The sequence below is a fragment of the Sphaerisporangium siamense genome, from assembly GCF_014205275.1.
GTDB classification, from domain to species: Bacteria; Actinomycetota; Actinomycetes; order Streptosporangiales; family Streptosporangiaceae; genus Sphaerisporangium; species Sphaerisporangium siamense.
Genome location: NZ_JACHND010000001.1, coordinates 2,383,900 through 2,441,177 on the forward strand (window position 1 = coordinate 2,383,900; position 57,278 = coordinate 2,441,177).

48 protein-coding genes, 1 tRNA gene and 1 pseudogene (2 of these 50 only partly in view) are annotated in these 57,278 nt (G+C 70.9%); 31 read left to right on the top strand and 19 right to left on the bottom strand.

Annotation, left to right across the window (positions count from 1 at the left end; translation table 11 throughout):
- From BJ982_RS11175 to BJ982_RS11185, 3 genes are all read right to left on the bottom strand, one after another.
- A protein-coding gene (locus BJ982_RS11175; RefSeq protein WP_184879178.1) for an HTTM domain-containing protein crosses the window boundary here: on the bottom strand, positions 1-862 show its 5' portion. Its footprint begins 26 nt before the window's first position; the window shows 862 of its 888 coding nt (coding positions 1-862); it begins with the start codon at positions 860-862; the stop codon falls past the left edge of the window.
- Positions 847-1,284, bottom strand: a complete 438-nt coding sequence (locus BJ982_RS11180; RefSeq protein WP_184879181.1) for a hypothetical protein — start codon at positions 1,282-1,284, stop codon at positions 847-849. The genes BJ982_RS11175 and BJ982_RS11180 overlap by 16 nt, the downstream gene beginning before the upstream one ends.
- A 470-nt stretch (positions 1,285-1,754) precedes the next feature.
- Positions 1,755-2,393 carry a hypothetical protein gene (locus BJ982_RS11185; protein ID WP_184879184.1) on the bottom strand — a complete coding sequence of 213 codons (639 nt, stop codon included), beginning with the start codon at positions 2,391-2,393 and terminating at the stop codon, positions 1,755-1,757.
- Positions 2,394-2,743: 350 nt separating this feature from the next.
- Between BJ982_RS11185 and BJ982_RS11190 the strand changes: the two genes are divergently transcribed.
- Entirely contained in the window at positions 2,744-3,028 is a 285-nt protein-coding gene (locus BJ982_RS11190) for a hypothetical protein (RefSeq protein WP_239123812.1), read from the top strand.
- 59 nt (positions 3,029-3,087) lie between these two features.
- Here the strand turns inward: BJ982_RS11190 and BJ982_RS11195 are convergent, their stop codons facing one another.
- Together BJ982_RS11195 and BJ982_RS11200 are read right to left on the bottom strand one after the other, a co-directional pair.
- Positions 3,088-4,455: a hypothetical protein gene (locus BJ982_RS11195; protein WP_184879187.1), complete on the bottom strand. Its 1,368-nt coding sequence runs from the start codon at positions 4,453-4,455 to the stop codon at positions 3,088-3,090.
- Positions 4,456-4,600: 145 nt separating this feature from the next.
- The gene (locus BJ982_RS11200; protein WP_184879190.1) at positions 4,601-6,208 is read right to left on the bottom strand and encodes a dolichyl-phosphate-mannose--protein mannosyltransferase; all 1,608 of its coding nucleotides are present in this window, start codon (positions 6,206-6,208) and stop codon (positions 4,601-4,603) included.
- A gap of 108 nt (positions 6,209-6,316) precedes the next feature.
- Between BJ982_RS11200 and rsmI the strand changes: the two genes are divergently transcribed.
- Positions 6,317-7,168 (top strand): 16S rRNA (cytidine(1402)-2'-O)-methyltransferase, encoded by an 852-nt coding sequence (rsmI, locus tag BJ982_RS11205; RefSeq protein WP_184879193.1) that lies wholly within the window; start codon positions 6,317-6,319, stop codon positions 7,166-7,168.
- Between the two features lie 262 nt (positions 7,169-7,430).
- Positions 7,431-8,924: a dolichyl-phosphate-mannose--protein mannosyltransferase gene (locus tag BJ982_RS11210; RefSeq protein ID WP_311772260.1), complete on the top strand. Its 1,494-nt coding sequence runs from the start codon at positions 7,431-7,433 to the stop codon at positions 8,922-8,924.
- Here BJ982_RS11210 and BJ982_RS11215 read toward each other — a convergent pair.
- Positions 8,911-10,419, bottom strand: coding sequence for a hypothetical protein (locus BJ982_RS11215; protein WP_184879196.1), 1,509 nt, complete (start codon positions 10,417-10,419; stop codon positions 8,911-8,913). The genes BJ982_RS11210 and BJ982_RS11215 overlap by 14 nt on opposite strands.
- Before the next feature lie 111 nt (positions 10,420-10,530).
- On the opposite strand from BJ982_RS11215, the gene BJ982_RS11220 reads away from it, so the two are divergent.
- From BJ982_RS11220 to rsmA, 5 genes are all read left to right on the top strand, one after another.
- Positions 10,531-11,772 carry a glycosyltransferase family 2 protein gene (locus tag BJ982_RS11220; protein ID WP_184879198.1) on the top strand — a complete coding sequence of 414 codons (1,242 nt, stop codon included), beginning with the start codon at positions 10,531-10,533 and terminating at the stop codon, positions 11,770-11,772.
- Positions 11,773-11,856: 84 nt separating this feature from the next.
- The gene (gene metG / locus BJ982_RS11225; protein ID WP_184879201.1) at positions 11,857-13,647 is read left to right on the top strand and encodes a methionine--tRNA ligase; all 1,791 of its coding nucleotides are present in this window, start codon (positions 11,857-11,859) and stop codon (positions 13,645-13,647) included.
- Positions 13,648-13,654: 7 nt separating this feature from the next.
- On the top strand, positions 13,655-14,512 hold the full coding sequence (locus BJ982_RS11230) for a TatD family hydrolase (protein ID WP_184879205.1): 858 nt from the start codon (positions 13,655-13,657) through the stop codon (positions 14,510-14,512).
- A gap of 124 nt (positions 14,513-14,636) precedes the next feature.
- Positions 14,637-15,608, top strand: a complete 972-nt coding sequence (locus BJ982_RS11235) for a resuscitation-promoting factor (protein WP_184879209.1) — start codon at positions 14,637-14,639, stop codon at positions 15,606-15,608.
- Between the two features lie 52 nt (positions 15,609-15,660).
- Entirely contained in the window at positions 15,661-16,521 is an 861-nt protein-coding gene (rsmA, locus tag BJ982_RS11240; protein ID WP_184879213.1) for a 16S rRNA (adenine(1518)-N(6)/adenine(1519)-N(6))-dimethyltransferase RsmA, read from the top strand.
- A gap of 104 nt (positions 16,522-16,625) precedes the next feature.
- Here rsmA and BJ982_RS11245 read toward each other — a convergent pair whose 3' ends face one another.
- Positions 16,626-16,919: a carbohydrate-binding protein gene (locus BJ982_RS11245; protein WP_184879215.1), complete on the bottom strand. Its 294-nt coding sequence runs from the start codon at positions 16,917-16,919 to the stop codon at positions 16,626-16,628.
- 250 nt (positions 16,920-17,169) lie between these two features.
- Here BJ982_RS11245 and BJ982_RS11250 point away from each other — a divergent pair, with 250 nt between their 5' ends.
- Both BJ982_RS11250 and BJ982_RS11255 read left to right on the top strand, forming a co-directional pair.
- On the top strand, positions 17,170-18,102 hold the full coding sequence (locus BJ982_RS11250) for a 4-(cytidine 5'-diphospho)-2-C-methyl-D-erythritol kinase (RefSeq protein WP_184879217.1): 933 nt from the start codon (positions 17,170-17,172) through the stop codon (positions 18,100-18,102).
- A 163-nt stretch (positions 18,103-18,265) separates the two neighbouring features.
- Positions 18,266-20,065 (top strand): ABC-F family ATP-binding cassette domain-containing protein, encoded by a 1,800-nt coding sequence (locus BJ982_RS11255; RefSeq protein WP_184879219.1) that lies wholly within the window; start codon positions 18,266-18,268, stop codon positions 20,063-20,065.
- A 22-nt stretch (positions 20,066-20,087) separates the two neighbouring features.
- On the opposite strand, the gene BJ982_RS11260 is transcribed toward BJ982_RS11255, so the two are convergent.
- On the bottom strand, positions 20,088-20,717 hold the full coding sequence (locus tag BJ982_RS11260; protein ID WP_184879220.1) for a MarR family winged helix-turn-helix transcriptional regulator: 630 nt from the start codon (positions 20,715-20,717) through the stop codon (positions 20,088-20,090).
- Positions 20,718-20,786: 69 nt separating this feature from the next.
- Here BJ982_RS11260 and BJ982_RS11265 point away from each other — a divergent pair, with 69 nt between their 5' ends.
- From BJ982_RS11265 to BJ982_RS11275, 3 genes are all read left to right on the top strand, one after another.
- Entirely contained in the window at positions 20,787-21,554 is a 768-nt protein-coding gene (locus BJ982_RS11265; RefSeq protein ID WP_184879222.1) for a trans-aconitate 2-methyltransferase, read from the top strand.
- Positions 21,551-21,931, top strand: a complete 381-nt coding sequence (locus tag BJ982_RS11270; protein ID WP_184879224.1) for a VOC family protein — start codon at positions 21,551-21,553, stop codon at positions 21,929-21,931. Before BJ982_RS11265 ends, BJ982_RS11270 begins: the two co-directional genes overlap by 4 nt.
- Before the next feature lie 101 nt (positions 21,932-22,032).
- Entirely contained in the window at positions 22,033-23,511 is a 1,479-nt protein-coding gene (locus BJ982_RS11275; protein WP_184879226.1) for a CYTH and CHAD domain-containing protein, read from the top strand.
- 13 nt (positions 23,512-23,524) lie between these two features.
- On the opposite strand, the gene BJ982_RS11280 is transcribed toward BJ982_RS11275, so the two are convergent.
- From BJ982_RS11280 to BJ982_RS11295, 4 genes are all read right to left on the bottom strand, one after another.
- On the bottom strand, positions 23,525-24,400 hold the full coding sequence (locus tag BJ982_RS11280) for an NUDIX hydrolase (RefSeq protein WP_239123668.1): 876 nt from the start codon (positions 24,398-24,400) through the stop codon (positions 23,525-23,527).
- On the bottom strand, positions 24,393-26,486 hold the full coding sequence (locus tag BJ982_RS11285) for an RNA degradosome polyphosphate kinase (protein WP_184879228.1): 2,094 nt from the start codon (positions 26,484-26,486) through the stop codon (positions 24,393-24,395). Before BJ982_RS11285 ends, BJ982_RS11280 begins: the two co-directional genes overlap by 8 nt.
- 87 nt (positions 26,487-26,573) lie before the next feature.
- On the bottom strand, positions 26,574-27,644 hold the full coding sequence (locus BJ982_RS11290; RefSeq protein WP_239123669.1) for a TetR/AcrR family transcriptional regulator: 1,071 nt from the start codon (positions 27,642-27,644) through the stop codon (positions 26,574-26,576).
- Positions 27,645-27,774: 130 nt separating this feature from the next.
- Positions 27,775-28,716 (bottom strand): acyl-CoA desaturase, encoded by a 942-nt coding sequence (locus tag BJ982_RS11295; RefSeq protein WP_184879231.1) that lies wholly within the window; start codon positions 28,714-28,716, stop codon positions 27,775-27,777.
- A 365-nt stretch (positions 28,717-29,081) separates the two neighbouring features.
- Between BJ982_RS11295 and BJ982_RS11300 the strand changes: the two genes are divergently transcribed.
- From BJ982_RS11300 to BJ982_RS11310, 3 genes are all read left to right on the top strand, one after another.
- Positions 29,082-29,154: transfer RNA gene (locus BJ982_RS11300), tRNA-Gln, on the top strand.
- Positions 29,155-29,357: 203 nt separating this feature from the next.
- A complete protein-coding gene (gene glmU, locus BJ982_RS11305; protein ID WP_184879234.1) occupies positions 29,358-30,869 on the top strand; it encodes a bifunctional UDP-N-acetylglucosamine diphosphorylase/glucosamine-1-phosphate N-acetyltransferase GlmU in 1,512 nt (503 codons plus the stop codon).
- A 79-nt stretch (positions 30,870-30,948) separates the two neighbouring features.
- Positions 30,949-31,926: a ribose-phosphate diphosphokinase gene (locus BJ982_RS11310; RefSeq protein ID WP_184879237.1), complete on the top strand. Its 978-nt coding sequence runs from the start codon at positions 30,949-30,951 to the stop codon at positions 31,924-31,926.
- A gap of 281 nt (positions 31,927-32,207) precedes the next feature.
- On the opposite strand, the gene BJ982_RS11315 is transcribed toward BJ982_RS11310, so the two are convergent.
- The gene (locus BJ982_RS11315) at positions 32,208-32,588 is read right to left on the bottom strand and encodes an ATP-binding protein (RefSeq protein WP_184879240.1); all 381 of its coding nucleotides are present in this window, start codon (positions 32,586-32,588) and stop codon (positions 32,208-32,210) included.
- Positions 32,589-32,904: 316 nt separating this feature from the next.
- Between BJ982_RS11315 and BJ982_RS40380 the strand changes: the two genes are divergently transcribed.
- The 6 genes from BJ982_RS40380 (at position 32,905) to BJ982_RS11345 (ending at position 40,439) form a co-directional block, all read left to right on the top strand.
- Positions 32,905-33,798 carry a helix-turn-helix domain-containing protein gene (locus BJ982_RS40380; protein ID WP_239123670.1) on the top strand — a complete coding sequence of 298 codons (894 nt, stop codon included), beginning with the start codon at positions 32,905-32,907 and terminating at the stop codon, positions 33,796-33,798.
- A 7-nt stretch (positions 33,799-33,805) separates the two neighbouring features.
- Positions 33,806-34,021: a DUF397 domain-containing protein gene (locus tag BJ982_RS11325; protein ID WP_307784663.1), complete on the top strand. Its 216-nt coding sequence runs from the start codon at positions 33,806-33,808 to the stop codon at positions 34,019-34,021.
- A gap of 287 nt (positions 34,022-34,308) precedes the next feature.
- Complete coding sequence (locus tag BJ982_RS11330) at positions 34,309-34,467, top strand: DUF6247 family protein (RefSeq protein WP_184879243.1); 159 nt, start codon at positions 34,309-34,311, stop codon at positions 34,465-34,467.
- A 440-nt stretch (positions 34,468-34,907) separates the two neighbouring features.
- Positions 34,908-35,513 carry a 50S ribosomal protein L25/general stress protein Ctc gene (locus BJ982_RS11335; protein ID WP_184879246.1) on the top strand — a complete coding sequence of 202 codons (606 nt, stop codon included), beginning with the start codon at positions 34,908-34,910 and terminating at the stop codon, positions 35,511-35,513.
- Positions 35,514-35,649: 136 nt separating this feature from the next.
- Entirely contained in the window at positions 35,650-36,264 is a 615-nt protein-coding gene (gene pth / locus BJ982_RS11340) for an aminoacyl-tRNA hydrolase (RefSeq protein ID WP_239123672.1), read from the top strand.
- Positions 36,265-36,377: 113 nt separating this feature from the next.
- The gene (locus BJ982_RS11345; protein WP_184879249.1) at positions 36,378-40,439 is read left to right on the top strand and encodes a CHAT domain-containing protein; all 4,062 of its coding nucleotides are present in this window, start codon (positions 36,378-36,380) and stop codon (positions 40,437-40,439) included.
- A 24-nt stretch (positions 40,440-40,463) separates the two neighbouring features.
- Here the strand turns inward: BJ982_RS11345 and BJ982_RS40385 are convergent, their stop codons facing one another.
- Complete coding sequence (locus tag BJ982_RS40385) at positions 40,464-42,563, bottom strand: outer membrane protein assembly factor BamB family protein (RefSeq protein ID WP_184879252.1); 2,100 nt, start codon at positions 42,561-42,563, stop codon at positions 40,464-40,466.
- A gap of 327 nt (positions 42,564-42,890) precedes the next feature.
- Between BJ982_RS40385 and BJ982_RS11355 the strand changes: the two genes are divergently transcribed.
- Positions 42,891-43,514, top strand: a complete 624-nt coding sequence (locus tag BJ982_RS11355; RefSeq protein WP_184879255.1) for a hypothetical protein — start codon at positions 42,891-42,893, stop codon at positions 43,512-43,514.
- 89 nt (positions 43,515-43,603) lie between these two features.
- Here the strand turns inward: BJ982_RS11355 and BJ982_RS11360 are convergent, their stop codons facing one another.
- Positions 43,604-45,718, bottom strand: coding sequence for an AfsR/SARP family transcriptional regulator (locus BJ982_RS11360; RefSeq protein ID WP_184879258.1), 2,115 nt, complete (start codon positions 45,716-45,718; stop codon positions 43,604-43,606).
- A gap of 269 nt (positions 45,719-45,987) precedes the next feature.
- On the opposite strand from BJ982_RS11360, the gene BJ982_RS11365 reads away from it, so the two are divergent.
- From BJ982_RS11365 to BJ982_RS11395, 7 genes and pseudogenes are all read left to right on the top strand, one after another.
- Positions 45,988-47,478, top strand: coding sequence for a sugar transferase (locus tag BJ982_RS11365; RefSeq protein WP_184879261.1), 1,491 nt, complete (start codon positions 45,988-45,990; stop codon positions 47,476-47,478).
- 84 nt (positions 47,479-47,562) lie between these two features.
- The gene (locus tag BJ982_RS11370) at positions 47,563-48,351 is read left to right on the top strand and encodes an inositol monophosphatase family protein (RefSeq protein WP_203959427.1); all 789 of its coding nucleotides are present in this window, start codon (positions 47,563-47,565) and stop codon (positions 48,349-48,351) included.
- Between the two features lie 18 nt (positions 48,352-48,369).
- On the top strand, positions 48,370-49,284 hold the full coding sequence (gene cysD, locus BJ982_RS11375) for a sulfate adenylyltransferase subunit CysD (RefSeq protein WP_184879267.1): 915 nt from the start codon (positions 48,370-48,372) through the stop codon (positions 49,282-49,284).
- 88 nt (positions 49,285-49,372) lie between these two features.
- Positions 49,373-50,635: a sulfate adenylyltransferase subunit CysN gene (cysN, locus tag BJ982_RS11380; protein ID WP_184879270.1), complete on the top strand. Its 1,263-nt coding sequence runs from the start codon at positions 49,373-49,375 to the stop codon at positions 50,633-50,635.
- 288 nt (positions 50,636-50,923) lie between these two features.
- Positions 50,924-51,595 (top strand): class I SAM-dependent methyltransferase, encoded by a 672-nt coding sequence (locus BJ982_RS11385; RefSeq protein ID WP_184879273.1) that lies wholly within the window; start codon positions 50,924-50,926, stop codon positions 51,593-51,595.
- Positions 51,596-51,724: 129 nt separating this feature from the next.
- Positions 51,725-51,994, top strand: a pseudogene (locus BJ982_RS11390) (RNA polymerase sigma factor); the annotation flags it as partial.
- A 107-nt stretch (positions 51,995-52,101) separates the two neighbouring features.
- A complete protein-coding gene (locus BJ982_RS11395) occupies positions 52,102-52,674 on the top strand; it encodes an LCP family protein (RefSeq protein WP_184879276.1) in 573 nt (190 codons plus the stop codon).
- A 148-nt stretch (positions 52,675-52,822) separates the two neighbouring features.
- Here BJ982_RS11395 and BJ982_RS11400 read toward each other — a convergent pair whose 3' ends face one another.
- The 3 genes from BJ982_RS11400 to BJ982_RS11410 all read right to left on the bottom strand — a co-directional run bounded on the left by BJ982_RS11400 (position 52,823) and on the right by BJ982_RS11410 (position 55,607).
- A complete protein-coding gene (locus BJ982_RS11400) occupies positions 52,823-53,608 on the bottom strand; it encodes a hypothetical protein (protein ID WP_184879279.1) in 786 nt (261 codons plus the stop codon).
- Between the two features lie 387 nt (positions 53,609-53,995).
- Complete coding sequence (locus BJ982_RS11405; protein WP_184879282.1) at positions 53,996-54,688, bottom strand: PASTA domain-containing protein; 693 nt, start codon at positions 54,686-54,688, stop codon at positions 53,996-53,998.
- 142 nt (positions 54,689-54,830) lie between these two features.
- Complete coding sequence (locus tag BJ982_RS11410) at positions 54,831-55,607, bottom strand: SDR family oxidoreductase (protein ID WP_184879285.1); 777 nt, start codon at positions 55,605-55,607, stop codon at positions 54,831-54,833.
- 196 nt (positions 55,608-55,803) lie between these two features.
- Here BJ982_RS11410 and BJ982_RS11415 point away from each other — a divergent pair, with 196 nt between their 5' ends.
- On the top strand, positions 55,804-56,718 hold the full coding sequence (locus BJ982_RS11415; RefSeq protein WP_184879288.1) for a helix-turn-helix transcriptional regulator: 915 nt from the start codon (positions 55,804-55,806) through the stop codon (positions 56,716-56,718).
- Here the strand turns inward: BJ982_RS11415 and BJ982_RS39245 are convergent.
- Positions 56,690-57,278, bottom strand: partial view of an ABC transporter ATP-binding protein gene (locus tag BJ982_RS39245; protein ID WP_184879291.1) — the 3' portion only. The gene runs 233 nt beyond the window's last position; the window shows 589 of its 822 coding nt (coding positions 234-822); the start codon falls outside the window, past its right edge; the stop codon is at positions 56,690-56,692. The two genes, BJ982_RS11415 and BJ982_RS39245, sit on opposite strands and share 29 nt — an antisense overlap.

Here is a 57,278-nt window from a genome sequence, read left to right on the forward strand (position 1 = left end):
CCACCACGGGTTCCACGAGGGGCGGCACGGCCGTTTCCCGGTCCGGAGGCGCCGTGGCGGGGGAGCCGCCCTTTCTCCGCAGGTTCTCCAAAGGCAGGAAAGCGCCCAGGCAGATGACGTGCGGCAGGAAGTGGATGGTGATGGACATCCAGGTCACCAGATGGAAACCGGCGAAGAATATGACACCCGCGATCAGCCGCCGCCCGCGCAGGAAGAGCAGGACGGGGGAGAGCGCCTCCGCCAGCAGCACGATCCATTGCGAGGCGTGCAGCAGGCCGGGGATTCCCGCGGCGAATTCGCCGGCGAAGGTGCCGCGGCGGCTGACCGCCCACTGGAAGGTGGCGCCGTTCGGCCATTCCCATCCGCCCCACCGGATCTTGGCGTAGGCGGAGAGGAAATAGGTGGCGACCACGGCGAGCTGGACGCAGCGGATCGGCCAGCCCGCGCGTTCGGACGGCCCGCTCCCGCGGCCGGCGGAAGGGAGCACGAACAGCGCGACGATGAGCGCCAGGTGGTCGTGGTCGACCTTGCCGTAGGACATGGCCAGGACGGCCCAGTATCCGAAGCCGAGCGCGACGGCGTACCCGGCGGTGCGGGGTAATCGGCCGGCCGCCGCGATGAGGCAGGCGACGGCGACGAACGCGAAGAGCGCGGGCACGAGGACCGGGTTCGCGGCGGGCAGATGGAGAAGGCGGGCGACGAGCACCGGCCGGTAGGCGTCGGCCGAATAGGCGTGGGCGAGGGTGCTGCCGGTGAACAGCACCATGTCGAGCGGCACGAACAGGTACACGACCGTCCGGAGGATCGCGGCCCTGCGCGCCGGGATCTCGGGGAAAAGCCAGCGGGTCAGCCGGTCCGCCATGACACCTCTTCCACGTATCGGGTCGCCGCGGGGCGCCGGTCCTTGAGTTCGATCACCTTGGTCACCAGGGAGAGCCTGGTGAGGCGGGGGGCCGTGGGGCGCAGCCGCGCGTGCGAGTCGGCCAGCTTCCCGAGCAGGGACGGCTCCCGCCGGTACCGGGTGAGCTGGCCCTCGATCTCCGCGCGGCGTACGCCGACGTAGCCGGGTTCGATGGGGATCTGGATCCGGGTTCCCGCCGTCGTGTCGGCCTGGAGTTCGAGGGAGCGGATCTCGCCGTCGGGCGGCACGCTGAAGGCGTACTGCACCATTGGGCCGAGGGGGAACAGGTCGTCGGTCCCGGCGATGGTGCCGTACGCGAGGACGGCGCCGGCCGCTCCCGTGGCGATGAGGCGCCACGTTTTTCCCCATTTGCTCATGGGCATCGTGTTCACGCTTCCGCCGGGACGACCGCGTGCGTCGTCGATGGATGGGCGCTGTTCGCGCGCGCCGGAGGAGAGGAACCAGGTTGTGTGCTGATAAGTCGGCTCACACCGACGTTTGTCGCACTGAAGGCCCCGTCTGGTTCACTGTCTCAGCAGACTAGTGCGAAATACACGGCCTCGGAGGAAGCTTCCCGAATACCTTTCTCTGTGAGCGTAGGCGTTACGGAGACTGGTCATTCATCCGTCACGGCGGCATCGCCCACGGTGGCGAAAATCCCGCCATTGACCGGACATGCCGACGGGGCCCCGCGCCCCTCCCTGGATGCAGAGCCCCGTCATATCGGACTTTGGGACCACGACCGGGGGTGTGGGTGTCCGATATCGCTAAGACGCTTCACCCTTGTCATCGGATGACCTGATCCGACGGGTGATCGCGCCGTTCCCCGTGTCACCGGAACGCGGCGCCCGGCTCAGGAGTCGCAGAAGGACGCGTCCTCCGCGGCCTCGCACGGGCACTCCTCCTCGGCGGGCGCCGCCTTCCTGACCTTCTTGACCTTCTTCTTGGCCTCCTCGGGAGGGGCCATGGTGACGTTCAAGGTGATGTTGCAGACCCGGGCGTGCTTGCACAGGGCGTTCAGGATGCTGGTCGCGCCGCTGATGGTGCTGGCCGAGGTGTGCTGCATGCCCTTGTTCGTCGTGGGGCTCTTCGTGGACACCATGTTGCTGTTCATCTTGCCGTTGCCGACGTCCTGGGTGGAGCTGCCGCCGGAGCCCTTGTCGGCGTCGTTCCCGGAGCCGTGCCCGGACTCCGGCCCGGCGTCCGGTTTCGGGTCGCGCCTGCCGTCCCGCTTGACGCGCCGGACGACCACGTGCTTGTGGAGGTGCCGATCGGCGCGGTGCCCCTGGGTCTGCCGGTCGGACCGGGGGCGGCCGGCGGCGTCGGCCGGAGCGGCGACGGCGCAGAGAACGGCGGCGGCCGGGACCACGCAGGCCAGCAGGGCGACCGCGAGCGGCTTTCCCCGTGCTCTCCACCCGCTATGGCAACTTTTCAGTTGTTCGCCACCTTTGACGTGCTTGCTGGGTTTGCCGTACCGAACGAGCGCAACCATGGCGTCCCCCTGTCAGATCCCCGTATCGACAGGGTAGCCGCGTTGATCATATTTTCCGATGATCTCGGTGCAGGGTGTTGCGCCACGCACGCTGACCAGCCCGCACGCCCGCGGCGGACGCGCCCTTTCCCGGTTCCGTGGCGGATTCTTTCCGTGGTGGCGGCGCGGAGCCGGCCCATGCTTTTCCATTATATGGCCTGAAGAATGTTATCCACGGGCAAAGCTCACCTTGTACTGCGGAAGCAGCACCTTTCCCCCCTAATGTGGCTTATCTGTACGAGCCCCGAGGAAGGAAAGTAGCGTCGGGGAACCGCATCCAAGGGGGCCATATGATCAGGACGCTACACAGATTGGGCATCCGCTCCGGCGTGATGTACGGGGCCGGCATCGTGTCCGTCGGCGCGTCGTTCCTCTCCTGGCTCATGTCCAAGGAGTACGAGGGCGACATCGCCCGGGCCGACCGCTGGGGCCTGTTCGTCGGCGAGTGGGCGCCGACCTTCTTCGCGCTGGGCGTCGCCCTGAGGATCGAGGAGACGCGGGAGGAGGTCCTCGGCGGCGGGCGCGAGATCGACGAGCGCCGTGAGCAGGAGCGCCTGAGCCGCCGGTACGGAGGTCAGGTCCCCGCCGGCATCTGAGCCGGGCCGCGGAAGGCCGGTCGTGGTCCCTGAGGGACGCGCGACCGGCCGGCGAAGGCTCAGGCGGGGGTGCCCCGGCTGAGGCTGACGTACTGGCGGGGGCGCAGGGCCTGGGCGCGCAGGGCCGTGAGGGCGGCGGCGCGCCCGGCCGGGGTCAGCGCGGCCGGGGGACGGCCGGCGCACTCGGCCGGGTCCTGGGGCGAGGTGACGTGCGCGGAGGGCTGCCGGGCCGTGACGCACATGTGGAAGGCCTCCAGGCGGCGGCGCAGCTCGACCAGCGGCCTCGCGACCTCGTCCGGGGTGGCCGTGCGCCAGCCCTCGCCCACGACGACCTCGGCGACCCGCTCGGCCAGCTCCCCGCAGGGCAGGGCCGTACCCTCGCTGAGGAGCATCAGCCCGACCTCGCGGACCGAGACCTCCATGTCCCGCTGCCCGGACACGGGGGTCAGCAGGGCGGCGGTCGCGGCCTGCCACAGGGCGGCGGGGTCGGTGAGGAGCCGCCTGCCCGCCGAGGTGATCACGAGGCTGCCGCCGTCGCGGCGCACGGCCCGCATCTCGTGCTCGGCGATGCGGAGCAGAGTGCCTAACGCGGTCAGGCCGTCCTCGGCGCCGGCGCCCGCGGGCTCCCAGCCGAACCGCTCGGCGGCCTCGGCGGCGAGCGGGCGCGCGAGGCCGTCGCCGGGGGCGAGAAGCACGCCGCCCGGACGCCGGGCCGCCTCCAGGAGCCAGCGCAGCGCCTGCAGGTGTGGCCCGTCGGGGGCGGGGATCGGGGCGTGGAGGCGTACCTCGAAGGGCTGGGCAAGCTCGCGGCGGGCGGCGCCGCGGCCGAGCACCCACCGGTTGAGCCGCTCGCCGTGGACGCGGTTCAGCCAGTTGTCGCCGCCCAGCTCGGCACGGGGCTCGGTGAGCCAGCGGCGGGTCAGCGCCTCGGCGTCAGCCTTGCCCGTGCCGGAGGAGGGGTCCAGACGGCCGCAGACGATCGCGAGTTCGAGCGCGGCGGAGCAGGCCAGGTGCGCGCCCAGCTCCTCGGGACCCATGAGGGAGCTCCAGCGCAGCTCCGCGACGTCGGGCGGCAGCACGCCCGTGGCGTTCAGGGCGCGCTGGTAGGCGGCCGTCCCGGCGTCGTCTCCCTCGCGCGCGTAGGCGCGCAGGATCTGCGCGGTGGTGGGGGAGACGCACAGCGCGGCGTAGCGGTCCATGCCGCCGAGGTCGAGCAGGCGCCCCAGGGAACGGGCGATGGCGCCGCGGTCCCCGGTGACCTCCAGAGGCAGCGTGTACCAGAGGAACTCGCAGACGCTCAGCTGGGTGAGGGTCTCCAGAGGATCCCCGCCCGTCAGCCACTCGACGGCGACTCTGGCGTCGTCGGCGAGGTCCGGGTCCGAGCGCTCCAGCTCTGTGAGCAGTGCGGCGACGTCGGGTGCAGGCATGCTTCGCAGTCTGCCGTATATGCCCGGACCCTGACGACGACCACCGCCGCGGGCGATTTCCACGTCACCTACCTGTAAGACCGGAACGAGCAGAAGGGCGGAGTTCGGTGGCCCATGGACAAGTCATGTCAGGTCACATCCCTGGTCATATCCAGCGGTCGAACAGCATGCGCCGGTGCCAATCGTCGTAGGGGATGATCTCGGCGGAGATAACGGGGTACAGCCACCAGAAGTTAATCAGGGCCACGAGCACGAACGCACCCGAAAGCGCGGCTCCGAGGAGCCGCCGGTTCGGCCGTGCTCCCGCGGGACCGATGAGCAGCCCCGCGGCCAGGGCGAGGGCGATCGCCATGAACGGGAGCATGGGGGCCGTGTAGAACAGGAACATGGTCCGGTTGTCGGCGATGGCGTAGTAGAACCAGGGCAGCCAGCCGACGGCGTAGGCGAGCAGCACCGCCCCGGCGCGCCAGTCACGGGTGGCCACGTACCAGGCGATGAGGCCGATGAGGGCGATCAGGGCGCCGTACCAGATGACCGGCGTGCCCACCCCGAGCACCGCCTGCGCGCACTTCCCCGTGCCGCAGGCCGGGCCCTCGTAGAAGAACGCGACCGGGCGCAGCAGCAGCGGCCACTCCCACGGCTCGGACTGGTACGGGTGGCTGGAGTCCAGGCCGGTGTGGAAGCCGAGGACCATCGACTGGTAGTTCCACCAGGAACGCACCGAGTCGAGGACGAAGTACACCGGCCCGCTGCTGGTGGCTTGGGCCCAGTTGCGGCCGTACCCGTACGGCGTGGCGAACCACCCCGCCCAACTCGCCACATACACCACCACCGGCACCAGACCAAGCCCCGCCAGCGCCGTGGGCACATCCCGCCGCAACGCCCCCGCGAACGGACGACGCAACCCCACCGCACGCCGCGCCCCCGCATCCCACACCAACGACATCACCGCGAAAGCCACCAAGAAGAACACCCCGCTCCACTTGGTCGCCACCGCCGCCCCCAGGCACACCCCCGCACCGATCCGCCACGGCCGCACCCCAAGCCACGGACCCGCCCCCGAAAGCGAAGACCCCTCATACCACCGCGCCAGACGCTCCCGCGCCCGATCCCGATCCACCACCAGGCACCCGAAACCCGCCAGCACCCAGAACATCAGGAACACATCCAGCAACGCCGCACGGGACAACACGAAATGCAACCCGTCCAACGCCAGCAGCAACCCCGCCAGACACCCCAGCAACGTCGACCGCGTCATCCGCCGCGCCACCCGCGCCACCAGCAGAATCGACAACGACCCCAGCACAGCCGCCGCGAAACGCCACCCGAACGGATCAGCCCCCCACAACCACTCCCCCACCCCGATCAACCACTTACCCAACGGAGGATGGACGACGTAGGAGGCGCACTTGTCCAGTTCGGTGGCGGCGCAGCTCTGCCACACGTTGCCGTCGCCGGCGAGCAGCAGCTTGTCGGCGTCCTTGACCGTGACCCGCTCGACGCCGAACGTGATCAACGAGAGGCCGTCCTTGGCGTAGTACGTCTCGTCGAACACGACCGCCTTGGGGACGGCGAGGCGGTCGAAGCGCAGGAACGCGCCGAAGGCGGTCACCAGCAACGGGCCGAGCCACCCCCACAGGGGGCTTCCCAGGAACGGCGGGACGAGCCGGTCGCGCAGGGAACCCGGGTTCTTGGGCTCGTCGCGCGGCTCCGGCCGCTCGAAGTCCTGGTTAGGGAAGTCCGTCAGGGCCATCCGGACATCGTACGGGGCGGCTATTACGTACAACCTAAGAAACACCCTCTGTGTACCTAATTGGGAAGGTCTGACCCGAAGGTGCGGGGTGCGGACCACCCCTCCCGCATGGGAGAGGATGGACGGGTGAACGACGGCACGCTGATCCTGGCCGGTGCTCCCATCGGGCGTGCCGAGGACGCCTCTCCCCGGCTGCGCGAGGCCCTCGCGCGCGCCGACGTCATCGCCGCCGAGGACACCCGCCGGCTGCGCAGGCTCGCCGCCGACCTCGGGGTCATGCTCGCGGGGCGGGTGGTGTCCTACTACGACGGCAACGAGGCGGCGCGGGCGGCGGAACTGGTCGAGGCCCTGCGCGACGGCGACACCGTCCTGGTGATCACCGACGCGGGCATGCCCGGCGTGTCCGACCCCGGCTACCGCCTCACCCACCTCGCGGTCGAGGCGGGCATCCCGGTGACGGCGCTGCCCGGGCCGTCCGCGGTCACCACCGCGCTCGCGATCTCCGGCCTGCCGAGCGACCGGTTCTGCTTCGAGGGGTTCCCGCCGCGCAAACCCGGCGAGCGGGCCCGGCGGCTCGCGTCCCTGGCGGGCGAGGAGCGGACCATGGTGTTCTTCGAGGCGCCGCACCGCCTGCACGCCAGCCTCGCCGCGATGGCCGGGGCCTTCGGCGCGGACCGCCCCGCAGCCCTGTGCCGCGAGCTGACCAAGACCTACGAGGAGGTCGTGCGGGGCACGCTCGGAGAGCTGGCCGCGTGGGCGCAGGGCGAGGTGCGCGGCGAGATCACCCTGGTCGTCGCCGGGCACGCGCCCGGCGCGGCGGAGACCGACATCGGCGCACTGGTCGCGGAGGTCTCCCGGCAGGAGGCGGCCGGCGTGTCCCGCAAGCAGGCGATCGTGGACGTGGCCAAGGCGGCGGGCGTCCCCAAGCGGGAGCTGTACGACGCCGTCCACCGCGCGTGACCGCGCTCGCGTCGTAGGTGCGGCGGCATTCGGACCGCCACGGAGCGTGTATGGGTCCTTGATCCTCTGGATCGGGAGCGCTTCCGCCCCATAAGGTGCCTGCGTGGCTGAGCGCGCCTTCCCTCTGAAATTATTCAGAAAATTATCATTATCCGGACGGACGCCGGTTCCTTCGGCGGAGCGGCCAGACGGGGGATCCTCGATCCGCGACCGCCTGACGCCCCCGTTCCCGGGCGGCTCCCTCTGGGCCTGGCTGGGCCCGGTGCTGGTCGCGACGTTCGGCGCTCTGCTCCGCTTCGACCGCCTGGGCACGCCCAAGGCGATCGTGTTCGACGAGACGTACTACGCCAAGGACGCCCTGTCCCTGATCACCTACGGCGTCGAACGCACCTTCCTCGGCACGTCGGAGAACCCGATCGCCGACCAGAGACTCATGGCCGGCCGCCGGGACCTGTGGGCGACCTGCGCGCCCGACAACCTCGACCCGTGCGCCTCCTACGTGGCCCATCCTCCGTTGGGTAAGTGGTTGATCGGGGTGGGGGAGTGGTTGTGGGGGGCTGATCCGTTCGGGTGGCGTTTCGCGGCGGCTGTGCTGGGGTCGTTGTCGATTCTGCTGGTGGCGCGGGTGGCGCGGCGGATGACGCGGTCGACGTTGCTGGGGTGTCTGGCGGGGTTGCTGCTGGCGTTGGACGGGTTGCATTTCGTGTTGTCCCGTGCGGCGTTGCTGGATGTGTTCCTGATGTTCTGGGTGCTGGCGGGTTTCGGGTGCCTGGTGGTGGATCGGGATCGGGCGCGGGAGCGTCTGGCGCGGTGGTATGAGGGGTCTTCGCTTTCGGGGGCGGGTCCGTGGCTTGGGGTGCGGCCGTGGCGGATCGGTGCGGGGGTGTGCCTGGGGGCGGCGGTGGCGACCAAGTGGAGCGGGGTGTTCTTCTTGGTGGCTTTCGCGGTGATGTCGTTGGTGTGGGATGCGGGGGCGCGGCGTGCGGTGGGGTTGCGTCGTCCGTTCGCGGGGGCGTTGCGGCGGGATGTGCCCACGGCGCTGGCGGGGCTTGGTCTGGTGCCGGTGGTGGTGTATGTGGCGAGTTGGGCGGGGTGGTTCGCCACGCCGTACGGGTACGGCCGCAACTGGGCCCAAGCCACCAGCAGCGGCTGGAGCTACTGGGTGTTCAGCTCGGTCCGCTCATGGATCGACTACCAGATCCAGGTGCTCGGGTACCACACCGGGCTCGACCAGTCGCACCCCTACCAGTCCTGGCCCTGGCAGTGGCCGCTGCTGCTGCGCCCGGTCGCCTTCCACTACGTCGGCGGCGCCGAGACCTGCGGCGCCCCGTCGTGCGCGCAGGCGGTGCTCGGGGTGGGCACGCCCGTCATCTGGTACGGCGCCCTCATCGCCCTCATCGGCCTCATCGCCTGGTACGTGGCCACCCGTGACTGGCGGGCCGGAGCCGTGCTGCTCGCCTACGCCGTCGGCTGGCTGCCCTGGTTCTACTACGCCATCGCCGACAAGCGGACCATGTTCCTGTTCTACATGGCCCCGATGCTGCCGTTCATGGCGATCGCCCTGGCCTTGGGGGCGGGGTTGCTGATCGGACGGGCGAGCCCCCAGTCGTCCCGCAGAGTGCTCGGCGCGGCCGTCGTCGGGTCGTTCACCCTGCTCGCGTTGATCAACTTCTGGTGGCTGTACCCCGTCATCACCGCCGAGGACATCCCCTACGACGACTGGCACCGGCGCATGTTCTTCCCTAGCTGGATCTAGCGGAGGCCGGCGCGCGCCGCCAGGGCGGCCGCACCCCTTCGTGGAGGGCGATGGCGGCGGACAGGAACGCCAGGGGCAGCGCCGGCAGCAGGTAGCGGTAGTCGAACTCCGCCGTGGCGGCGGGCGCCACCACCAGGGCGGCCGACGCCACCCAGGGCAGCAGCCCCGGCCCGCCCAGCTTGCGCCACCGCGCGATCACCCCGGCCGCGCCGACCAGCAGCGCCAGGCCCAGCACCAGGCCCGGCATGTACACCACCCGCTGGTAGCGCTCCATGATCGTGGCCCACGGCCAGTACGCGTGGGTGCTCGCGCGGCCCTGCTCGTAGGCCACCAGGTCGCGGTCCACCGTGCCCTGGTAGCTCTTCCAGGTCGGCGGCGACTTCTGCAGCCGGTCCGGATCCTTGGCGGTGACGCCCTTGCTGTCGAACTCGTACTGCATGTACGTGAGCGCGTCGGGGAACACCGGGCGGTCCCAGCGGAAGCTGCGCAGCAGGTCACCCCAGACGGCGGCCAGGTAGTCGCCGGGCTGGGCGAGGATCGCCCGCTTGGCGAACGTGCCCGCCGCGTCGTTGACGTGCCGGTCGAACTTGTCGGTGCCCCAGCGGTGCAGCACCTCGCCGCGGCCGGTGTACCACAGGTACCACTGGGAGAACTGGCTGCGCGCGAAGGCCGGGTTGACGCACAGCGGGATCAGCTCCTGTTCGCGCTGCAGGTCCGGCTTGATCTTCTTGCAGTCCGCGAACTTCGCCGTGCGCATGTAGAGGATCAGCCCGTCGCTCTGCGTCAGCGCGAACTGCCCCTGCGCCGCGGCGAACCAGCCCATGTACGCCACCACCGGCACCGCGCACGCCGTCACCACCGCCAGGATGGGCTTCCAGCCGGTGCGCTTGATGAGCAGGAAGACCACGACCACGGCCAGGATGGGCAGGCCGATGCTGCGCGTCAGCGCGGTGAGCGCGAGCAGTAGCCCGACCGCCACGCCGGAACGCCACGACAGGCGGCGGTGCCACAGCACCAGCGTCACCAGGCCCACGATGAGCAGGGTGAACATGGTGTCGGACATGATGAGCTGTTCGAGCTGGATCTGGTAGGCGTCGAACAGCACCGGGACGGCGGCCAGCGTCGCGCCCCAGTCGGGCAGGCCGAACCTGCGCCTGAGCAGCACGTAGATGAGCACCGCCGTCGCCAGGCCCATGAGGTGCTGGGTGAAGACCACCAGCCCGAAACTGTGGAAGGGCTTGAGCACCAGGAGCCAGAAACCGTACCCGTCCGGGCGGATCGGGTGCGGGCGGGGGTGCAGGGCGACGGAGACGTACTCGTAGGAGTCGTTGAACCACATGGCCGGCCGGTAGCCGAGCATGGCGATCACGCGCAGCGCCGCGCCCAGCGTGAAAGCGATCACGAAAAGGCGGCGGCGCCGGAGAAACCCCAGGACACGCGCGCGCTTGCTCCGCGCCGGCGCGTCGGCCTGCGCCGGTTCGGCTACGGTCACCATGGTTTACAGGATGCCAGCCGTTTCGCGGAGTTGACCCGAGCACCGGAGGGCAGAGGGCATCATGGTTGAACTACGCACCTGATGATCGAAGCGCGAACGAGGGGTTTCGACGTGGAACTGACTGTGGTCATGCCGTGCCTGAACGAGGCGGAGACCGTCGAAACGTGCGTGCGCAAGGCGTTGGGCTACATGGCCGAGCACGGCATCGAGGGCGAGGTGGTGATCGCCGACAACGGCAGCACCGACGGCTCCCAGCAGCTCGCCAGAGACGCCGGCGCCCGCGTCGTCCACGTCGACCAGAAGGGGTACGGCAACGCCCTCATGGGCGGCATCCGCGCCGCGCGCGGCCGCTACGTGATCATGGGAGACGCCGACGACTCCTACGACTTCACCGCGCTGATGCCCTTCGTCGAGGAGCTGCGCGACGGCGCCGACCTGGTCATGGGCAACCGCTTCCGCGGCGGCATCGCCCCCGGCGCCATGCCCCCCCTGCACCGCTACCTCGGCAACCCGGTGCTGTCGTTCATCGGCCGGCTGTTCTTCCCGAGCGCCATCCGCGACTTCCACTGCGGCCTGCGCGGGTTCCGCCGCGACTCGATCCTCAACCTGGGCCTGCAGACCGGCGGCATGGAGTTCGCCAGCGAGATGGTCGTGAAGTCCACGATCCAGGGCCTGGACGTCCGCGAGGTGCCCACCACCCTCAGCCCCGACGGCCGGTCCCGCCCGCCGCACCTGCGCTCCTGGCGGGACGGCTGGCGCCACCTGCGCTTCCTGCTGCTCTACAGCCCCCGCTGGCTGTTCTTCATCCCCGGCCTCGTCCTGATGGCGCTCGGCCTCACCGCCGGCACCGCCCTCACCTTCGGCCCGGTGTACATCGGCAAGCTGGCCTTCGACGTCGACACGCTGGTCGGGGCGTCGGCGGCCGTCGTCATCGGTTTCCAGGCGGTGCTGTTCGCGCTGTTCACCAAGGTCTACGCCGCCGAAGAGGGGTTCCTCCCCGAGGACAGGCGCATCCGGCGCCTGGTCGACGTGGTCACCCTGGAACGCGGCCTGATCGCGGGCGGCCTGCTGGCCCTCGCGGGCCTGGCGGGCATGGTCGCCTCGCTGGCGCACTGGCAGGTGCGCAACTTCGGCGAGCTGATCCCCGCCGAGTCGCTGCGCCTGGTCGTGCCCTCCGCGACCGCCCTCGTCATCAGCTTCCAGACCATCTTCGCGGCCCTGTTCATCAGCATCCTCGGCATCCGCAGGACCAAGGAGACCCCCGCCGACGTCGCCGCCTCCGCCGCCGAAGAGGCCGCGGAAGCCGTGCGGATGGCGCGTCCCGCCGCCGCGCAGCACGAGGACGCCCTCTAGCGTCCTCGTGGGTTTCGACGACAACCGAAGCGAGATGCGCATAAGGGTTCGAGGCTGACGGCGTGGGCCTCTAGGCTTGATGCCATGTCCGAGCAGTCCCAGCACATCTTGACCGCCGTCGCCTGGCCCTACGCCAACGGCCCCCGTCACATCGGGCACGTCTCCGGGTTCGGCGTGCCGTCCGACGTCTTCAGCCGCTACCAGCGGATGGCGGGCAACAAGGTGCTGATGGTCAGCGGCACCGACGAGCACGGCACGCCCATCCAGGTGCAGGCCGACCGCGAGGGCGTCACCGCTCGCGAGCTCGCCGACCGCTACAACCGGGTGATCGCCGAGGACCTGACCGCCCTGGGCCTGTCGTACGACCTGTTCACGCGCACCACGACGGCCAACCACTACGCCGTCGCGCAAGAGATCTTCAAGGGCCTGCACGCGAACGGCTACGTCTTCCCGAAGACGACCATGGGCGCGGTCTCGCCCTCCACCGGGCGCACCCTTCCGGACCGCTACATCGAGGGCACCTGCCCCATCTGCGGGTACGACGGCGCACGCGGCGACCAGTGCGACAACTGCGGCAACCAGCTCGACCCGATCGACCTGATCAACCCCAAGAGCCGCATCAACGGCGAGACGCCCAAGTTCATCGAGACCGAGCACTTCATGCTCGACCTGCCGGCGTTCTCCGAGGTCCTGGGCTCCTGGCTGCAGTCCAAGCAGGGCGAGTGGCGGCCCAACGTCCTGAAGTTCTCGCTCAACCTCCTCGGCGACATGCAGCCCCGCGCCATCAGCCGCGACCTCGACTGGGGCGTGCCCATCCCCCTGGACGGCTGGCGCGACCGCGAGGACAAGCGGCTGTACGTCTGGTTCGACGCGGTCATCGGCTACCTCAGCGCCTCGATCGAGTGGGCGCGCCGCTCGGGCGACCCGGACGCCTGGCGGCAGTGGTGGCAGAACCCCGACGCCCGCGGCTACTACTTCATGGGCAAGGACAACATCGTCTTCCACTCCGAGATCTGGCCCGCCATGCTGCTCGGCTACAACGGCGAGGGGGCGCGCGGCGGCTCGCCGGGCTCGCTCGGCAAGCTGGCCCTGCCGTCGGAGGTCGTCTCCAGCGAGTTCCTCACCATGGAGGGCCGCAAGTTCTCCTCCAGCCGCCAGGTCGTGATCTACGTGCGCGACTTCCTGTCGCGCTACGACGCCGACGCCCTGCGCTACTACATCGCGGTCGCCGGCCCGGAGAACCAGGACACCGACTTCACCTGGTCGGAGTTCGTCAACAGGAACAACGGCGAGCTGGTCGCCGCCTGGGGCAACCTCGTCAACCGGTCGATCTCGATGGCCGCCAAGAACTTCGGCGCGGTGCCCGAGGCCGGCGAGCTGTCCGACGCCGACCGCGCGCTGCTGGCGCGCAGCCGCGGGGCCTTCTCCGCCGTCGGCGCCGAGCTCGGCAGGTCGCGGTTCAAGAACGCCGTCACCGAGGCGTTCGACGTCGTCCGCGACGCCAACCGCTACCTCGCCGAGCAGGAGCCCTGGAAGCTCAAGGACGATCCCGAGCGCGTGAAGTCGATCCTCCACGTCGCCCTCCAGGTCGTGGACGACGCCAAGACCCTGCTCACTCCGTTCCTGCCGGCGTCCTCCAACAAGGTCCACGCCATGCTCGGCGGCGAGGGCGTCTGGTCCGGCATGCCGCGGATCGAGGAGGTCGACGAGGACGGCCGCCCGGCGTACCCGGTGATCACCGGAGAGTACGAGGGACAGGCCCGCTGGGAGTCCACCCCGCTGCGGTCCGGCACGCCGCTGGCGCCGCCCACTCCGCTGTTCGCCAAGCTCGATCCCAAGGTGGTCGACGAAGAGCTCGCCCGCCTCGGAGAGTGACGACGCGATGAGCCAGGCGGTTCCGCCCGCGCCCGAGCCGCTCGGCGCGGAGGTCTTCGACAGCCACTGCCACCTCGACATCATGGTCGGCGAGCGCAAGGCGTCCTCCGGGGACGCCGTCGCGCTCGCCGCACAGGCGTCGGGCACGGGGGTGGGCAAGATCCTCGCCGAGGCCCGGGCGGTGGGCGTCACCCGCCTCGTGACCATCGGCTACGATCTGCGCTCCTCGCGGTGGGGCGCCGAGGTCGCCCGCGAGCACGACGGCGTGTACGCCGGGGTGGCCATCCACCCCAACGAGGCGCACGCCGCCACGCCCGAGGTCCTGGACGAGATCGAGAAGCTGGCCCGCGAGCCGCAGGTCCGGGCCGTGGGCGAGACCGGGCTGGACTTCTTCCGCGACTGGGCGTCCCGCGAGGACCAGGAGGCGTCGTTCCGCGCGCACATCGAGATCGCGAAGCGGACGGGCAAGGCGCTGGTGATCCACGACCGCGACGCCCACGACGACGTCCTGCGCGTCCTCGCCGACGCGGGCGCGCCCGCGGTGGTCGTCTTCCACAGCTACTCCGGCGACGCCGCCATGGCCCGGCGGTGCGTCGAAGCCGGGTACTTCATGTCCTTCTCCGGCCCGGTCACCTACAAGAACGCCGGCCATCTCCGCGAGGCCGCCGAGGTCGCCCCGCCCGAGCTCATGCTCGTCGAGACCGACGCCCCCTACCTGCCGCCCACCCCGCACCGCGGCAAGCCCAACGCGCCGTACCTCATCCCGCTCACGCTGCGCTGCCTGGCCGAGGTCAAGGGCATGGACGCCGACGCCCTGGCCCGCGCCGTCGACGCCAACGGCGAGCGCGTCTTCGGCGCGTGGTGAACTCCCGGCGGCCTCTCCGGTAACTCCAAGCGACCACAATCTCACGGACCGCTTTCGGCCATCCGGTTGAGTGCCCGTGGAGGCGGCGCTAGCGTCGGCAGCCGGTCTACTCGAAGGACGCGCCGTGCCTCCATCCTCGGCGCCGGCCGCCCGGCGTCCCGGGTCGCGCCGTGCCCCGCGCCGCCCCTCCCGCCTGCGCGCCGTCGCCTCCTCCCGAGGGGCGGCGGTGCTCTGCGCTGTCGTGGCGGGCGTGACCTCCGCCCTGCTCGTCGCCGACGTGCTGGCCAAGGACGTCCGGCTGATCGTGGACGGCGGCGAGACCACCGTCCTCAGCTTCGGCGGCACCGTCGGCGAGGTCCTCGCGCACGCGCGGGTCCCGGTCGGCCCGGGCGACCACGTCGATCCGGCGCCCGGCCGCGCGGTGGGCGACGGCGCCGCCATCGTCGTGCGGCACGCCCGGCGGCTGGTGCTCACCCTCGACGGCCGCAGGACCACCCACACGGTCACGGCGCTCAACGTGGGGGAGGCCCTGCAGCAGCTCGACCTCGCCCGGCGCCCGGCCACGCTGTCGGCCTCCACGATGCGGCAGATCCCGGTGTCCGGGTTCGCGCTGAGCGTCCGCACGCAGCGCCGGGTCACGGTCGTGCGGGGCGGCGTGCGGCTGGACCTTCTGACCTACGGCCGCACGGTGCGCTCCGTGCTCGCGCAGCACAAGATCAGCCTGGCCCGGGGCGACCGGGTGAGCCCGCCACTGCACGCCTTTCCCGAGGACAGCCAGGTCATCCGGATCATTCCCGCCCCGCCGCCCCCGCCCGTCCACGTGACTCCGATCAGCGCGTGGGTGGCCTCGCTCAACTGGGGGGCGCTCGCCCGCTGCCAGAGCCTCGGCGACCCCAAGTCGTTCGACCCGCGGGGGCCGTACTACGGCATGTACCAGTTCAGCCTGCCCATGTGGCGGGCTGTGGGCGGTACCAGGACCCCGCTGGACTGGCCCGCGGACGAGCAGACCTACCGCGCCCAGCTGCTCTACCAGAGGGTCGCGGGCCGCTGGCACGGCCAGTGGCCGGACTGTGGCGCGCGGCTGTTCACCCGGTGAGCGTCACGGGCGTGCGCCGACGCGTGTGCCGCGGGTGCGGGACACTGGGGGAATGGGGAGTTCGATCGTGAACCTGCTCGGCCCGGCTGAGATACGTACATTGGCGGACAAGCTCGATCTGAGGCCGACCAAGCGGCTCGGGCAGAACTTCGTCATCGACGGAGGCACCGTGCGCCGCATCGCCCGGGTCGCCGAGGTGTCGCCCGACGATGTGGTGATCGAGGTCGGGCCCGGCCTCGGCTCGCTCACGCTCGCGCTGCTCCCCGAGGCGTCGCGGCTGGTCGCGGTCGAGATCGACCCGGTGCTGGCCGGGCAGCTCCCGCTGACCGTCGCCGAGCGCGCCCCCGGGCTGGCGGACCGTCTCACCGTCGTCCGGGCCGACGCGATGCGCGTGCTCCCCGCGGAGCTCGGCGGGGCGGAGCCCACGGCGCTGGTCGCCAACCTCCCGTACAACGTGGCGGTGCCGGTCGTCCTGCACCTGCTACAGGTCCTGCCTTCGCTGCGCAAGGGCCTGGTGATGGTGCAGTCCGAGGTGGCCGACCGCATGGCCGCCAAGCCCGGCTCGAAGGTGTACGGCGTGCCGTCGGTCAAGGCGGCCTGGTACGCCGACGTGCGCCGGGCCGGTCCGGTGGGGCGCACGGTGTTCTGGCCGGTGCCGAACGTCGATTCCGGGCTGGTAGCGCTGGCGCGCCGGGACCCGCCGCCGACCACCGCCTCCCGCGAGGAGGTCTTCGCCGTCGTGGACGCCGCCTTCGCCCAGCGCCGCAAGACCCTCAGGGCCGCCCTGGCGTCCTGGGCGGGCACGCCCGCCGCCGCGGAGACGGCCCTGCGCGCGGCCGGCGTCGACCCGTCGCTGCGCGGCGAACAACTCGGCGTCGAACAGTTCGCCAGGATCGCGGAAAACCATCCGTGACTTGATGGGCCCGGCCGATCATGGCATTCGGCCCCGCCGTGTCACGGCGGGGCCGAATCACAGAGAACGTCACGGGGCAAGGACGTGACGGGACTTTTCGCCTTCTAGGGAATCTCCAGCCACAGCGCCGGAGCGTTGGGCGGTTCCCACCCTGCGAGGGACGTGTGCGACACCACGCACATGTACCTCTTGCCGCCGAACGTCACCACGCTGCCTGACGTGTAGTCGGTGCCCGGGGCCCAGGTGTCGGCTGCCACGGTGGAAGCGGCGGCCGTCAGAGCGGACGCCGCGGCGGGTTCGTGCGTGGTGGAGGCGGCCGCCGGGGCGGCGAGCGAGAGCACGCCGGCGCCGAGCATGGTCGCGGCGGCCAGCGCCACGGACGAACTGCGAATTCTCACTGGCGGTGACTCCTCAAGGCGTCGCGAAGAACGGCCACCTCAAGATAACCGCCGGGTGCTTCGCCGGGAAGATCTGATTTGCGCTGGATATTTCGGCTACAGGGGCTATTTCCACATGAAATTGCGTTGGTCCTGAAAGAGGGAATTGCAGCCTTTATATGCTTTTCGGAGTGACCGGCTGCGGACGGTGGACCAGGCACGCAGAGGCGGTTGTTTGTCATGTGGCGACGGAGCGTTACGATCTGTTGCCGTGTCTTCTGTGACGGTCCGGGTGCCCGCCAAGGTCAACCTTCAGCTCTCCGTGGGGCCGAGGCGGGACGACGGCTACCACGATCTGGTCAACGTCTTCCACGCCGTGTCCCTCTTCGACGAGGTCACCGCCTCCGACGAGCCCGCGCCGCGCGAGGCGTCCGGCGGCTCGCCCGTGGCCGTGACCGTCGAGGGCGAGTCCGCCGGCCAGGTGCCGCTGGACGGCAGCAACCTCGCCGTGCGGGCCGTGCTGGCGCTGGCCGTGCGGGCGGGGCGGTCCCCGGACGTGCGGCTGCGCATCCGCAAGGCGATCCCCGTCGCCGGGGGCATGGCGGGGGGCAGCGCGGACGCCGCCGCCACGCTCGTGGCCTGCGACGCGCTGTGGGGCCTCGGCACGGCGGAGGACGACCTCATGGAGCTGGCCGCCGACCTCGGCAGCGACGTGCCCTTCGCCCTGGTCGGCGGCACGGCCGTCGGCACCGGCCGGGGAGAGAACCTGTCCCCCGTGCCCGTCGCGGGCCGCTTCCACTGGGTGTTCGCGCTCGCCGAGGGCGGGCTGTCCACGGCGGACGTCTACGCCGAGTGCGACCGGCTGCGCGAGGCGACCGGCGAGCAGGTCGGGTGGCCCCGGGTGGCGGACGGGCTCATGGAGGCGCTCGCGCGCGGCGACGCCAAGGCCCTCGGCGAGGTGCTGGACAACGACCTGCAGGCCGCGGCGCTGCTGCTGTGCCGCCCCCTGGCGCGCACGCTCGCCGCCGGTCGCGAGCACGGCGCGCTCGGAGCCCTGGTGTCCGGCTCCGGCCCCACCTGCGCCTTCCTCGCCGACTCCGAGGACCACGCCACGTCCCTCGCCGCGTCCCTGGAAGCCGCCGGCGTCTGCCGCCGCGCCCTCCCCGCCCACGGCCCCGTCCCCGGCGCCCACGTGGTGCTCTGAGTATGTGAGGGCGCGCCGGTGCTCTGGAGGAGGAGGGCACAAGGGTGAGGAACGAACCCTTGTGCCCGACGACGGAAGAGCGCCGGCTCAAAGGCGCCCTCACGCCGCGCGAACGAAGAGAGCGCCATAGGCACAGCACGCGCACCTATAGGCTTTGAGGGCGATGAATCTGGTCAATCTCGAATCGGTCTCCCACGCCTACGGGCCCAAGCCTCTGCTGGACGCGGTCTCGCTCGGCGTCGAGGCCGGTGATCGCATCGGCGTCGTGGGGCGCAACGGGGACGGCAAGACCACGCTCATCTCCGTGATCGCCGGAACGCTGAAGCCCGACGGCGGCCGGGTGACGCACAACCGCGGCCTTCGCGTCGGCTTCCTCTCCCAGCGCGACGACCTGGACCCCGCGCTGGAGGTGCGGCAGGTCGTCCTCGGCGACCGCGCCGAGCACGAGTGGGCCGCCGACCAGGCGGTCAGGGAGATCCTCGCCAACCTTCTCGGCGACATCGAGCTCACCGCCAAGGTGGGCGAGCTCTCCGGCGGCGAGCGGCGGCGCACGGCCCTGGCGCGTCTGCTGATCGACGAGCACGACCTGCTCATCCTCGACGAGCCGACCAATCACCTCGACATCGAGGCCATCGCCTGGCTGGCCGCCCACCTGTCGGCGCGCAGGTCCGCGCTGCTGGTGGTGACGCACGACCGCTGGTTCCTCGACGCGGTGTCCACCCGCACCTGGGAGGTCGTGGACGGCACCGTCCAGCGCTACGAGGGCGGGTACGCCGCGTACGTGCTGGCCAAGGCCGAGCGGGCGCGCATCGCCCAGGCCGCCGAGGAGCGCCGCCAGAACCTGATGCGCAAAGAGATCGCCTGGCTGCGCCGCGGCCCGCCCGCGCGCACGTCCAAGCCCAAGTTCCGCATCGAGGCCGCGCAGGCGCTGATCGCCGACGAGCCTCCGCCGCGCAACACCGTCGAGCTGGTGAAGTTCGCCGCGGCACGGCTCGGCAGGACCGTGTACGACCTGGAGGACGTCACCCTGCACGCGGGCGGCCCGGACGAGGGCCCGCTGGTGCTGGAGCGCTGCACCTGGCAGTTCGGCCCGGGCGACCGCGTCGGGCTGATCGGCGTGAACGGGTCGGGCAAGTCGTCGCTGCTGCGGCTGCTCGCCGGTTCGGTCCGGCCCGACTCGGGGCGGGTCGTGCGGGGCAAGACGGTGCGGCTGGCGTACCTCTCGCAGGAGATCGTGGAGCTGGACCCGGCGCGCCGGGTGCTGGAGACGGTCGAAGAGGTGCGCAAGTTCATCCAGGTGGGCAAGCGCGAGTGGACGGCCTCCCAGTTGCTGGAGCGCCTCGGGTTCCGGGGCGAGGCCCAGTGGAAGGTGGTCGGCGACCTGTCGGGCGGCGAGCGGCGGCGGCTCCAGCTCCTGCGCCTGCTCATGGACGACCCGAACGTCCTGCTGCTGGACGAGCCGACCAACGACCTCGACATCGAGACGCTGAACGAGCTTGAGGACCTGCTGGACGGCTGGCCGGGCACGCTCGTGCTGGTGAGCCACGACCGCTACTTCCTGGAGCGGGTGACCGACCGTTCGGTGGCCCTGCTGGGCGACGGGCGGCTGTCGCTGCTGCCCGGCGGCGTGGACGAGTACCTGCGGCGCCGGTCCTCGGGGGCGGCCGTCACCGCCAGGGCCGGAGCGCGGGCCCCCGAGGCGGCGCCCGCGGAGCCGTCCGAGGCGGCGCCCTCGGGGCTGTCGGCCAAGGAGGAGCGCGAGCTGCGCAAGGAACTGTCCCGGCTGGAGCGCCAGCTCGACCGGCTCGGCGAGCAGGAGGCCGCGCTGCACGCCGCCATGGCCGAGGCCGCCTCCGACTACGGTCGCCTGGCCTCGCTGGACGCCGAGCTGAAGGACGTCCGGTCGCGCAAGGAGGCCGTCGAGCTCGAATGGCTGGAGGCCGCCGACCGGCTCGGCGACTGACCGAGGCGCGTGAGGGCCCGGGTCAGGTGGGGTTCCCGGCGGTGTCGAACGGGATGAGCAGGGTGCGCAGCAGGCCGGCGAGGGTGCGCTGCGCGTCGCCGTCGAGGCTCTTGAGCAGCTCGCGTTCGCGGCGGAGCAGGTCGGCGAAGGCCGCGTCCACGCGTTCGCGCCCGAGGTCGGTCAGGGACACCAGGACGCCGCGGCGGTCCTCGGGGTCGGGGCGCCTGCGGACGAGCCGGGCGGCGGCGAGGCGGTCGATGCGGTTGGTCATCGTGCCGGAGGTGACGAGCGTGGCGCGCAGCAGCGCGCCGGGGCTGAGCTCGTAGGGCTCGCCGGACCGGCGCAGGGTGGTGAGGACGTCGAACTCCCAGGGTTCGAGGTCGTGCTCGGCGAAGGACGCGCGGCGGGCGCGGTCGAGGTGGCGGGCCAGGCGGGAGACGCGGCTGAGCACCTGGAGGGGCGCGACGTCGAGATCGGGGCGCTCCTGACGCCAGCAGGCGACGAGCTGGTCGACCTCGTCGCGCGCGGGGGCGGGATGGCCGCTCTCCGGTGCGGCGACGCGCTCGGACCTGGCTGCGGGCTCGGTGGTCGGCTGGGGGTCGAGCGGGTCGCCGGACGTGCCGGCGACCCCGTCCGTGTGGCGCGTCGTCATGCCGCCGAGTCTATCTCTCTTGACATCGAGACATCTCGCCCGATATGAGTTATCTCGATGTCAAGAGATATGTGGGACCCCGCAGTGTACGGCCGGTACGCCGGCGAGCGTGCCCGCCCCTTCTTCGAGCTCTTGGCCCGGGTGCGCGCCGAGAACCCGAGGTCCGTCGTCGACCTGGGCTGCGGCTCCGGCGAGCTGACCGCCGAGCTGAGGCGCCGCTGGCCCGAGGCGTACGTCCACGGCATCGACTCCTCACCCGCGATGATCGCCAAGGCGCCGCCCGGCCCCACGTTCAGCGTGGGGGACGTCCGCGACTGGCGTCCGGACCATCCTATCGATGTGATCATCTCCAACGCCCTGCTGCAATGGATCCCCGAGCACCGCGAGCTGTTCCCGCGCTGGCTCGGGTACCTCGCGCCGGGCGGATGGCTGGCGTTCCAGGTGCCGGGCAACTTCGACGCCCCGAGCCACGCGGCCGTCCGGCGGCTGTGCGCGTCGCCCGTCTGGGCCGGCCGCCTCGGCGACCTCGCCCGGTACGACCCCGTGGACGGCCCCGAGGGCTACCTGGACCTGCTCGCCGGGCTCGGCTGCGAGGTGGACGCCTGGGAGACCACCTACGTCCACGTGCTGCCGGGCGACGACCCCGTGCTCGCCTGGATCTCCGGCACGGCGCTGCGGCCGATGCTGGACCGTCTCTCCGGCGACGAGGCGGCCCGCGCGGCGTTCCTGGCCGACTGCGCCCGCGTGCTCGCCGAGGCGTACCCGCGACGTCCGTACGGCACGGCCTTCCCGTTCCGCCGCGTGTTCGTGGTCGCGCGCAGGCCGGGCCGCCCGTGATCACCGGGCTGCACCACGTGCAGCTGGCCGCGCCGCCCGGCAGCGAGCCGCGGCTGCGCGCCTTCTACGCGGGCCTGCTCGGGCTCGCCGAGGTGCCCAAGCCCGCCGCGCTGGCCGTGCGGGGCGGCGTGTGGTTCCGGGGGCAGGGGGTGGAACTGCACCTCGGCGTCGAGGAGGACTTCCGCCCCGCCCGCAAGGCCCACCCGGGCCTGCTGGTGGACGACCTGCCCGCCATGATCGCGCGGCTCGGCGCGGCCGGTGTCGACGCGCGTTCCGACGATCTTCTTCCCGGGTTCCGCCGCTGTTACGTCGACGATCCTGTGGGCAATCGCATTGAATTGCTGGAAAGAGTGCGGCCCGCCGAAGAGCGCGTTTGAAGGCTTTTGTTCCACGGTGGAAGTGCTGGTCAGCCATTGATCGCCGGTTGTTAACCTGAAGGTGGCATTATGGCCGAAATTCGGCTACCTAGGGGTGGGTAATGGCGATCGAGATCGAGGACAAGTTCGACGTGCCGGCGGACTTCGCGGTGCCCGACTTCGGGGGTCTCGCGGAGAGCGGGGAGGCCGTGGACCTGGTGAGCCACCGGCTGGTCGCCCTCTACTTCGACACGCCGGACCTCCGCCTGGCCGCGCGCGGCATCACCTTGCGCAGGCGGCGCGGCGGCGACGACGCGGGATGGACCCTCAAGCTGCCGAAGGCCAAGGGAGCGCGCACCGAGATCACCCGCCCGCTCACCCGCGGCGCCAAGAGCGTCCCGCCGGAGCTGGCCGAGCTGGTGCTGGCCCAGACCCGGGGCGAGCCGCTCGTGCAGGTCGCGGAGCTGGAGACGCTGCGCAAGGTCACGAGCCTGCGCGACGCCGGCGGGCGGCGGCTGGTGGAGATCGCCGACGACCACGTGAAGGGCACGGTGTTCGGCGAGGACCGGCACGTCGAGCGCTGGCGCGAGGTGGAGGCCGAGCTGATCGACGGCGACGAGGCCGTGCTCAAGAAGGTCGGCAAGCGGCTGCGCAAGGCCGGGGCGACCCCCGCGGAGAGCGGGAACAAGCTGGCCCGCCTCCTCGGCGACCGCGTCCCGGTGACGACGCCCGCCGCCCTGGACCCGGACTCGGCGGGCGGCGTGGTCGTCGCCTACCTGGCCTCCCAGGTCGCCGCGCTGACGGCCCAGGACCCGCAGGTGCGCAGGGCCGAGGAGGACGCCGTCCACCAGATGCGGGTGGCGAGCCGCCGCCTGCGCAGCGCGCTCAAGTCGTTCTCCAGCGTGATCACCGAGACCGAGGGCGTCCAGGACGAGCTGCGGTGGATCGCGGGCGTCCTCGGCGAGGCGCGCGACCTGGAGGTGATCCGCGAGCGCTTCGCCGGCCACCTGGACGGCCTGGAGCCGGAGGTGGTCGTCGGCCCGGTCCGCACGCGGCTCGGCGACGACCTGGCCGCGCGCGAGCGCGAGGCGATGGTCAGGATCGGCGCGGCGATGAGCGGCGAGCGCTACTTCGCCCTGCTCGACCGCCTGGACGCCATGATCGCGAACCCGCCGCTCACCCCGCTCGCCGCCGGGAAGGCGGACACCGTGCTCGGCAAGATCGCCGGTAAGACGTGGAACCGGGTGGTCAAGCGGTACGACGCGGCGCAGGCCATCGAGGACGCCGAGCGGCGCGAGATCGCCATGCACGACGTGCGCAAGGCGGCCAAGCGCGCCCGCTACACCGCCGAGGCCCTGCGGCCCCTGCTCGGCGATACGGCCGACGACCTCGCCAAGCGCGCCAAGTCCGTCCAGACGGTGCTCGGGCTGCACCAGGACGGCGTGGTCGCCCAGCAGATCCTGCTGGAGGAGGCCGCCCGCGCCCGCGAGGCCGGCGAGGACACCTTCACCTACGGCCTGCTCGCCGGCATCGAGCGCGCCGCGGCCGAGCGCTCGCACGCCGAGTTCCCCGCCGTGTGGGCCGAGGTGACGGCGTCCTGACCGCCCCGCGGCGTCAGGTGTCGTAGCGCTCGGCGGCCACCACCCGCCCGCCGGCGTGGTGCAGCACGGCGACGCCGCCCTTGCCGAGGTGCGTGTCGCCCGGGCTGCCGCCGCGCCGCTCGTGGACGTCCGCCAAGAGCCCCGGCAGCACCTTGCCGTGGCTGCACACCAGGGCCGGCTCCCCGGAGTCCATCAGGGCGAGCGTGCGCGCGAGCGTCGCCGGCGCGTCGTAGCCGGTCTCGGTGAGCAGGTGGTCGGTGCCGATGCCCAGCCGCTCCCTGGCCGCGTACGGCAGCACGGTCTGCACGCAGCGCCTGCTCGGCGAGCTGAGCAGCGTGGCGGGACGGTAGCCGTACAGCAGCTCCGCCAGGGCGCGGGACTGTCCCTCGCCCTGCTTGTCCAGCGGCCTGAGGTCGTCGTCGCCGGGCCACTCGTCCCGCTCCCCGGCGGTGGCGTGCCTGACGAGCAGGAGCGGGGTGGTCTCCAGGGGAGCCTCCGCCAGGGCGTCCAGCGTCCTGGCGTCGTCCTCGTAGGTCAGCCGGGCCCTGGCCCGGTCCAGCGGCAGCCACTCCATGGCGTCCGCCTCGTCGGACGGCAGCTCGGCGACCTGCGCGACGGCGCGGGCCGACCAGTAGTCGACCCGCTTCGGCCGTCCGTCCTTGAGGTAGTGGACGGCGCGCAGGCGGCGGCCGAGCACGATGCTCAGCCCGGTCTCCTCGGCCACCTCGCGCAGCGCCGCCGCGATCACGTGCTCGCCGGACAGCAGCTTGCCCTTGGGCAGGGACCAGTCGTCGCGCCGGGGCCGGTGGATGACGGCGACCTCGGGGGCGTCGGGCGCGCCCCGCCAGACCACCGCCCCCGCGGCCCTGATCAGCGAGGGTTCACTCATCGACGCTCCTCCAACGCCTGCTGGCCACCAGGCGGGACTGCATGTCCAGCAGGGGCTCGCCGTTCTCTCCGGTGTGGTGACGTACCCAGGTGCCGTCCCCGTCGAGCCACCAGCTACTGGTGGTGCCGGCCAGGGACAGGTCCATCAGCTCGGACAGGTACGTGCGCTGGCGGGCGCTCGCGACCTTCACCAGGGCCTCCACCCGGCGCTCGAAGTTGCGGCGCATCGCGTCGGCGCTGCCGATCCACACCTCCGGCCGCCGTCCGAGGCCGAACTCGTAGATGCGCGAATGCTCCAGGAACCTGCCCAGGATGCTGCGGACCCGGATGTTCTCCGACAGGCCCGGCACGCCCGGGCGCAGCGTGCACACCCCGCGCACGACCAGGTCCACCGGGACGCCCGCCTGGGAGGCGGCGTACAGCGCGTCGATCAACGGCTCGTCCACCAGCGAGTTGGCCTTGATCCGGATGCGGGCGGGCCGTCCGGCGCGGTGGTGGGCGATCTCGCGCTCGATGCGGGTCAGCAGGCCGTCGCGCAGGGCGTGCGGGGCGACGAGCAGGCGCCGGTAGGCCGAGTGCATCGAGTAGCCGGTGAGGTGGATGAACAGGTCGGTCAGGTCCTCGCCGAGGAGCGGGTCGGCGGTGAGCAGGCCGAAGTCCTCGTACTGGCGCGCGGTCTTGGGGTTGTAGTTGCCGGTGCCGATGTGGCAGTACTGGCGCAGCTCGCCGGAGGGCTCCTGCCGGACGACCAGGGCCAGCTTGGCGTGGGTCTTGAGCCCGAGCACGCCGTAGACGACGTGGCAGCCGGCCTTCTCCAGCTTGCGCGCCCAGGTGATGTTGGCGTGCTCGTCGAACCTCGCCTTGATCTCGACCACGACGACGACCTGCTTGCCCGCCTCGGCCGCGTCGATCAGCGCGTCCACGATCGGCGAGTCGCCGCTGGTGCGGTAGAGGGTCTGCTTGATGGCGAGCACGTTGGGGTCGGCCGCGGCCTCCTCGATGAACCGCTGCACGCTGGTCGCGAACGAGTCGTACGGGTGGTGCAGCAGGATGTCGCGCTCGCGCAGCGTGGAGAACAGGTCGTCCTCGGCGTGCAGGGCCTCGGCGGGCACGAACGGCGGGAAGCTCAGCTCGCCGCGCTCCAGGTCGGCGATCGCGTGCAGCCCGGACAGGTCCAGGGGGCCGGGGAGCCGGTAGATCTCGTGGTCGGAGACGTCCAGCTCGTCGACGAGCAGGTCCAGCACCTCGGGGGTGATCGTGTCCTCGACCTCCAGGCGGACGGGCAGGCCGAAGCGGCGCTTGAGCAGCTCCTTCTCCAGCGCCTTCATGAGGTTCTCCGTGACGTCCTCGTCGACCTCCAGGTCCTCGTTGCGGGTGACGCGGAAGACGTGGTGCTCGACGATCTCCATGCCCTTGAAGAGCTGGCCGAGGTGGGCCGCGATCACGTCCTCCATCGGGACGAAGCGGTCCTTGGCGACGGCGACGAATCGGGGGAGCTGGGAGGGCACCTTGACGCGGGCGAACACGGTGTTGCCCGTGCCCGGGTTGCGCACGGTCACGGCCAGGTTCAGCGAGAGGCCGGATATATAGGGAAAAGGATGGGCGGGATCGACGGCCAGCGGGGTCAGCACGGGCCGGATCCGCTCCCGGAACAGCTTGCGCATCGCCGTGCGCTCGTCCCTGCTGAGGTCGTCCCAGCGGACGATGTCGATGCCCACGCCGGTGAGCTGGGGGCAGATCTGCTTGTGGTAGACCGCCGCGTGGCGCCGCGCGAGGTCGTCGGCGATCTTGGCGATCTTGGCGAGTTCCTCGCGCGGCTTCATCCCGCTCTTGGTGCGCAGGAGCAGGCCCGTCTCCATCCGCCGTTTGAGCCCCGCGACCCGCACCCGGAAGAACTCGTCCAGGTTGCTGGCGAATATGGCGAGGAAACGCACGCGTTCCAGCAACGGAACGGACGGGTCTTCGGCCAGCTCCAGCACGCGTTCATTGAAGTGGAGCCAGCTTTCCTCGCGGTTGAGGAAGCGATCAGGGGGGAGATGGGGCAGGTCGTGACCTTCAGGGGTGGGCGGCACGATCTCGACGGACATATGTCCAAAATGCCCTATATAATTGAACGGCACGTTAACTTTTCCGCAACGACGGTTTTACTTGACGTCATCCCGTCGCCGCCACTGCTAGGCGTCGCCGGACTCCTGCCCGGGACCGAGCTCCTTAGGCCCGGAGGCGGGCGCCGGCCGCACGATCTCGACCCTTTCCACCAGCTCCACGCGCTCGGCCTCGATGGCCTGCCTCGGCTGCCGGGCAGCGTCGCGGGCCTCCTGCGCGCGCAGCTTCTCGCGCTCCTTCAGCAGTTTCTCGCGCTCGCGCTGCTCGCGGGCCCGCAGCCGCTCCTGCTCGCGGCGTTCGCGCGCCCGCTGCTTCTCCTGCTCGCGCTGGAGCTTCTCCTGCTCGCGCTGCTCGCGGGCGCGGATCTTCTCCTGCTCCTTGGCCTCGCGCTCGCGGGCCTTCTCGATCTCTTTGAGGTCCTTCTCCCAGGCCTTCTCGATCTCCTTGCGTTCCTTGTCGGTGGGCGCGGGACGCAGTTCGAGGGGCGCGGGGGAGGCGGCCGGGCGCGTGGAGGCCGCGGTCAGCTTGGGGCGGGGCTCCAGCCCGGTGAGACCGTTCCAGGCCAGGTTCACCAGGTGGGCCGCGACCTCCTCGCGGTCGGGCCTGCGGGCGTCCAGCCACCATTGGCCGGTGAGCGCCACCATGCCGACGAGCATCTGGGCGTACATCGGGGCGAGCGTGGGAAGGTAGCCGCGGTCGGCGAACTGGTCGGCCAGGACGTCCTCGACCTGGCTCGCGATGTCGTTGATGAGGCTCGCGAACGTGCCGGTGCCGGAGGCGGCGTGGGAGTCGCGCACGAGGATGCGGAAGCCCTCGCTGGACTCCTCGACGTACTGCAGCAGCGCCAGCGCGGCGCGCTCCAGCCGGATCTTCGGGTGGCCGGCGTTGAGCGCGACGGCCACGAGGCTCAGGAGGCGCTGCATCTCGCGGTCGACGACGACGGCGTAGATGCCTTCCTTGCCCCCGAAGTGCTCGTAGACGACCGGCTTGGACACCTTCGCACTGGCCGCGATCTCTTCGATGGACGTGCCGTCGAAGCCCTTCTCGGCGAAGAGCGCCCGGCTGACCCGGATCAGTTGCTCCCTGCGCTCCTTACCCGTCATGCGGACGCGTCCGCGGGGTGGGGAGGACTCGGTCATGGGTCTAATAATGCTTGGCCCGCTGGGCGCGGCAAACGCAATAGTGGTGCTTTGGGGGGCTATAGCAAGATTTGACGTGTTGCTGGTGGGGGTGCGGGCCGCCGGAGGGCGGCCCGACGGAAGGGGCATGTCAGACACGCCGTTTGGCCGCCAGACGCTCGGCAGTCGGCCAGCGGACGTCGGTCGCCCAGCCTGCCTGTTCGAACCAGCGGATCACGCGGGCGCTGGGGTCGATCTGCCCCTTCAGCGCGCCGTGGCGGGCCGAGGTCGGCTCACTGTGGTGAAGGTTGTGCCAGGACTCGCCGAAGGACGGGATGGCCAGCCACCAGACGTTGCGGGACTTGTCGCGCACCTCGAAGTCCTCCTCGCCGAACACGTGGCAGACCGAGTTGATCGACCAGGTGACGTGGTGGAGCAGCGCGATGCGCACCAGGCTCGCCCAGAAGAAGGCGGTCAGCGCGCCCGCGATCGACCAGGTCACCACGCCGCCGATCACCGCGGGCAGGATCAGGGAGGTGGCCACCAGCCACGGGAACGCCTTGTGGACGCGGTAGACGTCCTTGTCGTTGATGAGATCCTTGGCGAAGCGCTCGCGGTTGGTGCGCTCGGAGCTGAACATCCAACCCATGTGGGCGAAGAACAGGCCCTTGGTCAGCGCCTTCCAGTCGTTGCCGAACCGCCACGGCGAGTGCGGGTCGCCCTCCTTGTCGGAGTACTTGTGGTGGCGGCGGTGCGTGGCGACCCAGTCGATCACGCCCATCTCCAGCGACAGGCTGCCGGCGACGGCGAGCACGATCTTGAGAGGCCGGTTGGCCTTGAAGGACCCGTGCGTGAAGTAGCGGTGGTAGCCGACGGTGACGCCGAGGCCGCTGATCATGTAGAAGACGGCCGTGATCACGACGTCGCTCCAGCCGAGGAAGCGTCCCCAGGCCATCGGGATCGCCGCGACCAGAGCCAGGAACGGCACGGTGACGAAGATGACCAGCAGCACGCGCTCGAAGTTCGACTTCGGCTCCGGCTCGAGATCAGGACGCGGCGGTGGCGGAGTGGCGCGGTCTTCGACAACGGTCATGGGCTACCTCACGTGTTCTGAAGTGCGGACGATCTGGAGCTACGTAACCGTAACCTACGGCATCGTAAGTTAGGAATCCCTAAGCCTGGAATGTGGGGAAGATGAAGGTTCGTGCGCCATCCGGTGGCGGTTCCACGTCTTGCGCATACATGCCCATATCTGGTAAAGAGACCCGGCCGCATATGCCAACGGCGCGGCCAAGGTTCCTGATCGATGCGCCTGGCGCGGCGACGGCCGCCGTCACGTCCTCCTCCTCCGGCTCCTCTTCCCGACCCTCTGCCCCGGAGCGGGGTGGCAATGCGTTGAGCGCCGAGGGGGTTCGGTGGGTATCCTTGTCACCGCGGTTTGGGAAGGTCGCGAATCGGTCCGGCGTAGGGTAATTGGCAGCCCACCTGCCTTTGGAGCAGGGTTGTCCTGGTTCGAGTCCAGGCGCCGGAACTTTTCTTCTCATCCCGTCGCGAGCGGCGCGCCGGCGCCGTCCCACACGGGCAGGTCCCCACACGGCAGGGGTCCGAGCCTCGCCGGGAAGGCGGCGGGTAAGCTCGCGGTGTCGGGTGGGTGGCGGTGCGGTGCCCGGGGGGTTACCGCGCGTCGTCCCGCTCTGTCATGTCTCAGCCGCGACGCCGAGGGAGCCTCAGTCCGTGAGTGTGCCGCGCCCGGCAGCCGTCATCGTCCTCGCCGCCGGCGAGGGCACCCGCATGAAATCCTCCACACCCAAGGTCCTGCACGAGCTGTGCGGACGCCCCCTGGTCGACCACGTGCTGGCCAGCGCGCGCGGCCTTTCGCCCGAGCGCCTCATCGTCGTCATCGGCCACGCCCGCGAGCAGGTCGAAGCCCATCTCACCGCCGCGGGCCCCGACACCCGCGCGGTCGTCCAGGCCGAGCAGAAGGGCACGGGGCACGCCGTGCGCACGGTCCTGGAGTCCGTCGGCACCATCGGCGGAACGGTCCTCGTCACGTACGGCGACACCCCGCTGCTGCGCACCGAAACCCTCGCCGGGCTCCTGAGCAGCCACGCCGCCGACGGCAACGCGGTGACCGTCCTGACCGCCGAGGTGCCCGACCCGACCGGCTACGGCCGCATCATCCGCGACGACTCGGGCGCCGTCCTGCAGATCGTCGAGGAGCGCGACGCCACCCCGCGGCAGCGGGCCGTCAAGGAGATGAACTCCGGCGTCTACGCCTTCGACGGGTCCCTGCTCGCCGACGCCGTCAAGCGCGTCTCCACCGCCAACGCCCAGGGCGAGGAGTACCTCACCGACGTGCTGTCGATCCTCCGCGAGGACGGTCACCGCGTCGGCGCCCACATCGCGCCCGACCACGTCGAGGTCGAGGGCGTGAACGACCGCGCGCAGCTCGCCTTCGCCCGCGCGGTGCTCAACTCCCGCATCCTGCGCGCGCACATGCGCGCCGGGGTCACCGTCATCGACCCGGCCACCACCTGGGTGGACGTCGGCGTCACGCTGGAGCCGGACGTGGTGATCCATCCCGGCACCCAGCTGCACGGCCGCACCTCCGTCGCCTCCGGCGCCGAGGTCGGGCCCGCCACCACCCTCACCGACACGGCCGTCGGCGCGGGCGCCGTCGTACGCAACAGCGTCTGCGACGGCGCCGAGATCGGCCCTGGGGCGTCGGTGGGGCCGTACGCCTACCTGCGGCCGGGCACCGTCCTCGGCCGGCGGGCCAAGGCCGGCACCTACGTCGAGATGAAGAACGCCCGTCTCGGCGACGGGTCCAAGGTGCCGCACCTGACCTACGTCGGCGACGCCACGATCGGCGAGGGCTCCAACATCGGGGCCTCCAGCGTGTTCGTCAACTACGACGGGGTGCGCAAGCACCACACGACGGTCGGCGACCACGTCCGGGTCGGCAGCGACAACATGCTCGTCGCGCCGGTCACCATCGGCGACGGCGCCTACACCGCGGCGGGCTCGGTCATCACCAACGACGTCCCTCCGGGGGCGATGGCGGTCGGCCGGGCGCGCCAGCGCACCATCGAAGGGTGGGTCGCGCGCAGGCGCGCGGGCACCGCCTCCGACGAGGCGGCGCGTCGCGCGCTGGAAGGCCGGGGGGCCGTGAGCGCCGACGGACGGCAGACGTCCGCGGGCGATCAGGGTCCCTCCGGGGAACAACATCGGGAGAACAGCAAATGATTCAGCGCGGCGAGCGAGCCGGGTATCGCGGCGACGCATCGTGGCCGTGTCCTGTGTGCCGCCTGGAGAGGAGGGCAGCATGAGCGGCAAGAAGATGACCGGTGAGAAGCACTTGATGTTCATCTCCGGCAGGGCGTATCCGGAGCTCGCGGAGGAAGTGGCGCAGAACCTCGGTATCGACGTCACACCGACCAAGATCCATGACTTCGCCAACGGCGAGATCTACGCCCGCTACCTCGAGTCCGTACGAGGCAGCGACGCCTTCGTGATCCAGTCCCACACCCAGCCGATCAACACGTGGATCATGGAGCAGCTGATCATGGTGGACGCGCTCAAGCGCGCGTCGGCCAAGCGCATCACCGTGGTCCTGCCCTTCTTCGGCTACTCACGGCAGGACAAGAAGGGGCGCGGACGCGAGCCGATCACCGCCCGGCTCATGGCCGACCTCTTCAAGACCGCCGGGGCCGACCGCCTCATGTCGGTCGACCTGCACACCCCGCAGATCCAGGGCTTCTTCGACGGGCCCGTCGACCACCTGTTCGCGCTGCCCGTCCTGCACCGCTACCTCAGCGGCAAGCTCGACCCGGCCTCCACGACCATCGTCTCGCCCGACACCGGCCGCGTCCGCCTCGCCGAACGCTGGGCCGACCAGCTCGGCACGGCCGTCGCCTTCATCCACAAGCGGCGCGATCTCGACGTCGCCAACGAGGTGAAGGTCCACGAGGTCGTCGGCGAGGTCGAGGGCCGCACCTGTGTGCTGATCGACGACATGATCGACACCGGCGGCTCGATCACCAAGGCGGCCGACGCCCTGTACGAGCAGGGCGCGACCAACATCATCGTCGCCGCCACCCACGCGATCTTCTCGTCCCCGGCCGTGGACCGCCTGAAGAACTCCCGCATCTCCGAGGTCGTCGTCACCAACACCCTCCCCATCCCGGAGGAGAAGCGTTTCGACAAACTCACGGTGCTCTCCATCGCCCCCTTGATCGCCCGCGCCATCAGCGAAGTCTTCAACGACGGCTCAGTAACCAGCCTCTTCGAAGGCGACTCCTAGAACCCACCCAAAGCGGCGGCCCACCCACAAGGAGGCCGCCGCTTCCTCATTTCCAAGAGCCCGTGATCGACGCGCCGGCCTCCGGCTCGAAAAGGGCCTCGCCTCCGGCTTCGGACTGCGTTTCCCAGGGAGGGCCTCCGGCCCCCCTTCGACCCTCCAGGCGAAGGGCTCCGCGCCTCGCGCTCCTGGAACGTCCCTCGCGATATCCACGATTGGCTCCCGCACCTAACGCGCGACGTTGCTGGACGTTGAGGGACATGGCGGGGGCCGAACGGGGTGAATCACCTCCGGTCGGTCCCGAAGCTGAACCAGACCGTTTTCCCCATACCGTCCGCGTCCGGCCAGATGCCCCAGCTAGCGGCCAGAGCCTGCACGATGGACAGCCCCCGCCCTCCGGTCTCCTCCGGCTCGGCGTCACGTACGTGCAGCCGGGCTCCGCCGCCGTCGCTGACCGCACCGATGATCGCGGGCCCGGCGTGGTGCAGCGCCATGGTGACCGGCCCGGAACCGTGGATGAGCGCGTTCGTGACGAGCTCCGAGATGACGAGCTCGACATCGTCGACCACGTGGAACAGACCCCAGCCGGTGAGGGTCTTACGGGTCAGCTCCCGAGCCGTGCCAACACTGACCGGCTCGGACGCGAGAGTCCAACTTTCGTTCATACCGCCTCCGAGAGCGATCCCCAGCCTTGGGGGTTGGGGGGTGGGGGTGCTCATGGAGCGCGCGGTGAATTCGCCGACGGCGAGCACCTGGCCGCGGGCAATTTTGACGTCCACGTGTGGGGGACAGGGTCGGCGAGAGGGTCTTTCACGGCCGCCCTCGCGTACGGCTTGGTCGGGCTGGAAGATTCCAGTTCGTGAGGGCCGTTGACTCCGCCTTGTGGCTGCTAGGAGACTGTCCGTAGCCATAGTGCTACTGCAAGTATGAACCTGCAAGTTCTACTTCGAAACGTGCGGCATCTGTCCGGTGATACGTAACGTGTCGGACAGTGAGGCCGAATGCGCTGATTGGAGTGATGTGGTGACCGTCTCGGATTACAGCCCGACAGTGCGACTCCGCCGCCTCGGTCACGAGCTACGCCGTCTGCGGGAGGAGTCAGGGCAGACGGTGCACGATGCGGCCGCCGCTCTTGAGTGCTCATCCTCGAAGATCAGCCGCCTGGAGAACGGCCTGACCAAGAGGCCGGACGTGCATCATGTCCGAAGACTCTGTGAGATTTACGGCGTCACCAGCCGGTCCCTTATCGACGCTCTGGTCGAGCTCGCCCGTGAGGCCAAGAAGCGTGGCTGGTGGGCCGCCTACAGCGATGTCCTGACCGGCTCTTATGTCGGACTGGAGGCTGAGGCGTCGTCTATCCGGAACTTCGAATTGGCGCTTATCCCGGGTCTGCTTCAAACGCCCGAGTACGCAGCGGAGATCATCCGGGCGGGCGGAGTCCGTGACCCCCGAGAAGTCGAGCGCCGGGTGGCGGCCCGCATGGAGCGGCAACAGTTACTGCTGCGCGACAGCCCCCCGCAGCTCTGGGCGGTGATCGACGAGGCGGCGTTGTTCCGTCCGGTGGGAAGTCGGAAGGTCCGTGAGGCTCAACTAAGGAAGTTGGTGGACACCAGTCCGCTACATCACGTAAAGCTGCAGATATTGCCCTTTTCCGCTGGCCCGCATGCCGGCCTCAGCGGCCAGTTCGTGATCCTGGATTTTCCTAGCGCCGTCGACCGCAGCGTGGTTTACGTGGAGACTCCGACGGACGGTCTCTATTTGGAGGAGGACGAGCAACTCAAACGCTATACGCTGATGTTTCAGTACTTGTGTGCTTCGGCGCTCAGCGTGGAGGCGTCGATCGCGTACCTATCCAATCTGATCGACAAGCTGTGAGGCATCAGTGGATCTGTCCAACCTGGATCTGTCCAGCGTGGAGTGGCGGAAGAGCATGCGCAGTCAGGCCACCAGCAACAACTGCGTCGAGGTGGCCGAGCTGCCTGGCGGGAACCGTGCCGTGCGCGACAGCAAGAAGCCCGGCGGCCCCGTTCTCGGCTTCACCTCAACCGGATGGAACTCCTTTATCGGCTGCATCAAGAGCGGCGAGCTTGGCTGGTAAGGGCCACATCTCACTTCATCCGAAACCGCTGCATCCCACCAGTTGTCCGTGCACGTTCGGGACGTCGCCGCACTGTCGTGAGCGCAGCGTGCGCCCACGGCGCTGTGGGGTTCCGAGTGCGCATGACGCGGCAGGCATATAAATGATCAAGCTAGTTCAAATTGGCCGCGAGAGCCGCATGTAACGCCTGGCGCCTTCGTTGACGGCCCGCTGATTCTCCGCCGTACTGTGGTGACCTGACCCCGTACCCGCGCCGCCACCAGGACGTGCGTGCACCCTTCCTACCCGTGGCTGACGAGGCTCCGCGTGCCATTCGCGCGGCCCTGCTGCCGGAGGATGTCGAAGACTTTGATCGTGGGTACCGGGCCGTCATTGCCGAAGCGACGGAAACGCTCGACCTCATGCCGGTGACGGCTTTCCTGGAACGCTGGTGGTGTGTGGCATGATCGACCGCTGACGCCGAGGGTCACCGCGTCATGTTGGCCGATGCCGATGGCCTGATGCGAGGCGAAGGGCTGTCCCCAACTCCGACGCGGGAGATGCCGGTGGACCTGGGCCTCTGTAGGCGTGCATGAGGCTGACAGCAGGAACTGGACGCGAGCCACGACATGCTCGCCGAGCGCCCGGACGCGGTCGCCGTGCTCGTCACGGAGTTCCTGGTCGGCAACGCGTCATGAGCGCCTTCTGAGGGACGACTTGTGCCTGGCCGGGAACGTGGGGCATGCGCGCCTGCTGAGGGGGGGTGCCTGGTCACGGACGTCGGGAGGGATGGTGGGGCGGGGGAGTCCGGTAGGGTTGAGGGGTTGTGTGCGCTCGTAACGCCTTCCGCTAGGGCGGGTGAGGGTGGGCGCCTTCCGAATTCACGAGCACTCCCTAGGAGATCACCGTGTCCGAAGTACGTATCGCCGCCGAGCCGCGCTCGGAGTTCGGCAAGGGCGCCGCGCGTAAGATCCGCCGCGCCGACAGGGTCCCCGCCGTCCTGTACGGACACGGCATCGAGCCGAAGCACCTCACGCTCCCGGGCCACGACCTCATGATCGCGCTGCGCACGCCGAACGTGCTCATCCGCGTCGAGGGTGAGGGCGTCAACGAGATCGCGCTGCCGAAGGGCGTCCAGCGCGACCCGCTCAAGGGCTTCATCGAGCACATCGACTTGCTGCTCGTGAAGCGCGGCGAGAAGGTCACCGTCGAGATCCCGGTCACCACCACCGGCGACATCGCCCCGGGCGGCCTGCTCGACCAGCAGCTCGTCACCGTCGCGGTCGAGGCCGAGGCCACCCACATCCCGACCGGTGTCGAGGTCGACATCGAGGGCCTGGAGGTCGGCGCGGTCGTCACCGCCGGCGACCTTGAGCTGCCGCGTGGCGCCACCCTTGCCGCCGACCCCGAGACCGTCGTGCTCCAGGTCATCACGGTCCCGACCACCGCCGAGGCCGAGGAGGCCCCCGAGGGCGAGGCCGAGGCCGCGCCCGCCGAGGCCGCCGCGGAGTAATCTCCCGTACAGTCGGCAGGGCAGCCAGGCGCCGGTCTCCGGCCGCCGGGCTGCCCTGTCCCATGTCCGCCTCAATGTCCGCCCCAAAAGTCCGATCCGATGTCCGACTTCCGGTCCGACGTCCCGGGGACGCCGAGTGAACGGAGACAATCTCGTGGACCGCTGGCTGATCGTCGGCCTGGGCAACCCCGGCCCGGAGTACGCCGGTAACCGGCACAACGCCGGGTTCATGGTGCTGGACGAGCTCGCCGGGCGGGCCGGCGGCCGGTTCAAGACCCACAAGGCCCATGCCGAGGTCGTCGAGGGCCGCCTGGTCGGCGCGCCGGTCGTGCTGGCCAAGCCCAGGTCGTACATGAACCTTTCCGGCGGCCCGGTGAAGGCCCTGGCCGACTTCTACAAGGTCGTCCCCGAGCGCGTGATCGTCGTGCACGACGAGCTGGACATCCCGTACGGCGCGCTGCGGGTCAAGCTCGGCGGCGGCGACAACGGGCACAACGGCCTGCGTTCGATCACCAAGTCCCTGGCGACCCGGGACTACCTGCGCGTCCGTTTCGGCGTGGGCCGTCCGCCCGGCCGCATGGACGCCGCCGACTTCGTCCTGCGCGACTTCGGCACCGCCGAGCGCAAGGACCTGCCCTTCCTGGTGGACCGCGCCGCCGACGTCGTGGAATCGCTGATCACCAGTGGCCTGGAGGCCACCCAGAACACCGTCCACGCCGCCGACCTCAACGCGGCCAAGCCGCCCCGCTGATCCAGGCCCGCCAGGGCAACCTGGGGGCATGCCGGTCCGTCCTACAGATGAGCACGCGCCGATGACCCGCGCGGGGTCCGGCGAGCGGGCGCGTCGAGCGGGAGGCCCGGGTCATGGGGGAACGCGAAGATCTGATCGACTCGATCTGGACGCGGATCGAACACGTCCTCGTGGGCGGCGATCCGGCCGTACTCCTGGAGGGCGACGCCTTCACCGCGGTGACCCGGCTGCTCACGCTGGCCGGGGGCGCGGCCCGCGACGCCGAGGCGGCCCAGATCGCCGGGTGGTTCCACTGGCTGCGCTTCCAGCTGCTGCCCGAGGGAGCGGACCAGGCCGACCTCGGGTCCGCGATGGCGCTGCTGGCCCTCGTGTACGAGACGTCCCCCGAAGCCGTGCCACCCGACCTGCGGGCGGCGTTCGACGAGCACGGCGTGTCCTGGCCGGACCGGCCCGAGGACGCCCATGTCTGGCACGAGGAGGCGGCCGCCGCCTACGAGGAGCATCTGCGGACCGGTGAGTTCGCCGCGCTGGAGCGGGCCGTGACCTTCATCCGCCGGAGCCTCGCCGCGACCCCGCCCGGCCACCCCGGCCGTGCCATGGTCCTGACCGATCTCATGAACGTCCTGCGGACGCTGTTCGTCGAGACCGGCGACCCGGCGACGCTGAGCGAGGCGGTCACGCTCGGCCGCGAGGCGGCCCGCGTCACCCCCGCCGGCGATCCCGGCCGTGCGCCGTGTCTGACGACCCTGGCGAGCGCCCTGCGCGTCGTGTTCGAGTCCGGTGGCGATCCGGCGGCGCTGGACGAATCGGTCGAGGTGGGGCGCGAGGCGGTGGCCTCCTTCCGGCCCGGCGACCCCGGGCGGCCGTCGGCCATGGCGGATCTCGCCGACGGCTTGCGGATCCTGTTCGAGCGGGACGGCACGGTGGCGGCGCTGGAGGAGGCGGCCCGGCTGGGTCGCGAGGCGGTCGCCGCCACGCCGCCCGGACATCCCGAGCGTCACCACACCCTCTTCTGCCTGACGAATGTGCTGCGCAGGCTGTTCACCCTCGACACCGATCTCGCGCCGCTGGACGAGTCGATCGCGGCGGGGCGCGAGGCGCTGGCGTCCCTCGCGCCCGGTGATCTCAACCGGCCCATGGTGCAGTCGAACACCGCGGACGGCCTGCGGCTGCGCTACGAGGTGACCGGGGACGTCGCGGCGCTGCGGGAGGCGGTCGAGCTCGGCCGGGAGTCGGTCGCGGGGACGCCACCCGGTCACCACTATTTCGCCGAGATGCGCGGCAACCTCGCGCTCGCGCTCCAGCGGCTCTTCGACCGGACCGGTGAGGTCGCGGCGCTGGAGGAATCCATCCGGCTCGGCCGTGAGGCGCTGACGTCGGACGCGGCCAGACCGCACCTGCCGCAGATGCGGTCCAACCTCGCCAACGCGCTGCGCTTGCTGTACGAGCGGACCGGAGATCCCGTGGCGCTGGAGCAGGCGATCGAGGCAGGGCGTCAGACCCTCGCGATCACCCCGTCCGGCCAGGTGCGCCTCATGGCCCTGACCAATCTCGGGGTCGCGCTCCAGCTCCTCTACCAGCGGACCGGGGAGGTCACGGCACTGGAGGACGCCGTCGGCCACGGGCGCGAGGCGGTGGCCTCAAGCGCGCCGGGTGACCACCTGCGGCCGACACTCCTGTCCAACCTCTCGAACGGTCTGCGGATCATGTACGAGCGGACCGGCGACCCGGCGACGCTGGACGAGGCCGTCGCGGTGAGCCGTGCGGCGGCCGGGGCCACGCCGCCGGGCCACGCGAGCCGAGCCCTGTTCCTGTCCAATCTCGGGACCGCGCTGCACGCCGCGTTCGACCGGACCGGGGAGCCGGCGTCGCTGAGCGAGGCGATCGACGTGCTGCGGGAGGCGGTGCGCGCCGCCCCGCCCGGCGACCCCCGCCGCGCCGTCGCCCTGGCCAACCTCGGCAACGCGCTGCATGCCCACTTCGAGCGAAGCCGCGACCCGGAGGTCCTCGCCGAGGCGGTCGCCGTGTGGCGCGAGTCGCTGCTCGCCGTCCCCGAGAGCGGCGTCGGCCGCGCCAGATATCTCTCCAACCTCGCACTCAGCCTGCGGGACCTGTCCGAACAGACCGGGGACGCCGCCGCGCTGACCGAGGCGGTCGAGCTGCTGCGAGAGGCCATAGCCGTCACCCCGGACGGAAGTCCCGACCGTGCGCTGTACTTGTCCAATTTCGGGATAGTTCTGCGCGACCTGGCCGAGCGGACGGGAGCGCCCGCCGACCGGCGGGAGGCGATCACGACGGCTCGTGCGGCGGTCGCCGCGACGCCGGCCCTCCATCCCCAGCGCGCCGCCTACCAGTACAACCTCGGGATGACCCTGTGGACGTCGTTCCAGCTGACGGAGGAAGCGGCGCTGCTGGGCGAGGCCGGGGACGTCTTCGCCGAGGCGGCGGAGGCCGAGACCGCGACGCCGCTCGTACGGCTGAGCGCTTTCACCCGGCTCGGCGACACGGCGATGACGGCGGGCCGGGCCGTGGCCGCCCTGGACGCGTACGAGAAGGCCATCGCGTTGCTTCCGCAGGTCACGCCCCGGCGGCTGGACCGGGCCGCGCGCGAGCACGGCCTGGGGCGGGTCCGCGGGCTGCCGGGCGCCGCCGCCGCGGCGGCGATCACGGCGGGCCGTCCGGAACGCGCGGTCGAACTGCTGGAGCAGGCCCGTGGTGTCCTGATCGGGGAGACCATGGCCGCTCACGGTGACCTCACCGAGCTGCGCGGGCTCGCCCCGGGCCTGGCCGAGCGGTTCGAACGGCTCCGCGACGAGCTGGACGCCACCGACCGGACCGACCTGGCCCGCCTCGCGCCGGTCCAGGAGGTCCCGTCCTCGCCGGACGGCGGCGCGTGGCGGTCCCCGGCGGAGCAGGCCGCGCACGTGGCGGCCCGTGACCTCGTCGCCCGGCGCGGGCGCCTGGCCAAGGAGTGGGACGGCCTGCTCGCCGAGATCAGCCGGATCGGCGGGCTGGAGGGGTTCATGCTGCCGCCGCCCATCGACGTGCTGCGGCGGCAGGCCGCTCACGGCCCGATCGTGCTGGTGAACAGCAGCCCGTTCCGCTGCGACGCCCTCATCGTCACCGACGACCCCGGCCGCCCCGTGCGCCTGGTCGAGCTTCCCGGCGTCAGCGGCGGCGTCATCGAACAGGTCAACCGGTTCCTCGGCGCGCTGGCCGCCATCACCGCGCGGGGGCCGGAGCGCCTGGCCGGTCAGCGGGTCATCCGGGAGACGCTGGGCTGGCTGTGGGATCACGTCGCCGGGCCCGTCCTCGCCGAGCTGCGTTCCGGCGGCCTCGTGCGCGACGGCCGTGAGACGCGGCTGTGGTGGTGCCCGGTGGGGGAGATGACGATCCTGCCCCTGCACGCGGCGGGCCACCACGGTGCTTCCAAGCCCGCAGCCGCGCCGCGAACCGTGATGGACATGGTCGTCTCCTCCTACACTCCGACGATCCGCGCCCTGGGGTTCCTGCGCGACCGCGCCGCCGGCGGTGACCATCCGCCCGCGACGGCGACCTCCGGCGGCGGGTCCCCGCGCGCCCTGATCGTCGCCCTGCCGGCGACCCCGGACGCCGCCCCCCTGCCCGGCGCCCGCGCCGAAGCCCGGCTCCTGGCCCGGCTGCTGCCCGGATCCCTCACCCTCACCGGCGTGCGGGCGACCCACGACGCCGTCCTCGCGGCCCTGCCGGGGTGCCCGATCGCGCACCTGGCCTGCCACGGCGTCACCGACTGGCGGGTTCCCGCCGCCGGCCGGCTGCTCCTGCACGACCACACCACCCGGCCCCTCACCGTCACGGCGATCTCGCGGCTGCGCCTGGCCCACGCCGAGCTGGCCTACCTGTCGGCGTGCGACACGACCAGAGGGAACCAGAATCTGGCCGACGAGGCGGTGCACATCACCGCGGCCTTCCAGCTCGCCGGTTTCCGCAACGTCGTCGGCACCCTGTGGTCCATCAACGACCTCATCGCCGTCCGGATCGCCGAACAGGTCTACGACGACCTCACCGGCGGCGGCACCACCCCGCCGCGGACGGCGGGCACCGCCCGCGCCCTGCACCGCGCGCTGCTGAGGCTCCGCGCCGAGCACCCGGACGACCCCGCCCTCTGGGCCGCGCACATCCACGCGGGCGTCTGAGCCCCGCGCGGAAGCGCCGGACCGCTACCTCGCCGCCTTCAGGGCGTACAGCTTGTTGTCGTCGCTGCCGACGTAGACGACGCCGTCGGACACCGCGGGACTGGAGTAGACGCTGTTGCCGGTCCCGTGGACCCAGAGCACCCGGCCGTCGGCGGCGTCGAAGGCGTACACGTAGGCGTCGTTGCTGCCGACGTAGACGACCCCGTCGCGGACCGCGGGGCTGGAGAAGACGGCGTTGCCGGTCAGCCTCTTCCAGATCAGCCGGCCGGTCGCGGCGTCGAAGGCGTACACGTTGTGGTCCCGGCTGCCGACGTAGACGACGCCGTCGGCGACCACCGGCCGGGAGTCGACGATGTCCTTGGTCGGCATGCGCCAGCGGATGGAGCCGTCCGCGATGTTCAGGGCGAGCAGATCGTAGTTCTTGTCGCCGATGTACAGCACGCCGTTCGCGAGCGCCGGGTTGAAGAGGACGTTGCCGATGGTGGCGGTCCACTTGAAGGGGACGTACGTCGACCATTTCGCCTGGCGGGTCCGCGTGTCCACGGCGTACACGTGGCCGTCCCAGCTTCCGAAATAGACGACGTCGTCGGCCACCACCGGTGTCGAGGTGATCCAGCCCCCCGTGCGGAACGTCCAGCGGATCCTGCCGTCGGCGGCGTTCAGCGCGTAGAGAAGACCGTCGCCGGCGCCGAAATAGACGGTGTCTCCCGCCACGACCGCGGACTCGTCGATATAGCCGGGAAACCTGCTGGTCCACACCTCGCCGCCCGTGGTGGCGTCGCGCGCCGACACCTCGCTGTAGAACCCTTTGTTACTGACCACGTAGAGGGTGCGGGTGCCGTCCGCGATCGCCGGCCGTGCCGTGATGTCTCCGCGGAGCCGCGGGGACTCGGGCCAGACGCTTTTCCCGGTGTCGACGTCGAGTGCGTGCAGCCGGCCGTCGTTGCCGCCGAAATAGACGGTGCCCCGCCAGACCGTGATGGCCGAGGCGATGTCGGCGCTGCTGCTGAACGGCTTCTTCCACGCGGGGACGGCTCGGGGGTAGAAGGCCGGGTCCACCGAGACGGCGACTTCCGGCGTCCCTGCGGTGGCCGGTCCGGACGCCAGGGGCCGCACCGCACCGGGCGGGCGGAGAAAGGCCATCAGGACGACCACGGTCAGGAGGACGGCCGAGCAGCACCCGCCGACGAGCAGCGGCAGGGAGCGCCGTCGCCGGGGACCAGGCCCGGAGGGGGCCGCGTGGGCACGGGCATCGAGCCGCCGGCGGATGGCGGCGGCGTTCTCGGCCAGCTCGTCGTGCAACCGGTCCCGGGTGGCGGCGTTCTCCTGGAGAGCCTCGTCGACGCGGCGCAGGACCTTCGCCGCGGCGGCCCGGTCGCCTTCGCCCAGCAGATCGGCGGCTTCGATGGCGACCAGGGCGGCCGTGGGGGGAACCACCGGGGCGGGCAGCGCGCGGGACGCCATCAGCAGGCGTTCGGCCTGGGTGGCCTGAGCCCGGGTCTGCTCCCGCAGTTCGCCGGTCTCGGCTTGGCCGCGCCGGGCTTCCGCGAGCCTCTGTTCCACCTCGCCGCGCAGGCGTTCCGCCGCGCGCAGGCGCCGCCGCGTGTCGGCCAGTTCCTGGCGCAGCGCGCTGATCTCCTTCTCCAGGCGGGCGCGCTCGGCGGCGCTCGCGGTCGCCGTGCCGCCGTCCGGCCGGCGCGCGGCCAGGTCACGGCCGAGCGCCCGCTTGCGGTCGTCCAGCCGGGCGGTGGCCTGGGCGAGCAGGTCGCGCATCTCGACGAGGCCGCTTTCGAGCCGGGTGAGCCGATCGGCCGAGTACTGCACCCGCTCCATCGTCCTGGCGATGGCGACCATGAGCGCGTCCATCTCGGCCGTCCGGCCGGTGGACGGGTCTTCGGCGGAGTGGCGCGACGACGCCCACGCGACCAGGCCGATGGCCAGCGGCAGCAGCGTGGACCCGATCCCGATGACGTCGGAGACGGCGTTCAGGCCCTGCCAGCGCAGCGTGCACCACAGCAGTACCGTCGCGGCGACGAGCGTCACCCCGGCCGTCAGCCGTCGGTCGACCTTCCGCCCCTGCCCGCCGTGTCGCCGGCGTCCGACTCTCCGCCACGGTGCGCTCACGTCTTCCATTCTTGTGATGAATGCGTCGCCCGCCAGGCCGGTGGCCGAATCTCCATGAGAATGATTCTCCGGTGCGAGCCGGCACGCGTATCGGCATCGGCCGTTTATCGGATTACGGCCATCTGGTCGTCCTTGGCGACGGTGGAAACGGCCGGCACTTACGGCTGCTTTCGTCTGCGGTGATATGTCGTGATTCTTCGTGACAATGCCGCCACAACGTCGCCACAAGGTCGGCGCGGTAAACCGGAGGCGCTCCGGTTCGGCACCGGACGGCCACCGCCCGGCGTGCGCCAGAACGGCGCGCCCGGCACCCCCCAAGGAGGACCAGTGAAACGCAGCCGATGGGCAGCCTGCCTGCTCGCCCTACTCGTATCGGTGCTGGTAGGACAGGGCGTGCTCAGCACACCGGCCGAGGCCAAAGGGTACGGGAACTGCATCCCGATCTATTCCAACGGAAGGATCGTGTTCTGCGAGCCGATTCTGGTCGAAGTGGAGCGGTGGTGCCCGGGGTGCCCGGTGCCGTGCCCGAACTGCCTGCCCGAGTTCGCGCTCGATTTCCGTGAATACCTGGTACAGCCCGCATACCTGAAGTTGCAGTCCGTCCGAGATCTGACCAGAGGGCTGGGATTGCTCGACCAAGCGGCACGGACCCAGAACAGCCAGTTGCGCCAGGAGGCGCTGCTTTCGTTCACTTCCGTGGCGCGGTCGCTGGCGAGGGGCAGCACCGTGCGGCTGGAGCAGGCCGGGTACATCGATCGGGCCGCCGGCGTCGTCAGGCCCGCCGCCCTTCCGTGGCTGACCGGGGCCGGCACCCACATCGCCGAGGGGTTGACCACCCTGCAGCAGTACGTCAACAGCCCTCCCGGCCTGCCTTCCCCGGCCGATCCGCAGCAGGCGCTGGCGAGGATCGACCTGGCGCGCCAGGAACTCGCGCTCCAGATCGCCATGTGATGCGGACGGTGGGCTCCGGCGACGGCGATGCCACTACGGCGGCGGGCATCGCGGCGGCGGGGCCCACCGTCAGGGGGCCGCGCGGCCGTTCAAGCGCCGCGCGACCCCTGGTGACGGCCACGCCGGTCGAGGTACTCCCGCAGAGCGAGGCCGGATCTCGGGTCGGCGCCCCCGGGCGGCCGCGTGGACAGCCAGGACATCGCCGCGCGCAGGTTGTCGTGTTCGCCGGCGAGCCGGTCGGGCCCGTCCCGCCCGCCGGGCCCGGCCCGATGCCGGTCCGCCTTCGCCAGCCGGAGGAAGTAGTCGGCGTGGGCGCCGCGGGCCTCGTCCTCCTCTCCCGGGACGGCGCGGGCGAGCCGCTCCGCCGCGTAGGCCCGCACCGTCTCCAGGAGGCGGTAGCGCGAGCAGGCGCCGTACTGCCCGGTCATGACCACCGACTTGTCCACCAGGGCGCCGAGCACCGTCAGCGTCTCCTCCGGCCACAGCGCCTGGGCGGCGTCCAGCGTGAAGCCCCCGGCGAAGACGGCGAGGCGGCGGAACAGCGCCTGTTCGGAACCGCTGAGCAGGTCGTAGCTCCAGTCCAGCGTCGCGTTCAGGCTGCGGTGACTCGGAATGGCGGCGCTGTCGGTGAACACGTGCAACCGGTCGCCCAGCCGGTCGGCGATCTCCGCCATGGTCAGCATGGGCTTGCGGGCCGCGGCGAGCTCCAGGGCCAGGGGCAGGCCGTCCAGTCCGGCGCAGACGCGCGCCAGCGCGTGCGCGTCCGCTTCGGCGATCCGCGCCCCGGTGCGCTCCCACACGCGGGCCTGGAACAGTCGCGCGGACGCGAAGGCCATCACCTCTGCGAGAGTGGTGTGCCGGGACGGGTCGGGGACCGGCAGCGGCGGGATGTGCCGGACGAGCTCGCCGGGAACGTCGAGCCGGATGCGCGTGGTGGCGAGCACGCGGACCTTCGCGCACGCGCTGAGGAGCCGTATCACCAGGGAGCGGCATCCTTCCCTCACGTGTTCGCAGTTGTCCAGGACCAGCAGCAGCTCGCGGTCGCGAAGACCGCGGGCGAGCGTCCGTCCGGGGTCGGATCCCGGCGGCTCCGGCAGGCCCAGCGAGGCGACGACCGCGGCGGCGGCCATGCGCGGTTCCTTGACGGGCGCGAGGTCGACGAAGCAGGCGCCGTCGGCGAAGTCGCCGGCCACCTGGGAGGCCACGGCGATGCCGAGGCGGGTCTTCCCGCATCCGCCCGCCCCGGTCAGCGTGATGAGCCGGTGCGAACCGAGGACGGCGATGATCTCGCCCAGCTCCGGCTCCCTGCCGATCAGCTCGGTGAGCGGGACGGGCAGGCCGGACGCCGGGCGGCGCGGAACGTCCGGTGCGGTGCGGGGCCCTGCCTGCCCGGCGTTGTCGGCGAGGATCACGGCGTGCAGGCGGCGCATCGCCGCGCCCGGTTCGACGCCCAGCTCGCCCGCGAGCACGGCCCGCGCCCGGTGATAGACGGCGAGCGCCTCGCCGTGCCGTCCGGCCAGGCGCAGCGCCTCGACCAGCAGTTCCCACAGCCGTTCCCGCAGCGGATGCGCGCCGACCAGACGCTCCAGCTCGCCGATCGCCTCTACCGGGCCCGCCGAACGAAGGCCCGCCGCCCAGCGATCCTCGGTCGCCGACAGGCGCAGCTCGCGCAGCCGCGCGGCCTCCCCGTCGCCCCATCCCCACGCTCGGCAGTCCACGAGCACGTCGGCGCGCCACAGGGCCAGCCCTCTGTTCAGCTCCTCGGCCGCGCGCGCGGGTTCGGCGCGGGCCGGCGCGCGCCGCGCCACGCCGACGTGCCACTCGAAACGCCAGGCGTCCACGGCCCCCGGCGGGAGGTCGAGCGCGTACCCCCGGCCCCGGGTGGCGAGCACTTCGGGCAGGCCGGCGTCGGTGAGCGCCCGTCGCACCCGGGCGACATGGCTGCGGAGGCTGGCCAGCGCCGTCAGGGGCGGATCTTCTCCCCACAGGCCGTCCACCAGCCGTTCGTAGGTCACGATCTCGCCTATCCGCAGCGCCAGCAGCGCGATCAGCGTGCGCTGCCGCACGCCGACCAGGGGGACCCGGCCCGCGGGGCCGAGCACCTCCAGCGGGCCGAGCAGGCGCACGACGGCCTTCGCCGGGCCGGGAGCGGACGATCGCCTGGGACTCCTCGCGGGCGTGGAGTCGGACGTAGAGTCGGTCATCTGCTGACCTCCACCGGTCAATGACTCGATTTCTTGACACAGTGATATGTAGGCGGGTTTGACAGCCCCTTACGAAGTGCTTGCAAGCGGGAACGGTCCCGCGCCGGCCGAGGCCGCGAGCCGGCCGAGGGGGCGGATCCGGGAAGGAAGGCAGCCGGCCGGGCCTCGACAGCCGCTGTCGGCGGAGTTTCCAAGAATCGGTCAAGATTGTCCCAGCGTCCCGCTAACATCCTCACGGTCGGTATCCGGATGGTCGCGGGGAGGCATGGGTGGGCGTCGCCGAGAGGCCGGAGGTCTCGCCGCCGAAGGCGGCACGCGCACACCGGCTCGCCGCGCGTCCCGGGGGCAGGGCGGGCGCGCCCGGGCCGTGGCCGCCGCTGTGGGCCAGGCGCTACCACGCGCGGGCCGTGGCGATCGACCTCGCGTGCGGGTTCCTCGCCGGCGCCGCCGCCGTCGACGTCCGCTTCGGCCAGGTCACGCCGTACGTCACGCCCTACCTCGTGCTCAGCTCGGTGCTGCCGGTCCTGTGGGTGTGCCTGCTCGGCCTCAACCGGGCCTACGAGTCGCGGCTGGTCGGGGTCGGGTCCGAGGAGTTCCGGCGCATCTCGCAGTGCGGTTTCCTGCTCACCGCCGGTGTGGCCATCGCCGCGTACGTCACCAAGACCGACCTGGCCCGTGGGTACGTCGTGCTGGCGCTCCCGCTCATGACCTTCCTCACGTTGTGCTGCCGGTACGGCCTGCGCCGCAGGCTGCACGCCATGCGGGCCCGGGGGTGGTGCATGCGCCGGGTGGTCGCCGTCGGGCACCGCGAGGCGCTCGCCGACCTGATCCGCCACTTCCGCGCCGAGCCCTACCACGGCATGGACGTCGTCGGCGTCTGCCTGCCCCGGGAGGACGGCCCCGGCGAGGTGGAGGGCGCGCCGGTGCTCGGCGACTTCACCGACGTCCCGCTCGCGGTGTGCCAGGCCGGGGCCGACACCGTCGCCGTCCTCGCCTGCCCCGAACTGGACGGCACCGCCCTGCGCCGCCTGGCCTGGCGGCTGGAGAAGACCCGCACCGATCTCGTCGTCGCCCCCGCGCTCATGGAGGTCGCCGGGCCGCGCACGACGATCAGGCCGGTCGCCGGGCTGCCGCTCCTGCACGTCGAACATCCCGAGCTCGCGGGCGCCCGCCGCCTCGTCAAGAACCTCTTCGACCGCACGGTGGCCGCGCTCGCCCTGGCCCTGCTCGCCCCGCTGCTCGCCGCGCTCGCCGTGGCCGTGCGCGCCACGAGCCCCGGCCCCGCCCTGTTCCGGCAGACCCGGGTCGGCAGGGACGGCGTGGAGTTCACGATCCTCAAACTGCGCACGATGGGCGCCGACGCCGAGCACCGAAAAATCGGGCTCGCCAGCGACGTCGACGGCCTGCTCTTCAAGATCCGCGACGATCCGCGGGTCACCCCGCTCGGCGGCTGGCTGCGGCGACGCTCGCTGGACGAGCTTCCCCAGCTCTTCAACGTGCTGGCCGGCCACATGTCGCTGGTCGGCCCCCGGCCTCCCCTGCCCGAGGAGGTCGCGGGGTACGGTGACGACGTGCGGCGGCGGCTGGTCGTCCGGCCGGGCATGACCGGCCTGTGGCAGGTGAACGGCCGCTCCGATCTGTCGTGGGAGGAATCGGTACGGTTGGACCTGCGTTATGTCGAGAACTGGTCTCTCACGCTGGATCTCCAGATCCTGTGGAAGACATGGTCCGCCGTGGCGCGCGGCTCGGGCGCGTACTAGCCCGAGGCCAGGCAGACGGCCCGGGGGCACACCCGCCCTCCGGCCTGGAACTCGGGGCGAGCATCTAGAAGGGCCAGGAACGGCATCGTGACGATACGCGACGACCACGCGCTCGCCGGCGACCTCGCCGCCGAGGCCGGCGAGAGGCTTCTGGCGCTGCGCGCCGCCCAGGGCTTCGGCGACCCCACGGCACTGCGCCAGGCGGGCGACCGCGGGTCCCACCTTCACCTCACCGAGTCGCTGGCACGGCTACGGCCGACCGATTACGTCCTGTCGGAGGAGGGCACGCGCGAGGAGCGCCTGCATCCGCGCCGCCGCGTCGCGGACCGCGTGTGGATCATCGATCCGCTCGACGGCACGCGCGAGTTCGGCGAGGAGGGCCGCGCCGACTGGGCCGTGCACGTCGCCCTGTGGCGGCGCGGCGACGCCACAGGAGGCGAGCTGGCGGCCGGGGCGATCGCGCTGCCCGCCCAGGGTGTGACGCTCACCACCGCCGCGCCGCCCGCCCTGCCCGCGCCGCGTCAGGGCAGGGTCCGCATCGCGGTCAGCCGCACCCGCCCGCCGGAGTTCGTCAAGAAGCTGGCCTACCTCGTCGGCGCCGACATGGTGCCCATGGGATCGGCCGGGGCCAAGATCGCCGCCGTGCTCACCGGCGAGGTGGACGCCTACGTCCATTCGGGGGGCCAGTACGAGTGGGACTCGGCCGCTCCCGTGGCGGTCGCCCTGGCGGCCGGGGCCCATGCCAGCCGTATCGACGGATCCCCCCTGGTCTACAACCAAGAGAACCCCTCGCTCCCGGATATTCTGGTTTCCCTACCGGATCTGGCGCCGATCTTGCTCGCCGGAATCCGGGACGCGCACCGTCAGGGCTAGCTCCCCGGAGGAGAGCAGATGCTTGCAAGCGACTACACGACGTCGCAGCTCGACGTCCTCGAAGCCGAGGCGATCCACATCATGCGTGAGGTCGCGGCCGAGTTCGAGCGCCCCTGTCTCCTCTTCTCCGGCGGGAAAGACTCGATCGTCATGGTCCGGATCGCCGAGAAGGCGTTCTGGCCGGCGCCGATCCCTTTCCCCCTCATGCACGTCGACACCGGGCACAACTTCTCCGAGGTGATCGACTTCCGGGACCGGCGGGTCGCCGAGCTGGGCGCCCGGCTGGTCGTCGCGTCCGTCCAGGCGTCCATCGACGCCGGGCGCGTGGTCGAAGAGACGGGCCGCCGCGCCAGCCGTAACCGCCTGCAGACCACCACGCTGCTCGACGCGATCGAAGAGAACGAGTTCGACGCCGTGTTCGGCGGGGCGCGCCGCGACGAGGAGAAGGCCCGCGCCAAGGAGCGGGTCTTCTCGTTCCGCGACGACTTCGGGCAGTGGGACCCGAAGAACCAGCGGCCCGAGCTGTGGAACCTCTACAACGCGCGCATCCGCAAGGGCGAGCACATCCGGGTCTTCCCCCTGTCCAACTGGACAGAGCTTGATATCTGGGACTACATCCGGCGCGAAGAGATCGAGATCCCGTCGATCTATTACGCCCACACCCGCACGGTCTTCGAGCGCGACGGCATGCTGCTCGCGGACTCCGAGGTCGTCAGCCGGGGCGAGGACGAGCCGACCTTCGAGACCGTCGTCCGCTACCGCACGGTCGGCGACATGACCTGCACCGGCGCCGTCCAGTCCGGTGCCACGACCGTCGAGCAGATCATCGCCGAGATCGCGGCCACCCGCATCACCGAGCGCGGCGCCACCCGCGCCGACGACCGCGCCTCCGAGGCCGCCATGGAAGACCGCAAGAAGGAGGGCTACTTCTGATGCCCCCCGCTCCCATGGCACGCGCCGCGCGCCCTCATGCGCCGCACGCCCTCGCCAGCCCCGTCGCTACCCCTGGAGACCGGCTCTGATGGACATCTTGCGTTTCGCCACGGCGGGTTCCGTCGACGACGGCAAGTCCACGCTGATCGGCCGCCTGCTCTTCGACTCCAAGGCCATCTTCGAGGACCAGCTGGAGGCCGTCGAGCGCACCAGCCGCGACCGGGGCACCGAGTACACCGACCTGTCGCTGCTCACCGACGGCCTGCGCGCCGAGCGCGAGCAGGGCATCACCATCGACGTGGCCTACCGGTACTTCGCCACGCCGAAGCGGAAGTTCATCATCGCCGACACCCCCGGGCACATCCAGTACACCCGCAACATGGTGACCGGCGCATCCACGGCCGACCTGGCGATCGTGCTCATCGACGCGCGCAAGGGCGTGGTCGAGCAGTCCCGGCGGCACGCCTTCCTCACCACGCTGCTGCGCGTGCCCCACCTGGTGCTCGCCGTCAACAAGATGGACCTCGTCGACTACTCGCAGGAGCGGTTCGAGGAGATCCGCGAAGAGTTCACCTCGTTCGCGGCCAAGCTCAACGTCGCCGACCTCACCTTCATCCCGATCTCGGCGCTGCACGGCGACAACGTGGTCTCCCGGTCGGAGAACATGCCCTGGTACCAGGGCACATCCCTGCTCCACCACCTGGAGAACCTGCACATCGCCTCCGACCGCAACCTGGTCGACGTGCGCTTCCCGGTGCAGTACGTCATCCGCCCCCAGCGGGCCACCGACCCCGCCTTCCACGACTACCGCGGCTACGCCGGGCAGGTCGCGGGCGGCGTGCTCAAGCCCGGCGACGAGGTCATGCACCTGCCGTCCGGCCTGACCACGCGCGTGGCCGCGATCGACACCTTCGACGGGCCCGTCGAGGAGGCGTTCTCGCCCATGTCGGTCACCCTCCGCCTGGAGGACGACATCGACATCTCACGCGGCGACATGATCTGCCGTCCGAACAACAAGCCGCAGGTCGCCCAGGACATCCAGGCCATGGTCTGCTGGATGACCGACGCGGTGAAGCTCGCGCCGCGCTCCAAACTGGTCATCAAGCACACCACCCGCACGGCCCGCGCGATGGTGCGCGACCTGCACTACCGCCTGGACGTCAACACGCTGCACCGCGACGAGGCGGCGGCGTCCCTCGGCCTCAACGAGATCGGCCGCGTCTCGCTGCGCGTCACGCAGCCGCTCTTCGTCGACGACTACGCCAGGAACCGCCTCACCGGCGGTTTCATCCTGATCGACGAATCGACCAACGGCACCGTGGGCGCCGGCATGATCGTCGACGCCAGGTAGGCGCACCCCGGCCGTGAGCAGGAGGCGGCACGCGTCGTTGATCAGCGGCGACGCGACCGCCTCCTCGCTCCAGGCCCACGGCAACATGCTCCACATGCCGGCGTCGTGCCCGGCGCGCACCTCAAGAACGTTCATTTACGGTGTGTCCACTTTCCGCGTCCACGACAGTCCGTTTCTCATCGGCACTCCCGGTCGCTACTCGTGATTCGAACTAGGGTTCGACTGTAGCGAGGCCCACCGACATTTCCGCCGCGCCCGCTTTCCCCGGGCATGTGGTAGGGAACGGGAATGAACGCGAATCATGGCTCAGGGCCCGGCGAGATCACGCCGGACGGCTGCTCCGTCGAGTTCTACAGCCTCCTCCCGGTGATGAACGAGCCCTCCATCGTGCACGGCGCCGTCCCCGAAGGCGCGTCGATCCTGGAACTCGGGTGCGGCGCCGGCCGTATCCTGCGTGCTCTCGCCGAACTCGGCCATCCGGTCCTGGGCGTGGACGAGTCGCCCGCCATGCTCGCGCGCGTCCCGGACCTGCCGACCGTGCGCGCGCGGATGGAAACCCTGGACCTGGGCCGCGTCTTCGACGCCGTACTGCTGGCCAGCACCATGATCAACACCGGCCCGGGGCAGCGGCGCGCGTTCCTCGACACCTGCCGGCGACACGTCGCCCCCGACGGCGTCGTCATCGTCCAGCAGACCCCGCCGAGCTGGTTCGACACCGTCGAGCCGTCCGAGCACATCCACGACGGCATCCGGCGGGTGGTCAGAGAGGTCAACCGGGACGGACGGCGGGTCGGCGTCGTCGTCGACTACCACGTCGGCGACCGCACCTGGACGCACGCCTTCACCCGTCACCCCATCACCGAGGACGAACTGGCCGCGGACCTGGCCTACGCGAGGCTGCGCTTCGACCGGTGGCTCACCCCCGACGACCACGCGTGGTTCACCGCGCGCCCCAAGTGACGGTCCGAGAGGCCGCGCGGGCTCTGGCCTCCTTCGCCGCCGGAGCGTGAACTCGATACGGCCCTCGCGGAGAGACATGACCGACATGTCTTCTACGGGAGGGCCGGCCTTCATGCCATGGTGCCCACGATGACCGCACCACCCGCCACCGCGGCCGCCGACTCGGACCTGATCGCCGAGTCGAGGACCACCCCGGAGGCGTTCGCCGCGCTGTTCGACCGCTACGCGCCGATGCTCTACCGGTACGTGTCCCGCCGCCTCGGCCCCGAGGCCGCCGAAGACCTGGTCGGCGAGACGTTCCTGACCGCCTTCCGGCGCCGCGACCGGTACGACCTCACCCGTCCCGACGCCCGTCCGTGGCTGTTCGGGATCGTCAGCAAGCTGATCTCCCGCCACCACAGGAGCGAGGCCGCCCGCTACCGGGCGCTGACGCGCGCGCCGATCGACGACGTCACCGACGGCCCCGCCGATCGCGTGGCCGACGGCGTACCGCCGCGCGCAAGGATGTGCTCAGCGACGCCTTCGCGACGGCAGGGATGCCGTGCCTGTGGAAGACGGTGGAGGCGGTCACGCGCGTCCGCGTCGACCACACCGTGCAGATCTCCTCGACCGCGTTCACGAAGCTGGTGGACGAGCTGGGAGGCGTCGAACTCACCCTGCCCCGCACCGTCCACGACCCGAAGTCCGGCCTGCGACTGCCGGCCGGACGCTCGCTCCTCGACGGTGAGGAGGCACTGGCGTACACCAGAAGCGGGTCCGCGCCCGGCGGCGACTCGGCCCGGGCACGCGCCCAGCGCCGTCAGCAGGTCATGGCGGCCTTGCTGAAGAAGGCGGGTGAGCGCCTCGCCGAGCCGGCACGCCTGCTGACGTTCCTCAAGAAGGCGAGCGGCCTGGTCGCCACCGACACCGGCCTCAACCCACAGAAGATCTCCGCCATCGCCCTCGAAATCGCCCAGGCCCGCCCCGCCTCCGTCCACTCCCTCCCCGTCCCCGTCCGCCCCAGCTCCACCGGCTCCGGCCACCTCGAACTCAGCCACCCCGCCGCCGACCGCCTCTTCCGCAGGTTCGCGGACCGGTAGCGCCTTCGCCCGCCCTGAGCGGACGGAGCGGGGCGTTTCAACGTGACCGGGACGAACTCCTTGGAAGGGGCCGTCCCAGGTCACACCGAATCGTTCGCACGCTCGGGATACGTCGACGGAACCGGGAGGTCATGCGTCGGCTTTCCGGTCAGGTGAAGTCCACGCCGTCCAGGACGAGGCGTTCGGCCGTGGCGAGGACCCGCCACGTGCCGGGGTCGCCGAGGAAGGTGCTCGATGGTGGGCCGTCCATCAGCGGATGGAGCGTTCCTGGGCCGGGGCCGGCGTCTCCGAGGGTGAGGTCGCTGTCGGACAGGGCGAGGCCCTCGGCGGTGATCTCCGCGTGGAAGGACGCCGTCCAGTCCTGGTGGTAGAGGAACTTGGAATTCAGGTGCTCGGTGCGCGTGACCAGCCAGCAACCGAAGGTCCACGACCCTGCGAACCGGACGAGCCGGTCACCCTGCGGAGACTGCCTCGGGGCGACGAACTGCGGCGAGTCGTCGAAGGTGGTCCCGACGAAGGGACCGGTGTGGTCGAACCGCCGGGGAGGGTCGTACCAGATGTCGTTGTTCTCGTTGCCGTCGATCACGGGTTCGGTCGTCCGCAGGATCAGGGACCGCGCGTAATCTCCGCCCTCGGTGTAGTAGTCGGCCTGCATCCGCGCCTGGAACATGGTCTGCACCCACCCGAGGTGGGTCCCGAGCCCGACACCCACCACCCTGCGGTCGATGGTGGCCTGCCCCCGGATCACCGACGTGGTCACCCGCGCCCTCGCCTCGTTCAGGCTCGTGTGGAAGTCCCCGACGACCTGGAACACCGGCAACGCATGAACGGGCCCCGGCGGCGGACCCGGCACCGCCGCCGCCACCTGCACCTGTATTTGCTGCTGCTCCTCTTCCTGGCCCTGCTCTTTCGCCTGCTCTTCGTACGGAAACACGGGCCGTTCCCTCCCATGAGCGGATATCGCAAGAAATGAGACGTTCCAGAGTGACAAGGGGTTGCCGTTGCACCAAAAAGAGAGACGCGGTTTTGCTCTGATTGATGGTAATTTATACCGAAATAGGAAGTGTGAACACGGCGCGGACGACGGTCCCGGGAGATTTCATTCGTGATCGGCACGACCAGGGCTGCCGGATTCGCGGTCGCGCCGGTCAGGGGGCGAGGGATGGATCAGCGTGTCCCCGGCCGAAGAGTTCCCGGTTGGATCGTCCGCGATCGCGGAGGTTCCCGCGACGCCGCGCCGGCCGTGCCGGTCGGAATACCGCGATAGATGGGCATTGAAGTATCCACAAGACCGGGGTAACGCTACTCCCGATACGGACGTTCAGCACCACCAGCGCTTACTGCAGAATCTGCTCTCGCCCTTGTTGCGATCGACATCGACATCAAGGTTCACGCCTCCGTCACCGCCTCCCGAGGTGGTGGAGCTGTAGTTGTACCCGATGACCAGCTTGATCTTCTGCCCGATCCGTAGCCGCGTCCCAGGCTTCGGCGCCTGCGCGATCACCCGGTTCTGTCCCACCGGAACCTTGGCCGACTCCCGGTTCGACGACACGACGACCGCGTCGATCGGATCGAAGAGGTCGTCCGCCCGACCCTCTGACCAGCCGACCACGTTCGGCATGGTTCGGTGTCTCTTGTAGAACGTCCATTCCTCAACGGTCACGAACCGTACCGCGACCTCGCCGCCGAACTGGACGACCGTGCCTGCCTTCGGCGTCATTCGGTACACGAGGCAATCGGATCGGTCACCGCAGTAGCCGTAGTCGCCGATCCCGTTCGTCGACAACCTCAACCCGAGCGCCTCGACCTGGTTCTGCGCCTCCACGAGTGTCTTCTTCGTCAGGTCGGGTAACGGCGTCGGACTCGATTGCGGCGTGGTCGGCGCCTCGGCAGCTCTCACGGCCCTGTCGTCGCCGTCGCCGAAGACCGAGTCGACGAGATTCATGCAGCCGCCGACCACGATCAAGACGCCGACGATCGGCCAGAACAATTTGATGGACTTCCTGCGCGCCATCGCGAATCCCCCTGGGACTTCTGGGCTGATGATTGAGTCCCCGAGTACCTCTGTGACGCATGAGGCGCACGCCAGGTTGACGATCCAGTCGCCCCCTGTCCCTGACATGGGCGGAACCACCCTGGGCGGGGGGTTGGGAGGGTCAGCCGGGCTGGCGGGTGGGCATGATCGTGATCTGCTGGAGGTTCGCGCGGGGCGGTAAGGCGGCGATGAAGCCGACGGTTTCGGCGATGTCCTGCGGTGTGAGCCACTCCATCGTCTCCTTGGTGCCCTCCAACCACTGGAGCGCACCCTCGTCGGTGACGTGGTCGCTCAGCTCGGTACCGACGATGCCCGGTTCGAGCGCCGACACCCGCACGTTCTTGGCGCCCAGCTCGACGCGGAGATGACGCGAGAGGTGGGTGACGTACGCCTTGGTGCCGGAGTAGACGGCGAAGGTGGGGAAGACGGTCCGCGCCGCGGCCGACGAGGTGTTGATCAAGTCGGCCACGCCACGCTCGCCCGCCGCCTTGACCAACTGCGGGGTGAACGCGCCGATGACGTTCATCAGCCCGGTGATGTTGAGATCGATCTGACGCGTCCACTGATCGACGGCCAGTTCCTCGACCGGGGCGGGCAGCATGACGCCCGCGTTGTTGAACAGCAGGTCGGTGTCCCCCAGTTCGGCCGCCACCCGGCCCGCGGCCGACCGCACCGCTGCGGCGTCGGTCACGTCGACGGCGATCGCCAGGGCGGTGCCGCCGTGCTTTTCGATCCGGGAGACCAGCTCGTCCAGCCGGTCCGTGCGCCGGGCCAGGACGGCGACCCGCGCGCCCAGCCCCGCCAGGTGTTCGGCTGAGGCCGCACCGATGCCGCTGGAGGCACCGGTGACAACTGCGACGCGGCCGGTCAGGGGCTTGGCAAGGGTTTCCGTGGACATGGGTGCAGACCTTCCGTAGGTGAGGGGAAGAGCGGATACGTGGCCGACAGCCATCGGCCACGTATCCAGCACACCACGCCCGAACTCCGTTTCCGGGGCTTGAGCAGGCTCTGAGCAGGAAGGTACCGGGAAGGCAGGTACCGGCGGGGCCACCCGGCGGCGAGCGCGCCGCACAGGGCTGCTCCACACTGGGAGCATGGACCGTGGTAGCGAGATCGCCGACTTTCTACGCTCCCGTCGCGCCCGGATCACTCCCGGCCGTGCGGGGCTGGCCGAGGACGGCCGCGCCCGGCGGGTGCCCGGACTGCGCCGCGACGAGGTCGCCCGCCTCGCCGGCATGAGCACCGAGTACTACACCCGCCTCGAACAAGGCCGCGCCGGAACTCCGTCCCCGGAGGTCGTCGAGGCGCTCGCACGCGCGCTGCAGCTCGATCTCGCGGAACGCGAGCACCTCATCGACCTGCTGGCACGGCCCAGACCCGCCCCCCGTACACCCACCGCTCCGCAGCGGGTCCGCCCAGGCCTGTACCTCATGCTCCAGACCTTGGAGCACGTCCCCGCCTTCATCCTCGGCCGGCGCACCGACGTGCTGGCCAGTAACCGCCTGGGGCGGGCGGTCCTGACCGACTTCGACGCCCTCCCCGTCTCACAGCGCAACCTCGTCCGTTACTACCTGCTGGACCCGGACGCCCGTGAGCGCGTCGGAGACTGGGCGCAGATCGCCGCAGAGACCGTCGCCATGCTCCGCCTCGAAGCGGGCCGCCACCCGCACGACCGGCGGCTCGCCGACCTCGTGGGGGAGCTCACCCTGCGCTGTCCCGAATTCACCGCCTGGTGGAACGACCACCGCGTCCTGCGCCGCACCCACGGCACCAAGTTCTACCACCATCCCGTAGTCGGCGATCTTCACTTCTCCTACGAGTCCTTCCAGCCTCCCGGGGACCCCGACCAGACCTTGTGCGTCTACAACGTCGAACCCGGGTCCGCCACCGCCGAGGCCCTGCGGCTGCTGAGCAGTTGGACCACCCCTGGTTCCCAGGCGCATACCCCGTCCGCGACGGCATCGGGTCAAGCGGCTCCGCCTACGTCGAACTCCTCTCCGCGTTCGTGACAGGTGGATGAACTCCCTCGGCGGTCGGCACGACCATGGGGGTGCCGGTTACCGGGTCGGGGACGACGATGCTCGGGAGGTCGAAGACCTGGTGTACGAGGGGGGCGGTCACGATGGTGGAGGGTGGGCCCTCTGCGACGACGCCGCCGTCCTTCATCGCTACGAGGTGGTCGGCGAAGCGGCAGGCCTGGTTGATGTCGTGGAGGACGGCGATCACGGTGCGGCCCTCGTCGCGCAGGCGTGCGAACAGGGCGAGGAGTTGGTACTGGTGGGTGATGTCGAGGAACGTCGTGGGCTCGTCGAGCAGTAGGTACGGCGTTTCCTGGGCCAGCACCATCGCGACCCACACCCGTTGCCGTTGGCCCCCGGACAGTTCGGCGACCGGCCGGTCGGCCAGGTCGGCGACGCCGGCCGCCGCCATGGCATCGGTCACGGCGCGTTCGTCGTCCAGGGACCAGGTGGACAGCAACGACTGGTGCGGGTAGCGGCCACGGGCGACCAGCCGCTTCACCACGACGTTCTCCGGAGTGACGAGTCCCTGTGGCAGGAAACCGATCTCC

What these genes read in the sequence shown, in the direction of transcription:
- BJ982_RS11410 (WP_184879285.1), bottom strand. Translation starts at nt 55,607, where the DNA reads ATGTCCACGGAAACCCTTGCCAAGCCCCTGACCGGCCGCGTCGCAGTT.
- cysN (WP_184879270.1), top strand. Translation starts at nt 49,373, where the DNA reads ATGGACATCTTGCGTTTCGCCACGGCGGGTTCCGTCGACGACGGCAAG.
- BJ982_RS11285 (WP_184879228.1), bottom strand. Translation starts at nt 26,486, where the DNA reads ATGTCCGTCGAGATCGTGCCGCCCACCCCTGAAGGTCACGACCTGCCC.
- BJ982_RS11185 (WP_184879184.1), bottom strand. Translation starts at nt 2,393, where the DNA reads ATGGTTGCGCTCGTTCGGTACGGCAAACCCAGCAAGCACGTCAAAGGT.
- cysD (WP_184879267.1), top strand. Translation starts at nt 48,370, where the DNA reads ATGCTTGCAAGCGACTACACGACGTCGCAGCTCGACGTCCTCGAAGCC.
- BJ982_RS11265 (WP_184879222.1), top strand. Translation starts at nt 20,787, where the DNA reads ATGTGGGACCCCGCAGTGTACGGCCGGTACGCCGGCGAGCGTGCCCGC.
- rsmA (WP_184879213.1), top strand. Translation starts at nt 15,661, where the DNA reads ATGGGGAGTTCGATCGTGAACCTGCTCGGCCCGGCTGAGATACGTACA.
- BJ982_RS11310 (WP_184879237.1), top strand. Translation starts at nt 30,949, where the DNA reads ATGAGCGGCAAGAAGATGACCGGTGAGAAGCACTTGATGTTCATCTCC.
- BJ982_RS11255 (WP_184879219.1), top strand. Translation starts at nt 18,266, where the DNA reads ATGAATCTGGTCAATCTCGAATCGGTCTCCCACGCCTACGGGCCCAAG.
- BJ982_RS11215 (WP_184879196.1), bottom strand. Translation starts at nt 10,419, where the DNA reads ATGGTGACCGTAGCCGAACCGGCGCAGGCCGACGCGCCGGCGCGGAGC.
- BJ982_RS11180 (WP_184879181.1), bottom strand. Translation starts at nt 1,284, where the DNA reads ATGCCCATGAGCAAATGGGGAAAAACGTGGCGCCTCATCGCCACGGGA.
- BJ982_RS11230 (WP_184879205.1), top strand. Translation starts at nt 13,655, where the DNA reads ATGAGCCAGGCGGTTCCGCCCGCGCCCGAGCCGCTCGGCGCGGAGGTC.
- BJ982_RS11195 (WP_184879187.1), bottom strand. Translation starts at nt 4,455, where the DNA reads ATGCCTGCACCCGACGTCGCCGCACTGCTCACAGAGCTGGAGCGCTCG.
- BJ982_RS11280 (WP_239123668.1), bottom strand. Translation starts at nt 24,400, where the DNA reads ATGAGTGAACCCTCGCTGATCAGGGCCGCGGGGGCGGTGGTCTGGCGG.
- BJ982_RS11405 (WP_184879282.1), bottom strand. Translation starts at nt 54,688, where the DNA reads ATGGCGCGCAGGAAGTCCATCAAATTGTTCTGGCCGATCGTCGGCGTC.
- BJ982_RS11315 (WP_184879240.1), bottom strand. Translation starts at nt 32,588, where the DNA reads ATGAACGAAAGTTGGACTCTCGCGTCCGAGCCGGTCAGTGTTGGCACG.
- BJ982_RS11385 (WP_184879273.1), top strand. Translation starts at nt 50,924, where the DNA reads ATGAACGCGAATCATGGCTCAGGGCCCGGCGAGATCACGCCGGACGGC.
- rsmI (WP_184879193.1), top strand. Translation starts at nt 6,317, where the DNA reads ATGGGAGAGGATGGACGGGTGAACGACGGCACGCTGATCCTGGCCGGT.
- BJ982_RS11415 (WP_184879288.1), top strand. Translation starts at nt 55,804, where the DNA reads ATGGACCGTGGTAGCGAGATCGCCGACTTTCTACGCTCCCGTCGCGCC.
- BJ982_RS11345 (WP_184879249.1), top strand. Translation starts at nt 36,378, where the DNA reads ATGGGGGAACGCGAAGATCTGATCGACTCGATCTGGACGCGGATCGAA.
- BJ982_RS11200 (WP_184879190.1), bottom strand. Translation starts at nt 6,208, where the DNA reads ATGGCCCTGACGGACTTCCCTAACCAGGACTTCGAGCGGCCGGAGCCG.
- BJ982_RS11360 (WP_184879258.1), bottom strand. Translation starts at nt 45,718, where the DNA reads ATGACCGACTCTACGTCCGACTCCACGCCCGCGAGGAGTCCCAGGCGA.
- BJ982_RS11295 (WP_184879231.1), bottom strand. Translation starts at nt 28,716, where the DNA reads ATGACCGTTGTCGAAGACCGCGCCACTCCGCCACCGCCGCGTCCTGAT.
- BJ982_RS11275 (WP_184879226.1), top strand. Translation starts at nt 22,033, where the DNA reads ATGGCGATCGAGATCGAGGACAAGTTCGACGTGCCGGCGGACTTCGCG.
- metG (WP_184879201.1), top strand. Translation starts at nt 11,857, where the DNA reads ATGTCCGAGCAGTCCCAGCACATCTTGACCGCCGTCGCCTGGCCCTAC.
- BJ982_RS11260 (WP_184879220.1), bottom strand. Translation starts at nt 20,717, where the DNA reads ATGACGACGCGCCACACGGACGGGGTCGCCGGCACGTCCGGCGACCCG.
- BJ982_RS11290 (WP_239123669.1), bottom strand. Translation starts at nt 27,644, where the DNA reads ATGACCGAGTCCTCCCCACCCCGCGGACGCGTCCGCATGACGGGTAAG.